The 56316-nt window shown below is 70.1% G+C and carries 50 protein-coding genes, 1 tRNA gene and 1 pseudogene (1 of these 52 running past the window's edge); 26 read left to right on the top strand and 26 right to left on the bottom strand.

Annotated features, from left to right (window positions below; all coding sequences use genetic code 11):
• Positions 1 to 1287 (bottom strand): annotated as a pseudogene (locus tag IAI58_RS03495) (IS701 family transposase); it reaches 44 nt to the left of the window's first position.
• Positions 1288 to 1418: 131 nt separating this feature from the next.
• Positions 1419 to 2591 (bottom strand): hypothetical protein, encoded by a 1173-nt coding sequence (locus IAI58_RS03490; RefSeq protein WP_207451539.1) that lies wholly within the window; start codon positions 2589 to 2591, stop codon positions 1419 to 1421.
• Between the two features lie 135 nt (positions 2592 to 2726).
• Between IAI58_RS03490 and IAI58_RS03485 the strand changes: the two genes are divergently transcribed.
• Both IAI58_RS03485 and IAI58_RS03480 read left to right on the top strand, forming a co-directional pair.
• Positions 2727 to 3143 carry a hypothetical protein gene (locus tag IAI58_RS03485; protein ID WP_207451537.1) on the top strand — a complete coding sequence of 139 codons (417 nt, stop codon included), beginning with the start codon at positions 2727 to 2729 and terminating at the stop codon, positions 3141 to 3143.
• A 112-nt stretch (positions 3144 to 3255) separates the two neighbouring features.
• Positions 3256 to 4010 (top strand): IS5 family transposase gene (locus IAI58_RS03480; RefSeq protein ID WP_208776015.1). Its coding sequence is split into 2 segments (ribosomal slippage): positions 3256 to 3589 and positions 3589 to 4010, totalling 756 coding nucleotides; the frame shifts between segments, so codons are not numbered across the junction.
• A 545-nt stretch (positions 4011 to 4555) separates the two neighbouring features.
• Here the strand turns inward: IAI58_RS03480 and IAI58_RS03475 are convergent.
• Both IAI58_RS03475 and pip read right to left on the bottom strand, forming a co-directional pair.
• Positions 4556 to 4632 (bottom strand) — tRNA-Arg (locus tag IAI58_RS03475).
• 59 nt (positions 4633 to 4691) lie between these two features.
• Entirely contained in the window at positions 4692 to 5642 is a 951-nt protein-coding gene (pip, locus tag IAI58_RS03470; protein ID WP_207449915.1) for a prolyl aminopeptidase, read from the bottom strand.
• 154 nt (positions 5643 to 5796) lie between these two features.
• Between pip and IAI58_RS03465 the strand changes: the two genes are divergently transcribed.
• Complete coding sequence (locus IAI58_RS03465) at positions 5797 to 6567, top strand: hypothetical protein (RefSeq protein ID WP_207449917.1); 771 nt, start codon at positions 5797 to 5799, stop codon at positions 6565 to 6567.
• Between the two features lie 100 nt (positions 6568 to 6667).
• Here IAI58_RS03465 and IAI58_RS03460 read toward each other — a convergent pair whose 3' ends face one another.
• From IAI58_RS03460 to IAI58_RS03445, 4 genes are all read right to left on the bottom strand, one after another.
• Positions 6668 to 7903, bottom strand: coding sequence for a multidrug effflux MFS transporter (locus IAI58_RS03460; RefSeq protein ID WP_207449919.1), 1236 nt, complete (start codon positions 7901 to 7903; stop codon positions 6668 to 6670).
• Positions 7900 to 8355 (bottom strand): MarR family winged helix-turn-helix transcriptional regulator, encoded by a 456-nt coding sequence (locus IAI58_RS03455; protein WP_207449921.1) that lies wholly within the window; start codon positions 8353 to 8355, stop codon positions 7900 to 7902. Before IAI58_RS03455 ends, IAI58_RS03460 begins: the two co-directional genes overlap by 4 nt.
• A gap of 69 nt (positions 8356 to 8424) precedes the next feature.
• Complete coding sequence (locus tag IAI58_RS03450; RefSeq protein ID WP_207449923.1) at positions 8425 to 9678, bottom strand: MFS transporter; 1254 nt, start codon at positions 9676 to 9678, stop codon at positions 8425 to 8427.
• 400 nt (positions 9679 to 10078) lie between these two features.
• Positions 10079 to 14782 (bottom strand): NAD-glutamate dehydrogenase, encoded by a 4704-nt coding sequence (locus IAI58_RS03445; protein ID WP_237182618.1) that lies wholly within the window; start codon positions 14780 to 14782, stop codon positions 10079 to 10081.
• Between the two features lie 165 nt (positions 14783 to 14947).
• On the opposite strand from IAI58_RS03445, the gene IAI58_RS03440 reads away from it, so the two are divergent.
• The 3 genes from IAI58_RS03440 (at position 14948) to IAI58_RS03430 (ending at position 19211) form a co-directional block, all read left to right on the top strand.
• Positions 14948 to 16177, top strand: a complete 1230-nt coding sequence (locus IAI58_RS03440; protein WP_207449927.1) for a cupin domain-containing protein — start codon at positions 14948 to 14950, stop codon at positions 16175 to 16177.
• A 27-nt stretch (positions 16178 to 16204) separates the two neighbouring features.
• Positions 16205 to 16711: an OmpA family protein gene (locus IAI58_RS03435; protein ID WP_207449930.1), complete on the top strand. Its 507-nt coding sequence runs from the start codon at positions 16205 to 16207 to the stop codon at positions 16709 to 16711.
• A 61-nt stretch (positions 16712 to 16772) separates the two neighbouring features.
• Positions 16773 to 19211, top strand: a complete 2439-nt coding sequence (locus IAI58_RS03430) for a glycogen/starch/alpha-glucan phosphorylase (RefSeq protein ID WP_419555844.1) — start codon at positions 16773 to 16775, stop codon at positions 19209 to 19211.
• Between the two features lie 27 nt (positions 19212 to 19238).
• Here IAI58_RS03430 and IAI58_RS03425 read toward each other — a convergent pair whose 3' ends face one another.
• From IAI58_RS03425 to IAI58_RS03415, 3 genes are read right to left on the bottom strand one after another with little or no spacing between them, the layout of a single operon-like run.
• Positions 19239 to 19565, bottom strand: a complete 327-nt coding sequence (locus IAI58_RS03425; protein ID WP_207449937.1) for a Rieske (2Fe-2S) protein — start codon at positions 19563 to 19565, stop codon at positions 19239 to 19241.
• A complete protein-coding gene (locus IAI58_RS03420; RefSeq protein ID WP_207449939.1) occupies positions 19562 to 19978 on the bottom strand; it encodes an EVE domain-containing protein in 417 nt (138 codons plus the stop codon). Before IAI58_RS03420 ends, IAI58_RS03425 begins: the two co-directional genes overlap by 4 nt.
• A 9-nt stretch (positions 19979 to 19987) precedes the next feature.
• Entirely contained in the window at positions 19988 to 20281 is a 294-nt protein-coding gene (locus IAI58_RS03415; RefSeq protein ID WP_207449941.1) for a YciI family protein, read from the bottom strand.
• Positions 20282 to 20431: 150 nt separating this feature from the next.
• On the opposite strand from IAI58_RS03415, the gene IAI58_RS03410 reads away from it, so the two are divergent.
• The 7 genes from IAI58_RS03410 to ccmI are packed head-to-tail and all read left to right on the top strand — an operon-like array spanning position 20432 to position 25793.
• Positions 20432 to 21241: a heme ABC transporter permease gene (locus IAI58_RS03410; protein ID WP_207449943.1), complete on the top strand. Its 810-nt coding sequence runs from the start codon at positions 20432 to 20434 to the stop codon at positions 21239 to 21241.
• Positions 21238 to 21414, top strand: coding sequence for a heme exporter protein CcmD (gene ccmD, locus IAI58_RS03405; protein ID WP_207449945.1), 177 nt, complete (start codon positions 21238 to 21240; stop codon positions 21412 to 21414). The genes IAI58_RS03410 and ccmD overlap by 4 nt, the downstream gene beginning before the upstream one ends.
• Positions 21415 to 21432: 18 nt before the next feature.
• On the top strand, positions 21433 to 21978 hold the full coding sequence (ccmE, locus tag IAI58_RS03400) for a cytochrome c maturation protein CcmE (RefSeq protein ID WP_207449947.1): 546 nt from the start codon (positions 21433 to 21435) through the stop codon (positions 21976 to 21978).
• Entirely contained in the window at positions 21975 to 23945 is a 1971-nt protein-coding gene (locus IAI58_RS03395; protein ID WP_207449949.1) for a heme lyase CcmF/NrfE family subunit, read from the top strand. Before ccmE ends, IAI58_RS03395 begins: the two co-directional genes overlap by 4 nt.
• Positions 23942 to 24532, top strand: a complete 591-nt coding sequence (locus IAI58_RS03390; RefSeq protein WP_207449951.1) for a DsbE family thiol:disulfide interchange protein — start codon at positions 23942 to 23944, stop codon at positions 24530 to 24532. The genes IAI58_RS03395 and IAI58_RS03390 overlap by 4 nt, the downstream gene beginning before the upstream one ends.
• Complete coding sequence (locus tag IAI58_RS03385; protein ID WP_207449953.1) at positions 24532 to 25002, top strand: cytochrome c-type biogenesis protein; 471 nt, start codon at positions 24532 to 24534, stop codon at positions 25000 to 25002. Before IAI58_RS03390 ends, IAI58_RS03385 begins: the two co-directional genes overlap by 1 nt.
• Positions 24999 to 25793, top strand: a complete 795-nt coding sequence (gene ccmI, locus IAI58_RS03380) for a c-type cytochrome biogenesis protein CcmI (RefSeq protein ID WP_207449955.1) — start codon at positions 24999 to 25001, stop codon at positions 25791 to 25793. The genes IAI58_RS03385 and ccmI overlap by 4 nt, the downstream gene beginning before the upstream one ends.
• A 56-nt stretch (positions 25794 to 25849) precedes the next feature.
• Here ccmI and IAI58_RS03375 read toward each other — a convergent pair whose 3' ends face one another.
• Positions 25850 to 26527, bottom strand: a complete 678-nt coding sequence (locus tag IAI58_RS03375; protein WP_207449957.1) for a YggS family pyridoxal phosphate-dependent enzyme — start codon at positions 26525 to 26527, stop codon at positions 25850 to 25852.
• 261 nt (positions 26528 to 26788) lie between these two features.
• Here IAI58_RS03375 and IAI58_RS03370 point away from each other — a divergent pair, with 261 nt between their 5' ends.
• From IAI58_RS03370 to holA, 5 genes are all read left to right on the top strand, one after another.
• Positions 26789 to 28018 (top strand): porin, encoded by a 1230-nt coding sequence (locus tag IAI58_RS03370; protein WP_207449959.1) that lies wholly within the window; start codon positions 26789 to 26791, stop codon positions 28016 to 28018.
• Between the two features lie 128 nt (positions 28019 to 28146).
• Positions 28147 to 28662 carry a DUF3576 domain-containing protein gene (locus IAI58_RS03365; protein WP_207449961.1) on the top strand — a complete coding sequence of 172 codons (516 nt, stop codon included), beginning with the start codon at positions 28147 to 28149 and terminating at the stop codon, positions 28660 to 28662.
• A 147-nt stretch (positions 28663 to 28809) separates the two neighbouring features.
• A complete protein-coding gene (gene leuS / locus IAI58_RS03360; RefSeq protein WP_207449977.1) occupies positions 28810 to 31422 on the top strand; it encodes a leucine--tRNA ligase in 2613 nt (870 codons plus the stop codon).
• Positions 31388 to 31957, top strand: coding sequence for an LPS assembly lipoprotein LptE (gene lptE / locus IAI58_RS03355; protein WP_207449979.1), 570 nt, complete (start codon positions 31388 to 31390; stop codon positions 31955 to 31957). The genes leuS and lptE overlap by 35 nt, the downstream gene beginning before the upstream one ends.
• 2 nt (positions 31958 to 31959) lie before the next feature.
• Positions 31960 to 32997, top strand: a complete 1038-nt coding sequence (gene holA, locus IAI58_RS03350; RefSeq protein WP_207449981.1) for a DNA polymerase III subunit delta — start codon at positions 31960 to 31962, stop codon at positions 32995 to 32997.
• A gap of 68 nt (positions 32998 to 33065) precedes the next feature.
• On the opposite strand, the gene IAI58_RS03345 is transcribed toward holA, so the two are convergent.
• The 7 genes from IAI58_RS03345 to IAI58_RS03315 form a co-directional block, all read right to left on the bottom strand.
• A complete protein-coding gene (locus tag IAI58_RS03345) occupies positions 33066 to 33914 on the bottom strand; it encodes a ParB/RepB/Spo0J family partition protein (protein ID WP_207449983.1) in 849 nt (282 codons plus the stop codon).
• Positions 33911 to 34729 (bottom strand): ParA family protein, encoded by an 819-nt coding sequence (locus IAI58_RS03340; protein ID WP_207449985.1) that lies wholly within the window; start codon positions 34727 to 34729, stop codon positions 33911 to 33913. The genes IAI58_RS03345 and IAI58_RS03340 overlap by 4 nt, the downstream gene beginning before the upstream one ends.
• Positions 34716 to 35336, bottom strand: coding sequence for a 16S rRNA (guanine(527)-N(7))-methyltransferase RsmG (gene rsmG / locus IAI58_RS03335; RefSeq protein WP_237182900.1), 621 nt, complete (start codon positions 35334 to 35336; stop codon positions 34716 to 34718). The genes IAI58_RS03340 and rsmG overlap by 14 nt, the downstream gene beginning before the upstream one ends.
• Positions 35333 to 37198 carry a tRNA uridine-5-carboxymethylaminomethyl(34) synthesis enzyme MnmG gene (gene mnmG, locus IAI58_RS03330; RefSeq protein ID WP_207449987.1) on the bottom strand — a complete coding sequence of 622 codons (1866 nt, stop codon included), beginning with the start codon at positions 37196 to 37198 and terminating at the stop codon, positions 35333 to 35335. The genes rsmG and mnmG overlap by 4 nt, the downstream gene beginning before the upstream one ends.
• Positions 37199 to 37222: 24 nt before the next feature.
• Entirely contained in the window at positions 37223 to 38536 is a 1314-nt protein-coding gene (gene mnmE / locus IAI58_RS03325; protein WP_207449989.1) for a tRNA uridine-5-carboxymethylaminomethyl(34) synthesis GTPase MnmE, read from the bottom strand.
• 36 nt (positions 38537 to 38572) lie between these two features.
• The gene (locus IAI58_RS03320; RefSeq protein WP_207449991.1) at positions 38573 to 38944 is read right to left on the bottom strand and encodes a (2Fe-2S) ferredoxin domain-containing protein; all 372 of its coding nucleotides are present in this window, start codon (positions 38942 to 38944) and stop codon (positions 38573 to 38575) included.
• Positions 38945 to 39047: 103 nt separating this feature from the next.
• On the bottom strand, positions 39048 to 39452 hold the full coding sequence (locus IAI58_RS03315; protein WP_207449993.1) for a hypothetical protein: 405 nt from the start codon (positions 39450 to 39452) through the stop codon (positions 39048 to 39050).
• Positions 39453 to 39703: 251 nt separating this feature from the next.
• Between IAI58_RS03315 and IAI58_RS03310 the strand changes: the two genes are divergently transcribed.
• The 3 genes from IAI58_RS03310 to IAI58_RS03300 all read left to right on the top strand — a co-directional run bounded on the left by IAI58_RS03310 (position 39704) and on the right by IAI58_RS03300 (position 43385).
• Positions 39704 to 40291 (top strand): fasciclin domain-containing protein, encoded by a 588-nt coding sequence (locus tag IAI58_RS03310; RefSeq protein WP_207449995.1) that lies wholly within the window; start codon positions 39704 to 39706, stop codon positions 40289 to 40291.
• A 232-nt stretch (positions 40292 to 40523) separates the two neighbouring features.
• A complete protein-coding gene (locus IAI58_RS03305) occupies positions 40524 to 42815 on the top strand; it encodes an NADP-dependent malic enzyme (RefSeq protein WP_207449997.1) in 2292 nt (763 codons plus the stop codon).
• A 261-nt stretch (positions 42816 to 43076) separates the two neighbouring features.
• Positions 43077 to 43385 carry a hypothetical protein gene (locus IAI58_RS03300; protein WP_207449999.1) on the top strand — a complete coding sequence of 103 codons (309 nt, stop codon included), beginning with the start codon at positions 43077 to 43079 and terminating at the stop codon, positions 43383 to 43385.
• A gap of 78 nt (positions 43386 to 43463) precedes the next feature.
• Here the strand turns inward: IAI58_RS03300 and IAI58_RS03295 are convergent, their stop codons facing one another.
• The 4 genes from IAI58_RS03295 to IAI58_RS03280 are packed head-to-tail and all read right to left on the bottom strand — an operon-like array spanning position 43464 to position 45887.
• A complete protein-coding gene (locus IAI58_RS03295; protein ID WP_207450001.1) occupies positions 43464 to 44390 on the bottom strand; it encodes an SAM-dependent methyltransferase in 927 nt (308 codons plus the stop codon).
• Complete coding sequence (locus IAI58_RS03290) at positions 44387 to 44743, bottom strand: DUF423 domain-containing protein (RefSeq protein WP_207450003.1); 357 nt, start codon at positions 44741 to 44743, stop codon at positions 44387 to 44389. Before IAI58_RS03290 ends, IAI58_RS03295 begins: the two co-directional genes overlap by 4 nt.
• A complete protein-coding gene (locus tag IAI58_RS03285; protein WP_207450005.1) occupies positions 44743 to 45435 on the bottom strand; it encodes a phosphoribosyltransferase in 693 nt (230 codons plus the stop codon). Before IAI58_RS03285 ends, IAI58_RS03290 begins: the two co-directional genes overlap by 1 nt.
• 50 nt (positions 45436 to 45485) lie before the next feature.
• On the bottom strand, positions 45486 to 45887 hold the full coding sequence (locus IAI58_RS03280; protein WP_207450007.1) for a DUF983 domain-containing protein: 402 nt from the start codon (positions 45885 to 45887) through the stop codon (positions 45486 to 45488).
• Between the two features lie 135 nt (positions 45888 to 46022).
• Here IAI58_RS03280 and coxB point away from each other — a divergent pair, with 135 nt between their 5' ends.
• From coxB to IAI58_RS03255, 5 genes are read left to right on the top strand one after another with little or no spacing between them, the layout of a single operon-like run.
• Complete coding sequence (gene coxB / locus IAI58_RS03275) at positions 46023 to 46961, top strand: cytochrome c oxidase subunit II (RefSeq protein ID WP_237182899.1); 939 nt, start codon at positions 46023 to 46025, stop codon at positions 46959 to 46961.
• Positions 46958 to 49483 (top strand): cytochrome c oxidase subunit I, encoded by a 2526-nt coding sequence (gene ctaD, locus IAI58_RS03270; RefSeq protein WP_207450009.1) that lies wholly within the window; start codon positions 46958 to 46960, stop codon positions 49481 to 49483. The genes coxB and ctaD overlap by 4 nt, the downstream gene beginning before the upstream one ends.
• Before the next feature lie 11 nt (positions 49484 to 49494).
• Positions 49495 to 49902: a hypothetical protein gene (locus IAI58_RS03265; protein WP_207450011.1), complete on the top strand. Its 408-nt coding sequence runs from the start codon at positions 49495 to 49497 to the stop codon at positions 49900 to 49902.
• A gap of 8 nt (positions 49903 to 49910) precedes the next feature.
• Positions 49911 to 50525 (top strand): cytochrome c oxidase assembly protein, encoded by a 615-nt coding sequence (locus IAI58_RS03260; protein WP_207450013.1) that lies wholly within the window; start codon positions 49911 to 49913, stop codon positions 50523 to 50525.
• Positions 50519 to 51640: a c-type cytochrome gene (locus IAI58_RS03255; protein ID WP_207450014.1), complete on the top strand. Its 1122-nt coding sequence runs from the start codon at positions 50519 to 50521 to the stop codon at positions 51638 to 51640. The genes IAI58_RS03260 and IAI58_RS03255 overlap by 7 nt, the downstream gene beginning before the upstream one ends.
• 30 nt (positions 51641 to 51670) lie before the next feature.
• Here IAI58_RS03255 and IAI58_RS03250 read toward each other — a convergent pair whose 3' ends face one another.
• The 3 genes from IAI58_RS03250 to pnp form a co-directional block, all read right to left on the bottom strand.
• On the bottom strand, positions 51671 to 52123 hold the full coding sequence (locus tag IAI58_RS03250; protein ID WP_207450016.1) for a DoxX family protein: 453 nt from the start codon (positions 52121 to 52123) through the stop codon (positions 51671 to 51673).
• Positions 52124 to 52219: 96 nt separating this feature from the next.
• On the bottom strand, positions 52220 to 53620 hold the full coding sequence (locus IAI58_RS03245; RefSeq protein ID WP_207450020.1) for an NAD(P)H-dependent flavin oxidoreductase: 1401 nt from the start codon (positions 53618 to 53620) through the stop codon (positions 52220 to 52222).
• Between the two features lie 217 nt (positions 53621 to 53837).
• Positions 53838 to 56045, bottom strand: a complete 2208-nt coding sequence (gene pnp / locus IAI58_RS03240; RefSeq protein WP_207450021.1) for a polyribonucleotide nucleotidyltransferase — start codon at positions 56043 to 56045, stop codon at positions 53838 to 53840.
• Positions 56046 to 56316: the final 271 nt, after the last annotated feature.

The following is a 56316-nucleotide window of genomic DNA, read 5'->3' as shown; positions in this document are numbered from 1 at the left end:
GATCGGCGTGACGAGATGGCTGAACAGGCGGTCGAGAATGGCGCGTCGCACGGCGGGCAGGCTTGGTGAGGGTGGCGGGCCCGGCATTGGGGGCCGCATTTTCCCCCCGCCTCGTCCGGCGGTGCGCGGCGAGGCGGAGGTGCTGCAGGTAGGCACAGGCGATGCAGCTCATCAACGCGTGTCGGTGCAGGCCTGTCCAGGACCGTCCCTCGAAGTGGCCGAGCCCGAGTTCCTGCTTCAGCTGCTGGTGCGCCTGTTCGCAGATCCAGCGTCCTTTGATGGTGGCCGCCAGCGCCCGCAGCGGTGTGTCGGCGGACAGGTTGCTCAGATAGTACTTCCGCTCGCCGCTAGAGCGCCATTCGCCGACCAGCCAGGCTTCATCACCCGGCAGATGCCGGTTGTTGCCCCAAACCGCGCCGTCGCCCACCCGGATGCGCGCCGCGGCGAACCGGGCCGCCAATGCGCCCTTGGTACCCTGCCGCCAGGCGATGCGGCGCCAGGTTTGCGAGGCCAACACCCTCTCCGCCTCTGCTGGCTCTTCGTTCGGCACTGGCTTACGAGCCCGTCCCTGCGGCGGCACCAGCTGCACGGCGGCGCTGTAGACCTTCTGGTTGCGCGGGATGCCCACCGCCCAGCGCAGATCCCGAGCATCCAGGCCCTGCCGGAACGCCGCACTTGCGCCATAGCCCGCATCGGCCAGCACAGTGCCGAACCGCACGCCCGCCGCCCTCAGCCGGTCGAGTTCGTCCAGTGCGATTTCGGCCTTGGTTCGCGGCGCCATCGCCGCCTCCGGCACGCCTGCCTGGGCACAGCGTGCAGGGTCATCGGTCCACTTCTCCGGCAGGAACAGCCGTAGACCGACCGGAACAGGCACCTCGCCCTGTGCCAGGGTGAGCGACACCAGCGATTGGCAATTGGCCTTCTTGCCGAGTTGGCCGCAGTACTGCGGCAGCACGCGACTGACATCGTGCCTTTCTTAGGCAGCGCCGTGTCATCGATCACCAGCCAAGCCTGCGGACCGCCGACCAGCTTGTCGGCCTGCTGCGCCAGCACCGACCACAGCGGCGCATCATCCCAGGCGGGGCTGGCGATGAAGTGCTGCAGCTGGTCGTGGCCGCCCAAGCCAAGCCGGGCGGCCATCGGCTGCAGGCTCTTGCGCTCGCCGGGTCCGAGCAGACCCCGCAGGTAGAGCGGTGCCCAGGTGCGGCGGGTCTTGCGCCCCAGAACCTCCAGGAACGGCGCTAGCCAGCGATCCAGATCTGCTCCACCACCAAGGATGCTCGTCATCATCGTCGCCTCCAGCAGGAGGCGTCGCACACCATCAGATCATACGCAAACAAAATGCCCAGGTAGTGCTAGGCGGCGCCCGCGACGGACGCCAGCCAGCAACTCAGTGTGGTGGCGCCTCTCGCGCCGGATTACCCGTCCCTTCCGTAGATGGACTCCGGCATGATCAGGCTATGGCCGTGGACGCGCGCGCTCATCCGCAGCCGCAGGCCCTGCTGCAGATACCGCTCCAGGGGCTGGTCGGCGGGTACGCGGATATAGTCCTCCTCGTAGCGAGTCGGGCTGACCACGTAGCAGCCGTCCTCGTAGATGTGCGGCACCAGCTTCATGCCCTTGTTCTTGCCGCGTTTGACGAAGGCGTGCAGCCGGTTATTGGCGCCGCCGGATGTCGCGATCGGCCTTGGCGTCGGAGCGGGGTCCAAGCGCGGTGTGGAAGCCGATCTCATCGGGGCCGGGATGACCACTGGCACGGGCGACGGTGGCGCGGCAGGGGTGACCACCTCCCCCCGGAGCCTGGCGACCGAGATCCGCATCCGCTCGGCTGCGGCGAGCAGTCGGGGCACGCGGTGGCGTACCGGATCGCGGGGCTGCAGCGTCGAGGGATCCCGCAGGCCGAGATAGACGTCCACCTGGCTGCCGCCGCTCTTGGACGGGTGCGCCAGGGCACCGAGGATGCGCTCCGGGGCCAGGAGGCCGCGCGCCGCAGCGTAATCCAGCGCGTCCAGCGGCGTCGGGCCGAGGGCGATGAAGACCGCCTCTTGCGGCAGCAGCGCCAGCTCGGGGAGGAAGTGCTGTTCGAAGCACTCGCGCAGCGCCGCGGAGCGCATGACGTCCTCGAAGGAGCCGTTGAACATGTCCTCGCCGGTGAAGGCCGCGTGCGGCACCACCGAGGTCGAGTGCAGCAGGTGCGGCGATCCTTCCCAGAACTCTAGTTCATCCTTCACGCCCATCAGGGACGCGAAGCCGAAATGTCCGAGCATCTTCAAGAGGCCTGGGCGCATCTGGCCGCCAAAGGCGCCGTGCGGCTTCACCAGGCGCAGCACCTCGTCATGCGGTCGCCCGACGCGCAGCAGCATCTGCGCCTTCCCGTAAGCGAGCTTCAGCTGCTCTGGACCAGGCGTGATGCCGACCAGGACCAGCTTGGCTCGACGCTCGACGTGCTCGAACGGGATGTAGAAGACCTGATCACGACCGGAGGCGCCGACCAGCGTCCCAGGGCTGCGGACGGCTTCTACGCCAGCACGGGCAATCAGTGATGCGAAGGAGGACAAGGATGCTTGAGGGTACGGGGGTAGCGGCGACATGGGCAAGAGATCCTCCGGTAGCGGCTCGGCCGGAAGTATCGGCACTGCGAAATCGTTCCGCAACAGCAAAGTATAGGCTAAGATGGACAATTCGTACGAAATGTCCGCAGGTGCTGGCGATGGAGGGCAGTGCGCATGGCGATGGATCGTCAGAGCCAGTTGGAGGCGGTGGTCGCGCAGTTGCAGGCGCGGATGGACCGGCTCGAGGCGGAGATGGTCGAGTTGCGCGAGCGTGGATTCGGACAGACCCGGAAGGCCAACGCCAAGCGGACCCTAACCGCTGCCGAGAAGGATGACATGGTGGTAAAGGAGATCGTCGATTTCCTTCAGCGCAATCACCGGGTCGGCACCACCGACCTGGATCTGCTGGGCTATCCGTATTTCGGGCGCTGGGGGAACCTGCGCACCCGGGTTGCGGCCGACCTGAATGAGAAGGGCATCCCGGCGCCGCGCGGCGGATACTGGTCAGCCAAGCAGATCAGTCGCGCGCTGCAGAGGCACTCGGCCAAGAGGATGGAGGCCAGGAAGGCGGCCCCGGACAGCACCGGTTGATCGCTGGCGTGCGGATCCAATTTCCTGAGGTCTAGGTAGGGAACCCATACAACTTATTGGCGCTGCTGGTGTTTTATCTCCTGAACGGGTTTGAACGGCTCAGGAGGCTGAGATGGCGCGGTTGTTCTGGCTGTCGGATGAGGCTTGGGCTGCCATTGAGCCACACCTGCCGCGCGGCAGGCCAGGCAAGCCCCGCGTGGATGACCGGCGGGTGATCAGCGGCATCCTGCACGTGCTCAAGACCGGCTGCCGCTGGCGCGATGTGCCTGCGGCCTACGGTCCGCCGACCACCATCTACAATCGCTTCAACAGGTGGTCCGGACGTGGTCTGTGGCAGCGCCTGTTCGCGAAGATGGCCGCCTCCGGCGAGATACCTCAGGAACTCAGCTTGGACAGCTCCCACGTGAAGGCGCACCGCTCGGCCGCGGGTGGAAAAGGGGGGAGTGGACGCAGGCGGTTGGCCGCTCGCGCGGCGGCCGCACCTCGAAAATCCATTGTCTGGCCGATGATCGCGGCCGACCGGTCGCTTTCGCGCTGACGCCGGGCAACACCGCCGACATCAGCATGGCGCTGCCACTGCTCGGGGCCGTGGCCGCACCGAAGTGCCTCATCGCAGACAAGGCTTATGACGCCGAAAGCCTGCGGCGCTGGCTCAAGGAGCGCCGCATCAAGGCCGTCATCCCTTCCACCGCGACCCGCACCAGGCCCTACCCACTCGACCGCCAGGCCTATCGGCGCCGCAACCAGATCGAGCGCCTGTTCTGCCGCCTCAAGAACTGGCGGCGCGTCGCCACCCGCTACGACCGCCTGGCCCAGAACTACCTGGCCTCACTCGCGCTGATCGCCGCCGTCACAGAGTGGATCTGAATGAGTCCCCTACCTAGTGCCGACCGCGCTGAAACCGGCCTTTGACCCAAGTTTTTGAGTTCCGTACTAAAACGGCCAAGTCAGGAGGTCCGGAGAGAAGGGGCCTCCGGAGAGCGAATTCTCGCCGTCTCCACGCGCTATCGATCAACAGGTCTGCCCCAAAAACCCCAGGAAACCTGCCACTCAGCGCGGCAATTGGTCTGGCGGAGAGCACGGCTCACATGAGAACTGGCGGAGCAGACGGGCTTCGAAGCATCGGTATGCTAGCTCCCTGCTATTCTGGCACGCCAAATTTTTAAGCAGCGGAGGCATTCGAACTTCAACTCTCACCGGCCTCGGCTCAGAGCAAAGGCAATTAGATCAGTTACTTAAACCTTGTAGAGGAAGTCGGCTAAGTCCCCAGCTTCGGAGAGATTAGGCCATTTGGAGAGAGAATTCCGGCCTTCTCCGACCTCGGCTCTCCCCAGGTCCTTATGCCAATCCAGGCGGAACCTGGGCTTCTGAGCGGTAGCTCCCCGTCCGGAGAGCATTTCTCAAGAGGAAGCTGGTGTCCCCGGCGGGATTCGAACCCACGGCCCCAGGATTAGGAATCCTGTGCTCTATCCTGCTGAGCTACGGAGACTCCAGCGGGAAGGGTTTAACCTTCCCGCGCCCGCCGGTCCACAGTCCTTCGCCGTGGCTTCAGCTACGGCGCCGGAAGCGCTCTACCGCCGCCACCAGGGCTATCCTCACCCCGGGCTCCAGCGCCGAGTGCCCGGCATCGGGAATCACGGTCAGCCGTGCCCGTGGCCAGGCGGCTGCCAGGTCAAAGGCGGATTCCGCGGGGCAGACCATGTCGTAGCGGCCCTGGATGATCTCGGCCGGAATATGCGCGATCCTTCCCATGCCCCCCAGCAGCCCCTCCGGGGGCAGGAAAAGGTCATTGGCGAAGTAGTGCGCCTCGATCCGCGCCAGCCCCAGGGCCGAGCGGTCCTGGGCGAAGCTGGCCACGGTGTCCGGGCTGGGCAGCAGGGTGCTGCACATGCCCTCATACTGGCTCCAGGCCCGGGCGGCGGGCAGGTGCACCTCCGGCTCGGGGTGGCAGAGCCGCCGCAGATAGGCACCGAGCAGATCCCCCCGCTCGGCTTCCGGCACATGCTCGGCGAATTCGGTCCAGGCATCCGGGAAGACGCGGCGGAGGCCGTAGAGGAACCACTCCACCTCCCGCTTCCGGCCCAGGAAGACGCCGCGCAGCACGCAGCCCGTCACCCTCTCCGGATGCGCCTGGGCATAGGCCAGCGCCAGGGTCGAGCCCCAGGAGCCACCGAAGAGCAGCCACTGCTCCACGCCCAGGAAATTCCGGAGCAGTTCGATATCCCGCACCAGATGCGGGGTGGTATTATCCCGCAATTCTCCCAGCGGGCGGGAGCGGCCGGCGCCGCGCTGGTCGAAGATGATGATGCGCCATTGCTGCGGGTCGAAGAAGCGGCGGTGCACGGCCCCGGCCCCCGCCCCCGGCCCTCCATGCAGGAAGAGCACGGGCTGGCCACGCGGGTTACCCGCCTGTTCCCAATACATGACGTGCCCGCCGGAAAGCGGCAGCAGGCCCGTTTCATAGGGCGCGATGTCGGGAAAGAGGTCTCCGCGGGGCATGCCGGAGTGTGGCCCGGCCCGGCCCGTCCACGCAACAGGATGGCCCGGCCGCAGGCCCGCGGAACCCCTGGGAGCAACCTCCCGGCGCGGATTATTGCGTCAGTTCGCCCGCGGCCCCTTCGCGCGGGCGGGCTTCGTGCCTAACTTGAGGCGAATGGCGAGTTCCTCTTCCTCCACCGGGTCGGAGGCGGGCCAAGCGGCCGGCTCCGTGCGTTGCGCCGTCTGCGGCGGCGAAAGCCGGCAACCACCCTTCCGGCCCGGCCCGCCCGAGCAGGCGCCGGATCTCGACCTGCGGCCGGGCGAGCCGCTGCGCGGCACCATGGCCCGCTGGCTGCAGCAATGCCCGCATTGCGCCTATGCCGCGCCGGACATCGCCCGCGCCCATCCCGCCGCCGCCGAGGCCGTGGCCGCCGCCCCTTTCCGTGCTCTGGTGGCGGAGACCAGCTATCCCCCGCTGGCCCGCCGCTTCCTGGCCTGGGCGCATGTGCTGGAGGAAACGGGCGCCCTGCATGCGGGGGCCGAAGCCACGCTGCATGCCGCCTGGGTGGCCGATGACATGAACCGCCCGGACCTCGCCTCGGAATGGCGCCTGGATGCCGTGGCGCTCTGGCGTAGCGGCCCGCCACTGGATGCCGAACAGACGGTGCGGGTGATCGATGCGCTCCGGCGGGCCGGGGCCTGGGCCGATGCCGCCGCCACCGCCGAGAGCCTGGCCGCCACCAACCCGCCTTCCCCGGTGGCGCAGGTGGCCGCGCTGGAGGCCAGGCTGGTCGCGGCGCAGGATAGCGGGCGGCACACCCTCGCCTCCGCCATCCCCCCCAGCTTTCCCCGACCGCATGTGGCGCAGCAGCGTATCGGTCGCACGCGTGGCCAGGGTGGCTTCCGCGCCTGGCTCGCCCGTCTGTTCCGGCGTGGTGGGGCCTGAGTTCCAGCGGCGGCACGAGGCCGTGATACGGCAGGGTTCCAGGTTGCCGCCATGCCACCTCCGCTGAAGGGACGGGCTCAAAGCCGGGCCCGGACGGTGCTCAGGCCGGCTCCCGCCGCGCCGTCACGCCCGTCTCGCGCATCGCCACCCAGAAGCCCAGCTGCGCGACCAGCCCCGAGCCCACCAGTACCAACCCCGCCGCCAGTGCCGGATCGCCACCGATCCCGGCCAGTGCCGTGCAGATCGCACCCACCGCCATCTGTATGAAGCCATAGAGGCCGGAGGCCGAGCCGATGACCTGCGGATTGACGCCGATGGCCTGGGTCAGCGCCGCCGGGCTGGCGATGCCGGCGCCGAGCGTGAAGATGAAGATCGGCGCCACCGCCCAGGCGACACTCAACCGCCCCGACAGCGCCGCCCCCAGGAAGAGCGCGGCCCCCAGCAGGCTCAGCAGATTGGCGCGCACCATGACCCGCCCGATCGCCGCCCCACTCATCAGCCGGCTGGCCAGCACGCTGCCCAGCCAGACGCCGCCGATCATGATGGCGAGATAGATGCCTACCTCCTCGGCCGGGCGGCGCAGCTCATTGACGAAGATGAAGGGAGCTGAGGCGATGAAGGCATACATCGAGGTCGTCGCGCAGCCGCCGCCCAGCGCATAGCCCAGGAAGGTCGGGGAGCGGAGCAGGCGCAGATAGTTCCGCATCAGCGTCGTGCCGCCCAAGTTGGCTGCCCGCCGCCCCGTCTCCGGCAGCATGCGCCAGGCGAAGAGGAAATTGACGGCGCCCAGCCCGCAGAGCAGCACGAAGATCGAGCGCCAGCCCATGGAGGACGCCATGGCACCGCCCAGCAGCGGCGCCAGCCCCGGCCCCAGCGTCACCATCAGGTTCATCAGTGCCAGCCGGCGCGCGGCCTCCTGCGGCCCCGCCAAGTCGCGCACGATGGCGCGGCCCAGCACAAGCCCGGCGCAACCCCCCAGTGCCTGGAACAGCCTTGCCGCGATCAGCGCCTGCGCGTCCGGCGCGAGGGCCGCGGCGAGGCCGGAGAGGGTATAGAGCGTCAGCCCGATCATCAGCACGGGGCGGCGGCCATAGCGGTCCGACAGTGGCCCATAGACGAGCTGCCCGAAGGCCAGCCCAAGGATGTAGAGGCTGACCGTCATCTGCATCGCCCCGGCACTGGCGCCCAGGTCTCGGCCCGCCGACGGCAGTGCCGGCACGAAGATATGCATGGCCACGGTGCCGCTGAAGGTCAGCAGCGCCAGCAACCAGAGCGGCACATGCGGCCGGGGCGCCGCCGGCACCTCGGTCGCCTCCGCCCCCGCATGCGCGGTCATGGCGCGGCTTCCTCCGCCGCTTCGGAAAGGGTGCGGCAGATGCGGTCGAGCACGTCATGCGCCGTCCCGATCTCCTGCTCGGAGAGGCAGGCCAGGGTGGCGTCGCGAACCTGACGCGCCACCGCCTCGACCTGCGCGACGATGGCATGGCCGGCTGGCATCAGCACGATGGCGCGGGCGCGGCGGTCGGCCTCCTCCTCCCGCCGCTCGATGAAGCCGGCGGCCTGCAAGGCATCCAGCAGCCGCACGACGGAGGAGCCGTCGAGCCCCAGCGAGGCCGCCAGCTCCTTCTGCCGCATCGGCGCCTGCGCGCGGGAGAGGTGGAGCAGCGGCCGCCAGGTGGCCTCGGACAAGCCGAAGGGCTGCAGGCGGCGGTCCAGGGCGCGACGCCATTGCCGCGCCGCATGGCCGATCAGCATCGGCAACCGGCCACGGAGGAGGTCCTGGGACATGGCGGCGCTCCTAATAAATGCGATCCCATTAGATGGGATGCCATCTGACAGATGGACTGACAACACCCATCAGCGCCTTGGCGCCGGCACCTGCATCGTCGCCAGGATGGCCGCTCCCAGTGCCAGGAAGACCAGCACGGTCGCAATGCCCAGGCGCTGACTGCCTGTCATGGCCGTCACCGCCGCCAGGGTGGCCGGCCCCAGGAAGCCGGTGATGCGCCCCGAGAGCGCGAAAAGGCCGAAATAGGCGGAAGCCTCCCGCGGCGGCGCCAGGGCCGCCATGAGGCTGCGGGAAGCCGATTGCGCCGGCCCCATGAACAGCCCCAGGACCATGGCCAGCCCCCAGAACACCGTCTTGCTCTGCACCAGCACCAGGCCCAGGCCGATCACGATGATGCAGCCCAGCGCCACCAGGATAGTGCGCTTCGCCCCTATCCGGTCCTCCAGCATCCCGAAGCCGGCGGCCCCGAGCCCGGCCGTGACATTCAGCGCGATGCCGAAGAGCAGGATCTCCTCAAACTTCATGCCGAAGACGCCCGCGGCATAGATGGCGCCGAAGGCGAAGAGCGTGTTCAGCCCGTCCGTATAGAACAGCCGCGCCACCAGAAAGCGCGCCATGGCGGGGTGCCGTGGCAGGCCGCGCAGCACGCCGCCGATCTCGGCCAGCCCACGCCGCGCCGCTTCCCCCCAGCGTGGGCGCGGTGGGGGCGGGTCCGGCAGGGCCAGCAGCACCGGCCAGCCGAAGAACAGCATCCAGGCCGCCACGAGCAGCGCCGTGGCGCGGACATGCTCCGCCTGCCCCCGGTCCAGTCCCAGCGGCGAGGGATCGGGCAGCACCAGCAGCAGCAGGCAGACCGCCAGGCAAGCCAGCCCGCCCGCATAGCCCAGCCCCCAGGCCAGGCCGGACACCCGCCCCAGCCGCTCCGGCGGCGCCACCTGCGGCAGCATGGAATTGTAGAAGACCGTCCCCAGCTCGAACCCCACCGTCGCCAGGCCGACGCAGACCAGCGCCCAGACCGCATCCTGCGGCTGCGGCTCGGTGAACCAGATCAGTGCGGTGAAGAAGGCCGTGAAGAGGATGCAGGCCAGCAGCATCAACCGCCGCCGCCCGCCCGCATCCGCCACCGCCCCCAGCACGGGGGAGAGCAACGCGATGGCGATGCCCGCCAGCGTCTGCATCCAGCCCCACATGGCCTGCCCCGTGGCCGGGTCCGCCGCCACGCCCTGCGCGACATAGGCGGCAATGACGAAGGTGGAGACGACCGTGGGAAAGGCGCTATTGGCCCAGTCATAGAACGCCCAGGCCCAGGCCTTTCGCGACATCGGCTCATCCTTCGTGGTGATCCGCGGGAGTGTGCCCGGTCAGGACCAGAGGGAAAAGCCAGGGCAAGGCTTGGGGTTTCTCACGGGCCAGACGCCGGAGGGCACTGCCCCTCCAGACCTCCCCGCTGAGGTGACAGTGTCACCCCAGCCCCCCGCCGTCCGTCTGGCGCAGGGGGCAGGGTCGGGTGCGCCGGAGGTCGATGACCTCCGGCGCCTGCGGCCTCAGCTCGCGCGGCCTTTTTCGAAGATCTTGAACGCTGACGGGCATCGCCGCGCCGGGGAGCCGAAGCACCCGGCAAAACCCGAACCGGGGTCCGGGGTGGAGTTTCCACCCCGGCGGGAGTGCAGAGGGCAGAGCCCTCTGCCAGGGTCCAGGGGCAGAGCCCCTGGCCACGCCCGATCAGCCGAGGATCCGCCCGATCTCCCGCACCGCCACCGTCACCGCCGCCAGATCCGGCCGGGCGGAGGCTTCCTGTGCCGTGCGTGCCACGGCCTCGGCATCCGGCAAGGCGGTGCCGCGCAGTTGCGCCACCGCCAGCCGGGCTTGCAATGCCGTCAGGTCGTCCAGCAGCGCCGCCTTGGCACGAGCCCCGAAGGGACCGGGGGCCGTGGCCTGACTAACCGAAAGGCGCAGGGCCGGCAGGTGGAAAGCCTCCCCTGCCTGATGCCAGGCGGCACCGGCCTGGGCCGGCGACACACCGGCGGTGGCGGCCAGCCGCACGATGGCGGGCGCGGCCTCCAGCGAGGGCGCGGCGGCGGCCAGGCGCGCCACCTGTTCCGGCAGGCCTGCCGCCTGCAGGGCGCTGGCGGTGGGATCACCGGCAGCGGCTTCCATCTCGGCCGCGGCCAGGGCATCGATCCCCGGGCGCAGGGCGGCGAGGTCCTCCTCCAGCCCACCCTGGCCGGGCAGGCTGAGCAGGTCCCGCGCCACGGCGGCATGCAGCTGGCGGATGGCCAGCGCCGCATCCCGCCGCGCGGTGGCGGGGGCGGGCGCCGCATCGGCGGCCTGGGCCGCGGCATCCAGCCCCAGCAGGCGGTCGGCCAGGATGGCGGCGCGCACCACCTCGGCCGGCTCCGTGCCGGTGGCCAGCCGTGCCAGCTCTGCCGGGCCCAGGCGGTTGGCCACCAGATTGGCCAGGATGGTCGCCAGCAGTTCCCTGCGCAGCCGGTGGCGGGCGATGGCCTCCGGGAATTCCCGTTGCAGCGGCTGCGGGAAATAGGCCTGCAGCAGCGGCGCCAGGGCCGGGTCGTCCGGCAGCGTGCTGGCCTCGATCGCCTCGGTCAGCCAGAGCTTTGTGAAGGGCAGCAGTGCAGCCAGCTCGGGCCGGCACAGCCCTTCCCCGGCGGCGGCACGGTCGGCGATGACGCCGGCATCGGGCAGGCCGGCCACGGCACGGTCCAGCAGGCCCACGGATTCCAGCCGGGCGATCAGCGCCGCATGGGCGGGCAGCGCCTCCGCCCCCGCCGCTTCCTCCAGGCTGATGGCCAGGGACTGCTCGGAATTGTCCCGCAGCACCAGGGCCGCGACCTCATCCGTCATCTCCCGCAGCAAGGCATCGCGGCGCTGCGGGGTGATGGCGCCGGCAGCCTGCACGTCCGCCAGCAGGATCTTGATGTTCACCTCATGGTCGGAGGTGGAGACACCGGCCGAATTGTCCAGCGCGTCGGTGTTCAGCTTCACCCCGGCGCCGCCCGCACCCTGGCGCGCGGCCTCGATGCGGCCGGCCTGGGTGACGCCCAGGTTGGCGCCCTCCCCGATCACGCGCACCCGAACTTCCCGCCCGTCGATGCGGATGGCGTCGTTGGCGCGGTCCCCGGCCTCGGCCTGGGTCTCCGTGCCGGCTTTGATGTAGGTGCCGATGCCGCCGAAATAGAGCAGGTCCACGGGCGCGCGCAGGATGGCGCGCATGACGGTGGCGGGGTCCGGCTTCTGCTCCTCGATCCCCAGCACCTCCCGCGCGCGGTCGGAGAGGGGGATGAAGCGGGCATTGCGCGGATAGACGCCACCGCCCTCGCTCACCTTGCGCACGTCGTAATCGGCCCAGGAGGAACGCGGCAGCGCGAAGAGGCGGGCGCGCTCCTCATAGCTGGTCGCGGGGTCCGGATCGGGGTCGATGAAGATGTGGCGGTGATCAAAGGCCGCGATCAGCTTCGTCTGCCTCGAGACCAGCAGCCCGTTGCCGAAGACGTCACCGGACATGTCGCCCACGCCGACGCAGCTGAAGGGTTCGGCCTGGATGTCGTGGCCGAACTCGGCGAAGTGGCGGGCGATCATCACCCAGGCGCCGCGGGCGGTGATGCCCATGGCCTTGTGGTCGTAGCCCTGGCTGCCGCCGCTGGCGAAGGCATCGCCCAGCCAGAAGCCGTATTCCTGCGCCAGACTGTTGGCGAGGTCGCTGAACTTGGCCGTGCCCTTGTCGGCGGCGGCAACGATATAGGGATCGTTTCCATCGCGCCGCACCAGGTCGGGCGGCGGCACCACCTCCTCGCCGCGCAGGTTGTCGGTGATGTCCAGCATGCCGCGGATCAGCGTCGTATAGGCGGCGATGCCGGTGGCCATGAAAGCCTCGCGGTCGCTGGCCGGCGGCACATGGCCCTTGAGGACGAAGCCGCCCTTGGCGCCGGTCGGCACGATGACGGCGTTCTTCAGCCGCTGCGCCTTCATCAGCCCCAGGATCTCCGTGCGGAAATCCTCCCGCCGGTCGGACCAGCGGATGCCGCCGCGCGCCACCGCGCCGGCGCGCAGATGGCAGCCCTCCATGTGGGGGGCATGCACGAAAATCTCGCGCCAGGGGCGCGGGCTCGGCATCTCGCCGGCCGCGGCACTGTCGATCTTCAGCGAGAGATAGGGCTTGTCCTGATGGAAATTGGTGCGCAGCACCGCATCCAGCACCAGCCGCAGGCGGGAGAAGATGCGGTCGGCATCCGGATCCTCGATCTGCTCCATCAGCGCCGACCATTCGGCCTCGATGGCCTGCTCGGCCTGGGCCTCGCGGGGGCGGGCGGGATCGAAACGGGACTGGAACAGCGCGACCAGCAACCGCGCGGCGCGCGGCTCCGCCGCCAGCGCGGCTTCCACCGAGCCCTGCGCGAAGGCGAAGCCCACCTGCTTCAGCCAGCGGAAGAGGGCGCGCAACAGCCAGGCCTCACGCCAGGAGAGGCCGGCGCGGGCCACCAGACGGTTGAAGCCGTCGGCCTCCGCCCGCCCTTCCAGCAGGGCGGAGAGCGCCTCCAGCATTGCCGGGAAGCGCGCCTCCGTGAGATCGGCGCCGGCTTCCAGCGCGAAGACATGCAGCACCACACGGCTGCCGCCCGGGAGGGAGAGGTTGTGCGGCGTCTCCTCGATGGCACGCAGGTCCAGGCTCTCGAACAGCGGCAGCACATCGGCCAGCGGCAGCGGGCCGCCGGGATTGGCCAGCCGCAGCGACAGCACGCGCGGCCCGGCACCCGGCGCGCGTTCCAGCCGCGCGCTGGGATGGCCGCTGGCCAGCGCCGCCTCCGCCATCTGGATATCCGCCACCGCCGTCGTGGTGCCGGTATGGGCGGCGTAGAAGCCCGAGAAGGCATCGGACCAGCGGGACAGGGTATCGGCCGCGCGCGCCTCGCCCAGCTCGGCGGTCAGCGCCTCGGCCAGGCGGTCGGTGAAGGAGCGCGCGGCCTGGCCGATGGCGGCTTCCAGCGCGGCGTCATCCACAACCGGCACGGCGCCGGGGGTGGTACCGAGCACGTAGTGCACCCGCGCCAGCGGCCCGTCCCCCAGCGCGATATGGAAGGCCGAGAGCCGGCCGCCGAAGGCGCGCGCGAGGATGCCGCCCACCGCCTCCCGCAGCCGCGTGTCGAAGGTGTCCCGCGGCAGCCAGACGATGGCGGAGACGAAGCGCTCGAAGGGGTCGCGCCGCAGCACCAGCGCGGCGCGCGGACGGATGGAGAGGTCGAGTGCCCGCCGGGCGCCATCGAGGATGGCGGCTTCATCGGCCTGGAACAGCTCGTCGCGCGGCCAGGTGTCGAGGATGTTGCGCAGGGCGCGGCCGTCATGGCTGTCCCCGGCCACGCCGGCGGCGGCCAGGATGCGCTCCACCTTGGCGGAGAGCCAGGGGATGCTGCGGGGGTTGCGGTTATAGGCGGCGGCGGCGAAGAGGCCGAGGAAGAGGCGGATGGCCACCACCCGCCCATCGGCGCCGAAGACGCGCGTGGCCACCACATCCGCATGCTGCGGCCGGTGCACCCGCGCCCGCATATTGGCCTTGGCGACGGTCAGGGGCACGCCGTCCCGCAGCTGCGCCAGCACGGCGGCGGGAATGGCCTTGAGGTCGCGCAGCGTGTCGAAGACCGGGAGGGATTCGTCGCGCAGCAGGCCCAGCCCGTCCTCGGCGGCCACCTCCGGCTCCAGCCGCAGCAGGCGGTGGCCGAGGCAGACGAAATTCTCCTCGGCCATCCAGCGCAGGAAGGCCTGGGCCGGGGCGGCCTCGGCCGAGCCGGCGATTTCCCGCTCCGCCGTCTCCAGCCGCTTGAGGATGGCCGGGTAATCCGTCACGGCCAGCCGCACATCGGCCATGGCCTGGCGCAGCGCGGTCTCCACCGCCTCCCAGTTCTCTACGGGCGCCCGGTGCTCGCCGGTCAGGCGCAGCAGGCCGGGGGCGATTTCCACATGCATCATGCTCTCGGCCTTGCCCTCGGCCGCACCGAGCCCGAGCAGCCGGCCCTCCGCATCCCGCCGCACCCGCAGCACGGGGTGCAGCAGCCGCCGCACCTTGCGGCCGGAGAGGGCCAGCGCCGCCAGCACGCTGTCCACCAGGAAGGGCATGTCGTCCGTGACGATTTCCGCCAGTGCCGCGCCGCCCCGGCCAGGCCCGGGCGGCGTCAGGCGCACCTTGGCCTCGCCCGGCCGGCGCTGCGCGGCATGGGCGTAGAGGCTGGCGGCGGCGGCGGCGAGGCGCTCCGCCGGCTCGGCCGCCAGCTCCTCGGTCGGCAGGGCAGCGGCCAGGTGATGCAGCAGCAGGACGGCATCCTCCGGCAGCGCCGGCGCCTGGCGCCGCAGCGTCTCCGCCGCCGCGCGCAGCAACTCGGCACGGGCTCCACCCTCACTGGTGGCGGCACCGCTCAATCCTTCCGGCATCATCAGTCCCCTGACGTTCGTATCACTGCTGCTGAGGATCGGGCCGCAGCGGTCCCGCTTCAAGCCAGGGAAGCGCCTTCGATACGCAGTGGCTCGTAAATTCATGCAGGTGGCGCATTCTCAAGGGGCAGCATCCAACCCTAAGCTGAGGGCATGAGCATGACGCTGGCCGACCTCCTGGCGCCCATCACGCCGGAACAGTTCTTCGCCGAGTACTATGACAAGCAGCCCCTGCACATCCCGGGCAGCCCGGCGAAATTCGCCCAGGTGCTGTCCTGGCGCGGCATCAACCGGCTGCTGGACCAGACGCATATCTGGTCCAGCCAGTCGCTGAAGCTGGTGCGGGAGGGCGTGGCGGTGCCGCCGGAGCAGTATTGCACCCGCGCCACCAGCCGCGACGGGGCGCCCGTGATGCAGCCGGATTCCGCGCTGGTGGCGCAATGGGTCGGCCGCGGCGCCTCGGTCGTCATGAACGACGTGGACAGCCTCTCCCCCGGCCTCGCCAGCGTCTCGGATGCGCTGGAAGCGGCGGGCCTCGGCAAGGCCCAGGCCAATGTCTACATCTCCTGGCAGAGCCATAAGGCCTTCCATTCCCATTTCGACACGCATGACGTCTGGGCCGTGCAGGTCGAGGGCGAGAAATACTGGAACATCTGGGAAGGCCGCGCCGAGTGGCCGATCGCCCACCCCGTCTTCAAGGGCCTGGGGCAGGAGCACCACGACCGCGCCAAGGGCAAGCTGCGCGCCAAGGTGCTGGTGAAGACCGGCGACCTGCTCTACCTGCCGCGCGGCTGGTACCATGACGCCCTGGCCGAGGCACCGGCCTCCGTCCATATCGCCTATGGCGTGCATGCGCCGCTGGGCATGGACCTCATGAACATCCTGCTGGAGCGCGCCATCTACGACGCCGCTTTCCGCCAGCCGCTGCCGCGCCAGGATGGAACCGCCGCCGCCCGCTTCGCGTTGACCAGCCGCGCCGCCCAGCTCGGGCAGCGCCTTTCCGAACTGACGCGGGACCCGAAGGTAATGGATGTGCTGGGCAAGTTCGTGGCGGATTACCGCTACCGCCGTGGCGGCAACGACCTGCTGGCCGCCCGTGGCCTGGCCCAGGCCGGCGCCCCCGGCATTCCGGAGGAAGCCGCCGAAGGCACCACCTTCCGCGTGCTGGTCAATGGCGCCAAGCCCGTGCGGCGCGGCGCCGAATGGCAGCTGAAGGGCCCCAATGCCACCCTGCCCCTGCTTCCCGCCGAGGCCGAGGCCACGGCCTGGCTGCTGTCCCGGCCCGATGTGGCGGAGGCCGAGCTGCGTGCCGCCCATCCCGGCGTGGATGCGCCCACCCTGCTGCAACGCCTGACCGGCGCCGGCCTGCTGGCCCCGGCCTGAAGGTCCGCACCCCCCATGACCAAGCGCATGCTGCCCCTGCTCCTGCCGCTGCTCCTGCCGCTGCTGGCCGCCGCCCCGGCGCAGGGGCAGCCGCGCGATTTCCGCTGCATCGGCGCCGAGCAGCTGGAGGATGACGTCTTCGAGGTGCCCTTCCCCGCCCGCAGCTCCCGGCCGGCCGCCGCCGCCCGCACCCCCGTGGCCGCCGCCGCCGCCCTCGCCGCCGCCGATCCCCGGCGCAATATCTGCGTCCTCGGCCATGCCACGCGGGAGGGGGGGCAGAGCACCACCACCGAGCTGGCTGCCCGCCGGGCGCGGGAGGTGGCGGAAATGCTCTCGGTCAGCCATGGCATCGAGCGCGACCGTATCCGCGCCGAAGCCCGCAATCCCGGCTTCAGCCGCCGGACCGAGAACCGGGAGGCCCGTAGCGTCGTTATTGTGGTGCTGCCGGCCCCGTCAGGCTCCCCCGCACCGGCCGCATCCGCAGCCGAGCCGGGACGGCCCGGCTCCGGCGACCCGGGCGTCAAAACGCCATAGTCTCGACACGCGGGGATTATAGGGACGGGGCGGCTCCGCCCGAACGAGAGGATCTCGCCGCGTGACAGATGACAGCATGGCGATGGAGATCACCGCCGAAGCCGAGGCGCTGCGCCAGGACATCCTGTCCAAGCTGACCTACGAAGTCGGCGGGCGCGCCGAGCGCGCGAGCGCGCGCGACTGGTTCCTGGCCGCCACTCTCGCCACTCGTGACCGCATCGTGGACCGCTGGCGTGCCTCCAACGACGAAACGGTGGCGCAGGGCCATAAACGCGTCTGCTATCTTTCGATGGAGTTCCTGATCGGCCGGCTGCTCTCTGACGCGCTGGGCAATCTGGGCCTGACGGAAGCCATGCGGCAGGCGCTGGATGGCGTGGGCGTCGATCTGGAGGAGGTCTGCGCGCAGGAGCCGGACGCGGCCCTGGGCAATGGCGGCCTCGGGCGCCTGGCCGCCTGCTTCATGGAAAGCATGGCCAGCATCGGCATCCCCGCCGTCGGCTACGGCATCCGCTACGAGAACGGGCTCTTCCGCCAGCTGATCCAGGATGGCCGGCAGATGGAAGTGCCGGAGGATTGGCTCTCCCTCGGCAATCCCTGGGAGTTCGAGCGGTCCGGCATCACCTACGACATCGGCTTCGGCGGGCATGTCGTGCGGCGCCCGGATGGCGGGCTGGTCTGGCACCCCGGCGAGGTGGTGCGCGCCATCGCCTATGACACGCCGGTGGTGGGGTGGCGCGGCCACTGGGTGAATACGCTACGCCTCTGGTCCGCCCGCGCCACCGACCCGCTGCATCTCGATGCCTTCAACAGCGGCGACCATGTCGGCGCGCAGCTGACGCGGATGCAGGCGGAGGCCATCTCCCGCGTGCTCTATCCCGGCGACGAGAATGCGGCCGGGCAGGAATTGCGGCTGCGACAGGAATATTTCTTCGCCTCCGCTTCGCTGCAGGACCTGATCCAGCGGCATCTCCGGCTGTATGGCGATATCGCCACCCTGGCCGAGAAGGTGGCCGTCCAGCTCAACGATACCCACCCCGCCATCGGCGTGGCGGAGCTGATGCGGCTGCTGGTGGATGTGCAGGGGGTGGAATGGGACAGGGCCTGGGACATCGCCCGCGCCACCTTCTCCTATACCAACCACACCCTGATGCCGGAGGCGCTGGAGAGCTGGCCCGTCGCGCTGATGGAGCGGCTGCTGCCGCGCAACATGCAGATCATCTACCTGATCAACGCGCGGCATCTGGAGAAGGCCCGGCAGCAGGGCGCGAATGACGCGCTGCTCTCCGCCGTCTCGCTGATCGACGAGCATCACGGGCGGCGCGTGCGGATGGGCCATCTGGCCTTCGTCGGCTCGCACAAGATCAATGGCGTCTCGGCCCTGCACACGGGGTTGATGCGCAGCACCGTCTTCGCCGAGCTGGACCGTGTCTGCCCGGGGCGCATCACCAACAAGACCAACGGCATCACCTTCCGCCGCTGGCTGATGCGCGCCAATCCCGGCCTGACCAGCCTGATCGTGGAGACCATCGGTCCCCGGGTGCTGGACGAGCCGGAGCGGCTGGCCGATCTCGCGCCTTATGCGCGCGACGCAGCCTTCCAGCGAGCCTTCGCCGCGCAACGCCGCAAGGCGAAAGAGTCCCTCACCCGGCTGGTGCGGGCGCGGACGGGCGTCATGCTCGACCCCGCCAGCCTCTTCGACGTGCAGGTCAAGCGTATCCACGAATACAAGCGGCAGCTGCTGAACATCCTGCACACGGTCGCGCTGTACAACTCGATGCGCGCCCAGCCCATGGGCAGCTGGGTGCCGCAGACGAAGATCTTCGCCGGCAAGGCGGCGCCCAGCTACCACCAGGCGAAGCTGATCATCCGCCTGGCCAATGACGTGGGCAAGGTCATCAACAGCGACCCCACGGTGCGCGACCTGCTGCGCGTCGTCTTCATCCCCAACTACAACGTGACGCTGGCGGAGAGCATCATGCCCGCCGCCGACCTGTCCGAGCAGATCTCGACCGCCGGGCTGGAGGCCTCGGGCACCGGCAACATGAAATTCGCGCTGAACGGCGCCCTCACCATCGGCACGCTGGATGGCGCCAATATCGAGATCAGTGAGCGGGTCGGCCTTGAGAACATCTTCATCTTCGGCCTGAGGGCCAGCGAAGCCGGGCCGCTGCGGCGGGATGGCTACGATGCCCGCGCCGCCGTCGCCGGCAATGACGAGCTGCGCGGCGTGCTGGACGCCATCGCGTCCGGCGTCTTCTCGCCAGAGGAGCCGGACCGTTACCGTGCCCTGGTGGAGGGGCTGCTGGCGCATGACAACTTCCTCGTCACCGCCGATTTCGCCAGCTATGTCGCCACGCAGCGGCAGGTGGCGCAGCGCTGGGGGCAGCCGGCCGAGTGGTGGCGCAGCGCGGTGCTGAACACGGCGAATGTCGCCTGGTTCTCCTCCGACCGCACCATCCGCGAATACGCGGATGAGATCTGGGACCTGCCGGTGCGGTAGGCGCGTCGGATCGGGCCGGCCCGTGACCTAAAGGCCGGCATCCTCCGGCACGCGCACCACACCCTCGGCATCCACTTCCGCCGGCACGGCCTCCAGGCTGTCGCCGGCGCAGGGACCGTGGGTGCAGAAGCCGTCCTCGATGCGGAACTGCGCCCCGTGCAGGGCGCAGATGATGGCGGTGCCGCGGTGGTCCAGGAAGCGGTCGGGCATGATCTCCAGCGACACGCCGATATGCGGGCAGGCATTCACATAGACGAAGACCCGCGCGCCCCGCCGCACGGCGAAGAGCGCGCCGAAGCCCCGTGCCTGCCCGTTCGGGATATCCTCCAGCCGGCAGAGGGGCACCAGGCTCACGGGTCCCGCCACTCTCCCATCCGGCAGAGCAGCGCCCAGTGGTCATCCGAGATCGGCATGACGGAAAGGCGGGACTGGCGCACCAGCCCGATCCCCTCCAGCCCCGGCTCCGCCTTGATGGCGGCCAGCGTCACCGGCTTCGGCATGGGCGCGACGGCGCGCATGTCGACGCAGGCCCAGCGCCCGCTCTCCTCCGTCGGGTCGGGATAGGCGGCGCGCGCCACCTCCACCACGCCGACGATCTCCTTGCCGATATTGGAGTGGTAGAAGAAGGCGCGGTCGCCTACCGCCATGGAGCGGAGGAACTTGGCGGCCTGGGCATTGCGCACCCCGGTCCAGGGCTCGACGCCATTCTCCACCTGCTGCTGCCAGGAGAAGGCATCGGGCTCCGACTTCACCAGCCAGTAGGCCATGGCCGCGCCTCAGCCGATGCGCATGCCGTCCTTGAAGACGGAGCGGAAGGGCCGGATGGTGACGCTCTCGAACAGCCCGGCCTTGGCATAGGGGTCGCCGGCGGCCAGGGCCTCGGCGGCGGCCTGGTCGGCCACGTCCACCAGCAGCAGGCTGCCGCAGGGCTTGCCCTCGGCATCCAGCACCGGGCCGCCCTGCACGACGACCTCGGCCTGGCCGTCCAGGTATTCCAGGTGGCTCGGCCGCGTCGCCAGCCGCAATTCCAGCGCGCCGGGCTTGTCCTGGCAGATGATGGCGAAGAGCATGAGGCCGTTCCTTCCTGCGAGATCCTGTGGGACTGGACTACCGCCGCCCGGCCTCCGCTTCAATGGCCGCGGCGCCCTGGCCCCCGTGCAACACGGGGTTACGCACCGGGCCGTTTCCGCACCCCCCCGATATGGACTAGGTTGCGCACCGTGAACGCGCCCTCAGCCCCCTCCCCCACCCGCGACGCGCCGAAACCCGCCCTGGCGCCCCGCGCCGCCAGCGGCCTCCACCGCTTCGCCAATCCCGGCCGTTTCCTGCGTCTCTCCGGCCGGGTGCTGCCCTGGCTCTGGGGGCTGGCGGCGCTGGGGCTGGCCATCGGCATCCCCTGGGGGCTCGCCTTCTCCCCGCCGGACTGGCAGCAGGGCGAGACGGTGCGGATCATGTATCTCCATGTCCCCATGGCCTGGCTGGCGATGGGTGGCTATGCCGGGCTGGCCCTGGCCTCCGCCACCGCGCTGATCTGGCGCCACCCGCTGGCCGACCTGCTGGCGCGGGAGCTCTCTCCGGTGGGCGCGGCCGTCACGGCGCTCTGCCTTGCCACCGGCAGCCTCTGGGGCCGACCCATGTGGGGCACCTGGTGGGTCTGGGACGCCCGGCTGACCAGCGTGCTGGTCCTGTTCTTCCTCTGGGTCGGCCACGCCGCCCTGGTGCGCGCCTTCGACGAGGATGAGCGCGGTGCCCGGGCCGGGGCCATCCTGGCGCTGATCGGTGCCATCAACCTGCCCGTGGTCAAGTTCTCGGTGGACTTCTTCAATACCCTGCACCAGCCGGCCTCGGTGGCGCGCATGGGCGGGCCCAGCCTGCATGTGGACCTGCTCTACCCCCTGCTGGCCTGCGCCCTGGGCTTCACCTTCCTCTTCGCCGCCCTGGTGCTGGCCCGCACCCGTGCCGCGGTCATGGAAAAACGCATCCGCCAGCTCCAGATCGCCCAGGCGCGGCGGCAGGAGAGCGTGGCATGAACCAGCACTGGACCTATGTCGCCGCCGCCTGGGGGCTGGCGGCGCTGCTCTTCGGGGTGCTGCTGGCGGACACGCTGCGCCGCCAGTCCGCCGCGAGGCGCCGGCTGGCGGCACTCGAGAAACTGCGCCCGCCCGGCGCGCGGGGCCGCACGGCCCGGCCCGGGCCGGCATAAGGAGCGGACGGAAGCGGCATGAGTCTCTCGCGCAAGAAGCGGCGGATCTGGATGCTGCTGCTGGGTGGCCTCGGCCTCGGCAGCGCCGCGGCACTGGCCCTGACCGCCTTTCAGGACAATCTGGTCTTCTTCCTGGCCCCCAGCGAGATCGCCCAGAAGCATCCGGGGCCCGAACGCGCCTTCCGCCTGGGCGGGCTGGTCGAGGCCGGCAGCGTGAGGAAATCCGTCTCGCCCGAGGGCCGGCCGGAGGCGCGCTTCATCGTGACCGACGGCCCGGCCACGGTGCCCGTGGTCTATGTCGGCGTGCTGCCGGACCTGTTCCGGGAAGGCCAGGGCGTGGTGACGCTGGGCAAGCTGGGCGATGACGGGCTGTTCCGCGCCAGCGAGGTGCTGGCCCGGCACGACGAGACCTATATGCCGCCCGAGGTGGCCGATGCCCTGAAGCGCACCGGCCACTGGGAGCCGGAGAAGGGCGCCCCGCCCCCCGCCGCTTCCTGGAACCGGCTGGACCCGCAGGCGGTGGAGCCTCAGGCCGCCGCCGGTATGCCGAGGCAAGGCGGATGATCGCGGAACTCGGACATTTCGCGCTGGCGCTGGCCATGGCGCTGTCTCTGGCGCTGGCTGTGCTGCCGCTCTGGGGCGCCGCGCGGGGCGACGGGCGGCTGATGGCCGCCGCCCCGCCGCTGGCCGGCGGCCTGCTGCTGGCCAGCGCCGCAGCCTTCGGCGCGCTGCTCTATGTCTTCGCGGTGAACGACACCACCGTGGTGGGGGTGGTGCAGAACAGCCACTCCACCAAGCCCATGCTGTACAAGCTGGCGGGCGCCTGGGGCAATCATGAGGGCTCGATGGTCCTCTGGGTGCTGACCCTGGCGCTCTGCGCGGGCGCGGTGGCCGGCTTCGGCCGGGGGCTGCCCACCGCGCTGCAGGCGCGGGTGCTGGCGGTGCTGGGGCTGATCGCCGCCGGCTTCCTGGCCTTCATCCTCGCCACCTCCAATCCCTTCGGCCGCATATGGCCGCCGGCGCCGGACGGGCAGGGGCTGAACCCCGTGCTGCAGGACCCCGGCCTCGCCTTCCATCCCCCGCTGCTCTACCTCGGCTATGTCGGCTATGCCGTCACCTTCGCCTTCGCCGTGGCCGCCCTGCTGGAAGGCCGGGTGGATGCCGCCTGGGGCCGGTGGGTGCGCCCCTGGGCACTCGCCGCCTGGGCCTTCCTGACGCTGGGCATCGCGCTCGGTTCCTGGTGGGCCTATTACGAGCTGGGCTGGGGCGGCTACTGGTTCTGGGACCCGGTCGAGAACGCGTCCCTCCTCCCCTGGCTGGCCGGCACCGCCCTGCTGCATTCCGCCACCGTGGTCGAAAAGCGCGAGGCGCTGAAGATCTGGACGGTGCTGCTGGCGCTGCTGGCCTTCGCCATGTCGCTGCTGGGCACCTTCCTCGTCCGCTCCGGCGTGCTGAACTCCGTCCATGCCTTCGCCAACGACCCGGAGCGCGGCGTCTTCATCCTCGCCCTGCTGGGCCTCTATATCGGCGGCGCCTTCGCCCTCTTCGCCTGGCGCGCGCCGTCCATGACGCCCACGGGCGTCTTCGCGCCCTTGTCGCGGGAGGGCGGGCTGGTGCTGAACAACCTGCTGCTCTGCTCCATGGCGGCGGTGGTGCTGACCGGCACCCTCTGGCCGATGTTCGCCGACCTGCTCTTCGACCAGAAGATCTCGGTCGGCCCCCCCTTCTTCAACACGGCCATGCTGCCTCTGGCGGTGCCGCTGGTGCTGGCCATGGCCGCCGGCCCGCTGCTGGCCTGGAAGCGCGCGCATCTCTGGCCCGTGCTGCAGCGGCTCTGGTGGGCGGCCCTGCTGTCGGCCCTGACCGCGGCGCTGGTCCTGGCCTATGCCGGGCTGCGGATCGGCCCGGCGCTGGGCTTCGCCGCCGCGATCTGGCTCATCGCCGGCGCGCTGACCGACCTCTTCGACCGCATCGCCCTCTTCCGCCGCCCCTCGGCCGCCCTGGCGCGCGCCCGCGGGCTGCCGCGCGCCGCCTGGGGGGCGGTCATCGCCCATGCCGGCCTTGGTGTCTCCATTGCCGGCATGGCCGGCATGGGCCTGGCCACCGACCGGCTGGTGGCGCTGCGGCCCGGCACCGCCGCGCCGCTCGCCGGCTATGAATGGCGGCTGGATTCGCTGGCCGATGCCGTCGGCCCCAACTGGACCTCGCGTCGCGCCACCGTGACGGTGCTGCGCGACGGCGCCACCGTCACCGTCATGCACCCGGAACGCCGCTTCTTCCCGCTGGCCCGCCAGACCACCACCGAGGCCGCCATCCACACCACCTGGCTGGCCGATCTCTACCTCGTGCTGGGCGAGGAGGAGGATGGCCGCGCCGTGCTGCGGATCCACCATAACCCGATGGCGCCCTGGATCTGGCTGGGCGCCGCCATCATGGCCCTCGGCGGCGGCATTTCCCTCAGCGACCGGCGCATCCGGGTCTCGGCGCCCGGCGCCAAGCGCGCCACCCAGGCGGAGAAGGTGCCGGCATGAGCGGGCAGAGCGATTCCCCCGCCCCCCGACTCGGCCGCCGCCGCGCCCTGATGCTGGCGCCGCTCGGCCTGGCGCTGGCGGGCGGCGCCGGCTTCTACGCCATGCTGCGCGGCCTCGGCAGCGGCAGCTACGACCCGCGCGGCGTGCCCTCCGCGCTGCTCGGCCGCCAGGCGCCGCCCTTCACCCTGCCGCCGCTGGAGGAGGCCGGGGTGCCCGGCTTCTCCGACGCCGCGCTGCGCGACCTGCCGGCCCCCATGCTGGTGAATTTCTGGGCCAGCTGGTGCGTGCCCTGCATCGTCGAGCACCCGCAGCTGATGCGCCTCGCGCGGGAGGGGGTGCAGGTCTTCGGCGTCAACTACAAGGACAGGCCGGCCGATGCCGCCACCTTCCTCACCCGCCACGGCAATCCCTTCACCCGCCTGGGGCGGGACGAGCCCGGGCGCGTCGCCATCGACTGGGGCGTCTATGGCGTGCCGGAGACCTATCTGCTGGACCGCCAGGGCATCATCCGCTGGCGCTGGCCCGGCCCGGTGACGCCCGAGGTGCTGGAGCAGGACATCCGCCCCCTGCTGAGGCGCCACGCCTGATGCGCCGCCTGCTGCTCGCCCCCCTCCTGGCCCTGGGCCTGGCCTCGGGCCCCGCCCTCGCCGTGGGCCTGCCTTCCGAGATGCTGCCCGACCCGGCGCAGGAACAGCGCGCCCGCGACATCGGGCATGAGCTGCGCTGCCTGGTCTGCCAGAACCAGTCCATCGAGGAGAGCGAGGCCGACCTGGCGCGCGACCTCCGCCGCGTCGTGCGGGAGCGGGTGGCCGCCGGCGACAGCGATCGCCAGATCGTCGCCTATCTGCACGACCGCTACGGCGACTTCGTCCTGCTGCGCCCGCCCTTCAATGCCGCCACGGCGCTGCTCTGGGGCGCGCCCTTCCTGGCGCTGGGCGGCGGGCTGGCCGCCATCCTGCTCGCCCGCCGCCGCCGGCTGGACCCCCTCGCCGTGCCGCCGCTCTCGGCCGAGGAACAGGCCCGCCTCGCCGCGCTGGAGGACCGTCCCTCCCCATGATCTGGCTGCTCTTCCTGGCCCTGGCCGTGCTGGCCCTGGCGCCGCTCGGCCTCGTGCTGCTGCGCCCGCCCCGCCCGCATGGGCGGCAGGAGGCCGACCTCGCCTTCTACCGTGCCCAGCTGACCGAGCTGGAGCGCGAGCGCGCCGCCGGCCGGCTGGATGAACCCGCCTTCAATGCCGCCCGCACCGAGGTGCAGCGCCGCCTGCTGGCCGCCCCGGCCGATCGGGCGCCTGCCCAGGCCTCGCGCGGCAGCGCCCTGCTCGCCGCCGGGCTCTTCCTGATCCCGGCGGGGGGCTTTGCCCTTTATCTCTGGCACGGCGCGCCGGACGTGCCCGCCGCCCCTTATGTCGAACGCGCCGCCGTCGCGGCGCGGGACGATGCGCTGCTGGCGCAGCTGCGGAACCGCATAGCCATGGTGCCGCCGCAGAGCGAGGGTGCGCGCCAGGGCTGGTTGCTGCTGGGCAATGCCGAGCGCGGCCGCGGCCGGTTGGATGAAGCCGCCGAGGCCCTGTCCCATGCCCTGGCCATCCGCTTCGACGCCGGTCTGGCGGCGGATCTGGCGGAGTTGCAGATCCAGCGCGGGGATACGGCGGCGGCGGCCCGCATCCTGGCCACGGCCCTGCGCCAGAGCCCCGGCGACCCGCGCCTGCGCTTCCTCTCCGGTCTGCTGGAGGCCCGCGAGGGCCGCAGCCAGAACGCCCGCGCCACCTGGCAGGCCCTGCTGGCCGATACGCCGGCCGACGCTCCCTGGCGCGCCCTGCTGGAGCGGGAGCTTCAAGGGCTGCCCTGAGGCCGCGCCCCGGGAAGCATGCGGAAGGGACAAGGGGGCGGATTCCCCCTTGGCCTTTACCCCGCCGGGTAGGGCCGCTGCCCGAAGATGGCAGAGCCCACTCTTATATGGGTGGCACCCTCGGCGATGGCGGACTCGAAATCCCCGCTCATGCCCATCGACAGGATGGGCAGCCCGAGTCGCGCCCGCAGCGCCGCCATGCGGCGGAAATGGGGAATGGGGTCTTCCTCAGCGGGAGGGATGCACATCAGCCCCGTGACATCCAGCCCATGGCTGTCGCGGCACAGGGCGAGGAAGTCCTCCACCGCATCGGGGTCGATGCCGGCCTTCTGGGGCTCCCGTCCGATATTCACCTGGATCAGCAGGCCGGGGCGCCGGCCTTCCCGCACCATGGCTTCGGCCAGGGCCGCGGCCAGCTTCGGCCGGTCCAGACTCTCTATGGTATCGGCCAGCCGCACGGCGTCACGGGCCTTGTTGGTCTGCAGCGCACCGATCAGGTGCAGGCGCATCGCCGGGTGGCTCTCGCGCAGCGGGGGAAACTTGGCGGCCGCCTCCTGCACCCGGTTTTCCCCGAAGACCGCCTGCCCGGCTGCCAGGGCCTCGGCGACCGACTCGGCCGGATGGGTCTTGGAGACGGCCACCAGGGTCACTTCCTCCGCCTTCCGCCCGGCGGCGGCGCAGGCGGTGGCGATCCGGTCGCGAATCCGGTGCAGGGAGGCGGCGATGCTGGTCATTATGGGGCGACCCTAGGGGTGTCAGGGCGGAGGCTCAAGCCGCGATGCCCGGTGCGCGCCCCACGTTGTTGCGCCGGGGCCACAGTGTCTCGTTGAAGTCGCGATATCGCTTCACGAACCATTGCTCCCTTTCTGACCGCTGAACCATAGTGCCGTCGGGCTCTACCCGATGTCGAACGGCAACGGGGCAGGTCTGTCGAGGGGGACAGGCCGGGCCGCGGGAACAGCCGGTACGCACCGGCGCGTGAGGAGGTTTTTGGGATGCGCAAGATTTTGCTGGCGACGACGGCCGTTGCCGCCGCCGCTCTGTTTGGCCCGGTCGAGGCTGCTGCTCAGCAGGCTCCGACGGTTCGTGTTGGCGGCTACTTCCGCTTCAACTACGCCTTCACCGATCAGGACAACGTCGTCACCCAGAACATTCGTGAGGGCAAGTCCGACTTCGCCGCCGATGCCGAGGTGCATGTCATCGTCGAAGGCAAGACCGCCAACGGCCTGACCTACGGCTCGACCATTGAGATCCAGACGGACCTCAACCGCGGCAATGGCACGGGCTTCTCCAAGACCTCCCTGGACATCGATGAGATGTACATGTGGATCGCCTCCCCCACCGCTGGCCAGCTGCGCTTCGGTGACGAGGACGGCGTGGTGCTCGGCGCCATGCTGACGGGCTTCGTGACCAACTTCGGCACGGGCGGCGTCGACGGCGATGCCTGGGACAACGTGATCGGCGCCAACAACCGTCCGAGCTACTTCGCCGGCGGCGGTCTGTCCGACAGCACCAAGGTCATCTACACCTCGCCGCAGTTCTTCGGCTTCGACTTCGGCGCCTCCTTCGCCTTCAACAACAACGAGGGTGAAGACAGCGGCTGCGATGCCCTGAGCATCAGCTGCGACCGCACGGCCGCCTTCTCCTACGCCCTCGGCGCCCCGCGCATCCGCAACGAGCGTCAGGCCGCCGTCCGCTACCGCGGCAGCTTCTCCGGCGTCGGCGTGCAGGCCAATGTCGGCTACATCGGCTCCGACGTGACCGCCAACATCGGTGGCCCGTCCGCCCAGGGCCTCGACGTCTACTCCGTCGGCCTGCAGGCGACCGCCTACGGCTTCCTGGTGGGCGCGAACTACAGCTGGGGTGACGCTCAGGCCGGCCTCGGCATCCTGAACCGTCCGGCCCCCGGCACGCGCCTCGACACGCGCAACATGAAGCAGCTGTTCGCCGGCGCTTCGTACACCATCAGCGGCCTGACGGTCGGCGCGAACTTCTTCGACGTGAAGAGCGCCGGCAACCAGAACATCCTCACAGGTGGCCGTACGGACCGCGCCTGGGCCGTTGGCGCCAGCTACACCCTGGCCCCTGGCCTGCAGCTGGTCGCCGAGTACATCTCCTCCAAGAAGAAGGAAGGTGGCTTCGACTTCGCGAACGGCACGCTCGGCTCCGCGAACAACAGCTCCGAGGCCGACGTGGTCCTGCTGGGCACCCGCATCGCCTTCTGATCCTTCCGGATCATTGGGCTGGGAGAAGGCGGCGGGGAAACCCGCCGCCTTTTTCCTTGCCTGATGCCAGGGCCGTCAGCCGCTTTTGCTCTTGATTGATCCCCGCACCCCCCTATCGTGCGCCCGCCATGCGCAAGTTCCTCGCCTTCGGGCTGCTCCTCCCTGTCCTCGCCGGTTGCGGCTATGGCCGCCCGGTGTCGAATGATGAATATTACGACGACAGCCGCCGCGCCCGCGTGCAAGGACGCCTGGGTGGCAGCGACGGCATCCTGATCCTGGGGACAGACCGTTCCTCCCGCCAGGGGGCGCAGGATGGCGCCGGCCTGGGGGTGAACGCCTATCTCTGGCGCGCCACACTGGACACCCTGTCCTTCCTGCCGCTCACCTCGGCCGATCCCTTCGGCGGCGTCATCATCACCGACTGGTATTCGCCCCCCACCGCGCCCGATGAGCGTTTCCGCGCCACGGCCTATATCCTCGGCCGCCAGCTCCGCTCGGACGGCGTGCGGATCACGGTCTTCCGCCAGGTGCGCCAAGGCAATGACTGGGTCGATGCCCCCGCCTCCGCCGCCACCGCGAGGGACCTCGAGAACCAGGTCCTGAGCCGTGCGCGGGAACTGCGCAGCCTCTCCGCCTCCAGCTGAGACCATGGGGGCGGCAGGCATGACACAAGGCATGTCCGCCCCCTCACCTCCCAGGCACCGCAGGCCTGCGGCGGCGGCCCTTCCCATCGGCGCGCCAGCCGCCTATGCCTGTGTCGCAGCGCCTGAACAGATCGATCGCCCCGTTCCATGAATGATGCCGTGACCCACCCCCGTCCCGAGAGCCCCCGCACAGAGCCGGCGCGCTACGACTTCGCGCAGGCCGAGCCGCGCTGGCAGGCGGCATGGTCCGAGCAGGGCTGCTTCCGCGCCCCGGATGTGCCGGACGGCAGCAAGCCCAAATACTATGTTCTTGAGATGTTCCCATATCCCTCGGGCAAGATCCATATGGGGCATGTGCGGAACTACACGCTGGGCGACGTGGTGGCACGCTACAAGCGGGCCCGTGGGCATCAGGTGCTGCATCCCATGGGCTGGGACGCCTTCGGCCTGCCGGCCGAGAACGCGGCACGGGAGCGCGGCGTCCATCCGGCCAAGTGGACCTACCAGAACATCGCCGCCATGCGCGCCGAGTTGCAGCGCATGGGCCTCTCCCTGGAATGGGAGCGTGAATTCGCCACCTGCGACCCCTCCTATTACGGCCAGCAGCAGAAGCTCTTCCTGGAATTCATGAAGGCCGGGCTGGCGGAACGGAAGGAGAGCTGGGTCAACTGGGACCCGGTGGACAACACCGTCCTGGCCAATGAGCAGGTGATCGACGGGCGCGGCTGGCGCTCCGGCGCGCTGGTGGAGAAGAAGAAGCTCTCCCAGTGGTTCCTCTCCATCACCAAATTCGCGCCGGAGCTGCTCTCCGCCCTCGACGGGCTGGAGCGCTGGCCGGAGCGCGTGCGGCTGATGCAGGCCAACTGGATCGGCCGCAGCGAAGGCGCACGGGTGCGCTTCGACCTCGCCACGCCGGTCGAGGGCATCGGGCAGGTGGAGGTCTTCACCACCCGCCCCGACACGCTCTTCGGCATGAGCTTCCTGGCCGTCGCCGCCGAACACCCGCTGGCCGCCGCCGCCGCCGCCCGCGACCCGAAGATCGCCGAGTTCATCACCGAGGTGCGCAGCCTCGGCACCTCCGAGGCCGCCATCGAGCAGGCCGAGAAGCGCGGCATGGATACCGGGCTGCGGGTGAAGCACCCCTTCACCGGCGAGACCTTCCCGGTCTGGATCGCCAATTTCGTGCTGATGGAATACGGCACGGGCGCCATCTTCGGCTGCCCCTCCGGCGACCAGCGCGACCTGGACTTCGCCCGCAAATACGACCTTCCGGTGCCGCCGGTCATCCTGCCCCCGGGCGAGGACCCCGCCACCTTCACCATCGGCAAGACCGCCTATACCGATGACGGCACCCTCTATAACTCCGACTTCCTGAACGGGCTGGGCACCGCCGAGGGCAAGCGCGCTGCCATCGACGCGCTGGAGGCCAAGGGCGCAGGTACGGGCGTGGTGAACTGGCGCCTGCGCGACTGGGGCGTCTCCCGCCAGCGCTACTGGGGCTGCCCCATCCCGGTGATCCATTGCGAGGCCTGCGGCGCCGTGCCGGTGCCGCAGGACCAGTTGCCCGTGGTGCTGCCGGAGGATGTGGACTTCACCAAGCCCGGCAACCCGCTGGACAACCACCCGACCTGGAAGCACGTCTCCTGCCCCCATTGCGGCGGCAAGGCGCGGCGCGAGACCGATACCTTCGACACCTTCGTCGACAGCTCCTGGTATTTCGCCCGCTTCACCTCGCCCAAGGCGGAGACGCCGCTGGTGCCGGAGGCCGCCAATGGCTGGCTCCCGGTGGACCAGTATATCGGCGGCATCGAGCACGCGATCCTGCACCTGCTCTATTCCCGCTTCTTCACCCGCGCCCTGCATGGCATGGGCCATCTCGCGACGCCCGAGCCCTTCGCCGGGCTGTTCACCCAGGGCATGGTCCAGCATGCCTCGTACAAGTCCCAGGACGGCCGCTGGCTGGCCCCCGACGAGGTGGAGGCTACCGCTGACGGGGGCGCGGTGGAAAAGGCCACAGGCCTCACCGTGACGATCTCGCGCAACGACAAGATGTCGAAGTCGAAGCGCAACACCATCGACCCCGGTGCCATCATCGACCGTTACGGCGCCGATACCGCGCGCTGGTTTATCCTGTCGGACAACCCGCCCGACCGCGACATGGAGTGGACGGAAGCCGGCGTCTCAGGCGCCTCCCGCTTCACGCAGCGGCTCTACCGCCTGGTGGCGGCCAGCCTGGAGGGCCTGCCTCCCCCCGGCATCCAGCCGGCACCGGGGGCCGCACGTGACCTGCGCCGCGCCACCCACCGCACCATCGCCGCCGTGACGGAGGCGCTGGAGAGCTTCTCCTTCAACGTGGCCGTCGCCCGAATCCATGAATTCGCCAATGCCGTCGAGGCCGGGGCGAAGGAGGATGGCGCCGCCCTGCGGGAGGCGCTGGAAGCCATGGCCAAGCTGATCAGCCCGATGATGCCGCATCTGGCGGAGGAGCTGTGGTCGCAGCTGCGGGCCGGGGAAAAGAGTCTGGTAGCCCAGCAGCCCTGGCCCGACTCCGATGCCGGCCTGGCCGCCGCCGACAGTGTGACCCTGGCCGTGCAGGTGCTGGGCAAGCTGCGGGCGACCATCTCCGTTCCGGTCGGCACGGAAGAGGCAACCATTTTCGCCACGGCCGAGGCGGATGAGAATGTGCAGCGCGCCATTGCCGGGCGCCCGATCAGGAAGCGCATCCATGTCCCGGGACGCATCGTCAACTTCGTCGTCTGACCACCGCTTGCGGCTGGGCCGCCGGGGCCTGCTGGGCGCCGGCACGGCCGGGCTGCTCGGTCTGTCCGGCTGCGGCTTCCGCCCGCTCTACGGCGATGCCGGCGCCACGGCCAGCAGCCCGGTGATGACGGAACTCTCGACCATCGAGGTGGCGCTCATCCCGGAGCGGACGGGCCAGCTGATGTACCGGGCGCTGCAGCAGCGGCTCTGGGTCGGCGGGCAATCAGCCCCCCGCTACACCCTGACGGCCTTCCCGGCCTTCGGGGTGGAGGCGGAGGGCATCCGCATCAACGGCACGCCCACCCGCCTGCGCTACATCGTCACCACCAACTGGTGGCTGACCACCAATGGAGTGCCGCCTCAGCCCGTGATCAACGGGACGGAGCGCAGCCTGGATGCCTTCGACCTGCCGGATAATCAGTTCTTCGCCGCCGATGCGGCGCGGGATGCCATGCTGGCCCGGCTGATGGACCAGATGGCCGAGGATATCGTCACCCGCCTGGCCGCATATTTCTACGGCCAGAGCGCCGCCTGAGTGTGGCCAAGCTCGACGCCCGCCGCCTCCCCGCCTTCCTGAAGGACCCCGGCGCCACCCGCGTGGTGCTGCTGCACGGGGAGGATGCGGGGCTGGTGCGGGAACGTGCCGAAGCCCTTCAGCAGGCTGTCGTCGGCGGCGACGATCCTTTCCGTTTGGCGGAACTGCCACGCGAGGCGGCAGCGAAGCCGGGCGCGCTTTCCGCCGAGATCTCTGCTCTGGCGCTGACGGGCGGCCGCAGGCTGGTCAGGGTGCGCGATGCCACCGATGCCCTGACGGCCGGCGTGAAGGAGGCCCTGGCGGCTCCTGGCGATGCCCTGCTGCTGCTGGAGGCTGGGGAACTGCCTGCCCGCGCCAAGCTGCGCGCCCTGCTGGAACCCCACTCCGCGGCAGCCGTGATCGCCTGCTACCGCGAGCGTGGCCCCGAGCTGACCCAGACCATCGCCACCCTGCTGCGCGAGCAGGATGTCACGGCCGAGCCTTCCGCCCTGGAATGGCTGGCCGGCCGGCTGGGCGAGGACCGGATGATGCTGCGGCGGGAGGTCGAGAAACTGGCCCTCTATGCCGGCCGGGGCGGCAGGCTGGGCGAGGAGGATGTGCTCGCCTGCATCGGCGACGGTTCGACCCTGGATCTGGACGAGGCGCTGATCGCAGCCACGGCCGGGGAGATCGCCGTGGCCGACCGTGCGCTGGACGCGGCGCTGGGGGAAGGCGCGCATCCCGTCATGGTCGTCCGGGCGGCGCTGCGGCATGTGCAGCGGCTGCACCTGGCGGCGCTGGCCATGGCAGGCGGGGCGTCCGCTTCCTCGGCGCTGGAGGGGCTGCGGCCGCCGGTCTTCTTCCGCCACAAGGGTGGCTTCGAGCGCGCCCTGCGCTGCTGGTCGGCGGAGGCGCTGGCGGCGGCAGGGGACGCGCTTCTGGAGGCGGAGAAGCGCACCAAATCCAGTTCGGCGGCCCGCCCCATCCCGGATCAGGTCATCGCCCGGGGCGCGGTGCTGGCCCTGGCGCGGCAGGCCCTGGCGGCCCGCCGGAGGGGCTGAGGAAAGCTCCAGCCCTCCGCGCGCCCGCCAGACGGGAAACCTACCCTCAGACGCCGTGCCGAAGCGTTCTAACCACTGGGGGTCAGGAGGCGGATCAGCGCATCCAGCTGATCCAGGTCCTTGTAGCCGATGGTGATCTGGCCGCCGCGCCGGCCATGGCGCACCGCCACCTTCAGCCCCAGCTTGACGGTCAGGTCACGCTCCAGGGCCTTGGTATCCGCATCCTCGGCCTTCGCGGGCTTCTGGCGCTCGGCGGCGGCGGCCAGCGCCTCGGTCTGGCGCACGTTCAGCCCGCGCGTCACCACCAGCTCCGCCAGCTTCACCGCATCAGGCGCCGTCAGCAGCGCGCGGGCATGGCCGGCGGAGAGGCTGCCGCGGGCCATCATCTCCCGCACCTTCTGCGGCAGGGCGAGAAGGCGCAGGGTATTGGCCACGTGGCTGCGGCTCTTGCCGACGGCGCGGCCCAGATGCTCCTGCGTCAGGCCGAATTCATCAGTCAGGCGGCGATAGCCCTGGGCTTCCTCCAGCGCGTTCAGATCCTCGCGCTGCAGGTTCTCCACCAGCGCTGCGGCCATGGCGGCGCGGTCATCCAACTCATGGATGATGACGGGCACATCATGCCGCTGCGCCAGCTGCGCGGCCCGCCAGCGCCGCTCGCCGCCGATGATCTGGTAGGTGCCGGGGGCGCCGGGCTTGGGACGGACCAGGATAGGCTGCAGCACGCCATGCTCGCGGATGGAAGCCGCAAGTTCCGCCAACCCGGACTGGTCGATCGGCCCGCGCGGCTGGAAAGGGCCCGGCTCCAGCGCCTCCACGGGCAGCGTGCGGGGCGTGGCGCCGCTGGCGGGCGGGGCCGGCTGGTCGCCCAGCAGAGCCGAGAGCCCCATGCCGAGACGGGAGGGTTTGCGTCCGCTCATGCCTTCGCTCCCGCGGCTTTGGCGGCTGCGCGTTCGCGCCGCAGCAACTCGGCGGCCAGCTTGATATAGGCCTGGGCGCCGGTGGATCTCATGTCGTAGAGCAGCACAGGCAGGCCATGGGATGGCGCCTCGCTGACGCGGATATTGCGCGGGATCACCGTCTCGAAGACCTTGTCGCGGAAGAAGGCGCGCACGTCATTCGCCACCAGCTCGGACAGGTTGTTACGGCGGTCGAACATCGTCAGCACGATGCCGTCCAGGCTGAGCGTCGGGTTCAGCGCGCGCTTCACCCGCTCGATGGTGCGGGTGATCTGGGACACCCCTTCCAGCGCGAAGAACTCTGTCTGCAGCGGGATCAACACGGACTGCACGGCCACCAGGGCATTCAGCGTCAGCAGGCCGAGCGAAGGCGGGCAGTCGATCAGGATGAAGTCGAAGCTCGCCAGGGTTTCGGACGCCGCGTCCAGCGCCTGCCGCAGCCGCCTCTCCCGGTTTTCCATCCCCACCAGCTCGATCTCCGCCCCCGCCAGATCGTTGTCGGCCGGCAACAGAAAGAGGTTGGGAACCTTGGTAGCCTGCATGAGCTCGCCGAGCGGACGCTCACCCACCAGCAGGGCATAGCTGCCGGAGCCCCGGTCAGCGCGCGGCAGTCCAAGGCCGGTCGAGGCATTGCCCTGCGGGTCCAGGTCGATAACCAGGACACGTTTCTTGGTGGCCAAGGCGGTGGCCAGATTGATGGCGGTCGTGGTTTTGCCCACCCCGCCCTTCTGGTTGGCAAGCGCGATGCGGCGTGTTGTGCGGTCAGGCCCCGGCACGGCGAATCCTGGTCAGACGGAAAATGGAAGCTTCGGCGTCAGTGGTGCTCTTGAACCGCTCGGCGGTCATTGTCCAGCCCAGGGCGGCAGCCTCCATCTCTTCCAGGGCGCTGCGCCCCTTGGGGAAGATAGCGACACCATCGGGCGCCAGCAGACGCTCCGCCCAAGGCAGCATCCTCTCGAGAGGCGCGAGCGCTCTCGCAGTCAGCACAGCCAGCGGCGGCAGGCTGACGGCTTCAATACGCGCGGCATGCACCCGCACATGGGTCAACCCCAGCTCCCCTGCGGCCGTCTGCAAGAAGGCGGCCTTGCGGCGGTCGGCTTCCACCAGATGCACCGAGCGCTCCAGCGCCATGGCCAGCACCAGCCCAGGAAAGCCGCCCCCGCTGCCGAGATCCCCGACCGCCCCCTCACCCGGCGGGATCAGTGGCAGCAGTTGCAGGGAATCGGCAACATGACGCTGCCGCAGCACGGCCTCCGTGGTGGGGGCGATCAGGTTAATCCGTTCGTTCCAGCGCAGCAGAAGCGGCACGAAGGCCTCGATCCGCGCCAGCGTTTCACGTGAAACATCGAGTGGCGGCAGGGTCAGGGCATGGTCCTGTTTCACGTGAAACGCTCCGTCTTGCGCAGATGCACCGCCAGCGCGGCCATGGCCGCGGGCGTAATACCCGCCAGACGCCCCGCCGCCCCAAGGGTGGGAGGACGTGCCGTGGAAAGCCGTTGGCGCATTTCGTTGGAAAGGCCGGGGATGGCCGAGAAGTCCAGTCCAGAAGGGATGGCGGTTCGTTCCTCCCGCTCGATCATCCGCAGCTCGGCTGCCTGCCGCTGGAGATAGGGGGCGTAAAGTGCCTCGGCCTCCACCTGCAGGCGCACGCCAGCCGGAAGGTCGCGCAGCCAGGGGAAAGCCTGCTCAAGCGCCGCGCTGTCCAGCTCCGGCAGGGCCAGCACCTCCAGCAAGCTGCGCCAGCGGCCATCCTGGTTGATGGCGATGCCCGCCGCCTGCAGCGCCGCCGGGGTTCCACCCTCGGCGCGCGCGCGGCCCAGGGCTTCGGCCACCTCGGCGGCAAAGCGGCGGTACCGCGTCGCGCGCCCGGTGCCGACGCAGCCCCAGGCGATACCGGTCTCCGTCAGCCTCAGTCCGGCATTGTCAGCCCGAAGCGCCAGCCGGTGCTCGGCCCGGGCGGTCAGCATCCGGTAGGGCTCGCTCACGCCCTGGAGGGTCAGGTCATCGACCATCACGCCCAGATAGGCCTCGGTGCGGGAGAGGCAGCGCCCCGCAGCACCACTCGCCAGCGCCGCTGCGTTCAGCCCCGCCAGCAGCCCCTGGGCGCCGGCCTCCTCATAGCCGGTCGTGCCGTTGATCTGCCCCGCCAGGAAAAGGCCGGGCACCGCCTTCACCTCCAGCGTCGGCTTCAGTGCGCGCGGGTCCACATGATCATACTCGATGGCATAGCCCGGCCGCAGGATCACCGCCTTCTCCAGCCCGGGGATGGAGGCGATGAAGGCGCGCTGCACATCCTCCGGCAGGCTGGTGGAAATGCCGTTGGGATAGATGGTGGGGTCGTCCAGCCCCTCCGGCTCCAGGAAGATCTGGTGCCGCTCCCGCTCGGCGAAGCGCACCACCTTGTCCTCGATCGAGGGGCAGTAGCGCGGCCCCACGCCCTGGATCTGCCCGGAATGGATCGGCGCCCGGTGCAGGTTGGCGCGGATCAGCGCATGGCCTTCCGGCGTGGTGGAGGTGATGCCGCATTGCACCTGCGGGTTGGTGATGCGCTCCGTCATCCAGGAGAGCGGCTCCGGCTCCGCATCGCCCGGCTGCATCTCCAGGCTGGCCCAGTCGATGGTCCGGCCATCCAGGCGCGGCGGCGTGCCGGTCTTCAGCCGGCGCATCGGCAGGCCGAGCGCCTCGATGGCCAGGGCCAGTCCGACGGAGGGCGCATCCCCCACCCGCCCGGCCGGGATGCGCGTCTCGCCGATATGGATCTCCCCGCGCAGGAAGGTGCCGGTGGTGATGACCAGTGCGCCGCAGGCGATGCGCGCGCCATCGGCCGTCAGCACGGCGCAGATACGCCCGGCGCCGTCGCGCTCGATCCCCTCGGCCGCCACGGCCAGGATGGTCAGGTTGGCCTGCTCCGCCAGCAGCGCCTGCACCGCCTGCCGGTAGAGCTTGCGGTCGGCCTGGGCGCGGGGGCCGCGCACCGCCGGCCCCTTGCTGCGGTTCAGCAGCTTGAAATGGATGCCGGCCGCATCGGCGGCACGCCCCATCAGCCCGTCCAGGGCATCGATCTCGCGCACCAGATGCCCCTTGCCCACGCCACCGATGGCGGGGTTGCAGGACATCTCGCCGAGCGTCTCCAGCTTGTGGGTCAGCAGCAGGGTCCGGGCGCCGCAGCGGGCGGCGGCGGCGGCGGCTTCGGTGCCGGCATGGCCGCCGCCTACCACCACCACATCGAAATTCATGTCGCGCATGCCACGGGGTATACCGCCCCCGCGTCATTTTCCGATGCAGAAATCCCCGAAGACGACGTCCAGCACATCCTCGACGCCGACACGCCCGGTCAGCCGCCCCAGCGCCCGCAGCGCTGCCCGCAGGGCTTCGGAAGCCAGTTCCGGCAAGGGGGCCGCCGCCGCCTCATCCAGCCAGCCCGCGGCTTCGTCCAGCGCGGCGCGATGCCGGGGCCGGGTCAGTCCCGCTTCCGCCGTCAGTCCGGCCCGGGCCGCCACGGCTTCGGTCAGGGCTGCCCGCAGCCTGTCCATGCCAGCGCCGGTCCGGGCGGAAACAGCCAGCGGCGCCACGCCGCCGATCCCGGCCGGAGCGGCGGCCAGGTCCGTCTTGTTGGCCACGACCACTACCCCTGGCGCCACCATCGCCAGCGTCTCCGCATCCGGCGTCTGATCGGCCGCGAAGACGGCCAGCACCAGATCCGCCTGCTCCGCCTGCCGGCGCGCGCGGCGGACACCCTCGGCCTCGATGTCATCCACGGTTTCGCGCAACCCGGCGGTATCGGCCAGCAGCACCGGCACGCCCGCCAGTTCCAGCCGCACCTCCACCACGTCCCGCGTGGTGCCGGCGGTGGAGGAGACGATGGCGGCATCGCGCCCTGCCAGGGCGTTCAGCAGCGAGCTTTTCCCAGCATTGGGCGCACCGATGATGGCGGCCCAGACCCCTTCCCGCAGCCGCTCCCCGCGCCCGCCATCATCCAGATGCGCGCGGATCTCGGCGGCCAGGGACATGGCGCCGGCGCGCATCTCGTCCTCCAGGCTATTCGGCAGCCCTTCCTCGGCGAATTCGATGGCGGCTTCCTGATGTGCCAGCAGCCGCGTCAGACGCCCGGCCCAGCCGGCATAACGCTCCGCCAGCGCGCCGCCCGCCTGCCGCAGCGCCTGCCGCCGTTGCGCGGCGGTCTCGGCATCGATCAGGTCGGCGATGCCTTCGGCTGCCGTCAGGTCCAGCCTTCCGTTCAGGAAGGCGCGGCGGGTGAATTCCCCCGGCTCCGCCGGCCGGGCACCGAGTGCCAGCAGGGCATTGCTGACACCCTCCAGCACGGCGCGCCCGCCATGGAGGTGTAGTTCCGCCGAGGCCTCTCCGGTGTAGCTGCGCGGCCCCGGGAACCAGAGCACCAGCGCCTCGTCCAGCAACTCGTCATCCCCAGGCGCCCGCAAGCGCCGCAGGCTGGCAAGGCGTGGCGGCGGCAGAGGGCCGGCCAGGCGGCGCAGCACCTCCCCTGTCCCACTGCCGGAGAGCCGCAGCACCGCGATGGCGGCCCGGCCCGCGCCGGACGCCAGGGCGAAGATGGTATCGGTCATGATTCCTGTTAATCCTGCGAGAGCCGCGCCGGGGCCTCAGCCCTTGGGCGGCGGCACATCATGCTCGGTCAGCATCAGCCGCCGGGCGCGGCCGCCTTCCACCAGATGCGCGTTCAGGATCTCGTCGATATCCGCCGTCGTCTCGGCGTGGTACCAGATGCCCTCGGGATAGATGACGATGGTCGGCCCGAATTCGCAGCGGTCCAGGCAGCCGGCGGTATTCACCCGCACGCCCTTCAGGCCCAGCTCCTTGGCACGGGCCTTCATGTAGTCCTTCAGCTTCTCGCTGCCGCGGGCAGCGCAGGAACCGCGCCGATGGCCTTCCGGCCGGCGGTTGCAGCAGACAAAGACATGCGCCCGGAACCAGGGCGGCGGATCATTCTCGGGCAGGGGCGCGGCATCGCTCATGCGGCTTCTCCTCAACGGACCGCCACAAGTTAGCACACCGCGCTGTCCCGGCATGGGGCGGCGGTGGAACGCATGGCTCCACCGCCGCCCCGGAAGACCTGCCTTAGCGGGCGCGATCGATGGCGCGGCCGGCGGCGGTGCCCGGCGGGTTGGCGCGGGTGCCATCGGACTGGGACGGATAGGCGCCCGAGGTATTGGTGCCGGCCGCGCGGTCGAGGGCGCGGGTGGCCTCGGTGCCCGGCGGATTGGCGGGGGTGCCGTCGGACTGGGTGGGATAGGCGCCCGAGGTATTGGTACCGGCCGCGCGGTCCGCGGCACGGCTCGCCTCGGTGCCCGGCGGGTTGGCGCGGGTGCCATCGGACTGGGTGGGATAGGCGCCAGAGGTATTGGTGCCGGCGGCGCGGTCCACGGCACGGGTCGCCGAATTATTGGTGTTATCGCAGGCTGCGAGGCCCAGCATCAGAGTGCTGGCGGCGACGGCGGCGATAATCCCGGAACGGCGTGACATGGTGTTTCTCCTCATGATCGGCCCGGCTTGCGGACCGGCTACGCCCACGACAACGCCAAGCTTGGCCGGAGGTTCCACTGGAGAGTGCAGACTGTGCATGGCTCCTCACCGCCTTCTCTGTCATGCAACCCCGTTCATCACAGCAGCGTTGCAGCCACAGAATGGCCGCGCCAATGCCAACGACACCTCGGCGGACCGCATGGCCGGCAACAAACCCGATCCACGCCTATCCAGTCGTTGAGGAAGCTCTCATGACCTTGAAACGCCGTGCCCTTCTGGGCGCCACGCTGACGACGACCCTGGCGGCGCCGGCCGTGCTGCGGGCGCAGGTCCCCTCCATGGTCAATATCGCCGATACGCTGGCCAGGGTGCCGCAGTTCTCGCGCTTCCTGGAACTGGCGCAACGGGGCGGCGAGCTGGACCGGCTGCGCGGCACGCAGCAGCTGACGGTCTTCGTGCCGGTCAATGCGGCGATCGAGCAGCAGCCGGGCCTGATGCAGGACCTGATGGGCATGGGTTCCGGCAGCCAGGCCGGCACGGCCGACCAGTTCCGCCTGGGCGCGCTGCTGACCCATCACATGCTGCCGGGCGTGGGCACGGTGCAGAGCCTGACCGGCAGGGTGCAGGACATGCCCACCATCAATGGCGGCCTGGTCCGGCTCGATGGCACGGCCACGCCACCCACGATCGCCGTCGCCCGGCCCTCGGGCGGCCCTTCCAGTAACTTCGGCACCGGCGCCGGCGGTCAGAGCCTGCAACCCCCCGCCCGCATCATCATGCCGGACCTGATGGCCAGCAACGGCATCGTGCATGGCATCGACAACCTGCTGATCCCCTGATCCCCCAGGCCCGTCCCCTCGCGAGGGGACGGGCCATCTGGCCTGGGATGAGCCTCATGCGGCCGGTGCCGCTCCGGCATCCTCCCCGCTGCTTCCCACGCCTCTCCCGGCTGACAGCATTCCCGTCCCCTGCCGTCGCGCGATGCCGCACCTGCGAAGCGGCTGTCTAGCGGTGGAAGAGCTGGCGGCTCATGATGAGCCCCTTGTCTTCGCTGTCAGAAGTTAGAGGTCCATGGACGACGCCCGCTCGACGGATACCCGTACTGCCCGCATCACCGCCGAGGAGGCGTTGGCCCTGCATGCCGAGGGAAAACCCGGCAAGCTGGAAATCCGGCTCACGAAGCCACTGACCACAGCACGCGACCTCAGCCTCGCCTATTCGCCAGGCGTCGCCGAGCCCTGCCTGCATATCCATCGCGACCCCGCGCTGGCCTATGACTACACGGCCAAGGGCAACATGGTCGCCGTCATCTCGAACGGCACCGCCGTGCTCGGCCTGGGCAACCTGGGTGCGCTCGCCGGCAAGCCGGTGATGGAGGGCAAGGCCGCGCTCTTCAAGCGCTTCGCCGATGTCGATTCCATCGACCTCTGCATCGACACCGAGGATGTCGATGCCTTCGTCAATTCCGTCCGCTACCTCGGCCCGTCCTTCGGCGGCATCAATCTCGAGGACATCAAGGCGCCGGAATGCTTCGTCATCGAGCAGCGCCTGCGCGAGCTGATGGACATCCCGGTCTTCCACGATGACCAGCACGGCACCGCCATCGTCGCGGCCGCCGGGCTGATCAATGCCTGCCACCTGACGGGGCGGGAGCTGCGGGACACCCGGCTCGTCATCAATGGCGCGGGCTCCGCCGCCATCGCCTGCGCCGAGCTGGTGAAGGCCATGGGCATACGGCCCGAGAACATCCTGATGTGCGACACCAAGGGCGTGCTCTGGCGCGGCCGCACGGAGGGGATGAACCAGTGGAAGTCGGCCCATGCCGTCACCACCGACCGCCGCACGCTCGCCCAGGCGCTGGAAGGTGCCGACGCGTTCTTCGGCCTCTCCGTGAAGGGCGCGGTCACGCCCGCCATGGTGGCCAGCATGGCGAAGAACCCGATCATCTTCGCCATGGCCAATCCGGACCCCGAGATCACGCCGGACGAGGCGCGCGCGGTGCGGCCCGACGTCATCGTGGCCACCGGCCGCTCCGACTATCCCAACCAGGTCAACAATGTCCTGGGCTTCCCCTTCATCTTCCGCGGCGCGCTGGACGTGCGCGCCAGCACCATCAACGAGACCATGAAGATCGCCGCCGCCGAGGCGCTGGCGATGCTGGCGCGCGAGGATGTGCCGGAGGAAGTGGCGGGCGCCGGCGGCGGTACGGGCCTGCGCTTCGGCCCCGAGTACATCATCCCGCATGCCTTTGACCCGCGCCTGATCTCCCATGTCTCCCCCGCGGTCGCGAAGGCCGCGATGGAGAGCGGCGTCGCCCGCAAGCCCATCCTGGACCTGCAGCGCTACGCGCGCGGCCTGGCGGCGCGGCTGGATGTCGGCATGGCGGCGCTGGAAGCCGTGACGGAGCGCGTGCGCGCCAATCCGCAGAAGGTCGTCTTCGCCGAGGGCGAGGAGGAGAAGGTGATCCGTGCCGCCATCGCCTTCCGCAATGCCGGCTATGGCACGCCGGTGCTGGTGGGACGCGAGGAGAGGGTCAGGGAAACCGTCGCGGCCCTCGGCATCCCGCTGCCGGATGGAATCGAGATCCACAATGCCCGGCTGTCCGGCAGCAACCTGCGCTATGCCGAATGGCTCTATGCGCGGCAGCAGCGCAGCGGGCTGCTCTTCCGCGACTGCCAGCGGCTGGTCAACCAGGACCGCAATGTCTTCGCCGCCTGCATGGTGGCGATGGGCGACGCGGATGCCATGGTCAGCGGCGTCACCCGCTCCTTCAGCGTCACGCTGGAAGGCGTGAACAAGGCGGTGGACACCATCCCCGGGCGGGCGCTGTTCGGCCTGACGGTGCTGCTGAGCCGCACCGCCGGCACCACGCTGATCGCCGACACCGCCATCCATGAGCGGCCGGATGCCGAGACCCTGGCGCAGATCGCCAAGGGTGCCGCCGCCGCCGCCCGCCGGATGGGGCTGGAGCCGCGCGTGGCCTTCCTCTCCTTCTCCACTTTCGGCGCGCCCGGCGGCACCATTGTCAGCCCGGTGCGGGAGGCGGTGAAGCTGCTGGACGGCCGCGGTGCGGACTTCGAGTATGATGGCGAGATGGGCGCCGATGTGGCGCTGGACCCGCAGCTGCGCGCCCTCTACCCCTTCTGCCGCCTCAGCGGCCCGGCCAATGTGCTGGTGATGCCGGGGCTGCATGCCGCTCATATCCTGACCAAGGCCGTGCCGCGCCTGACCAGCGCGACCGCCATGGGCCCGATCCTGGTCGGGCTTGAGCAGCCGGTGCAGATCGCCAGCATGGGCGCCAGCGTGAACCAGATCCTGGACATGGCCTGCTTCGCCGCGCATGGCGCGGTGATGAAGGACTGAAACAGCCCGTCATGGACGGAATGCCCCCCGGGCGTTCCACCGGCAGGAAAAGCGCTGTGAAGGAGGTCGGAGAGCATTCTCCGGCCTTTTTCATGACCAAGGGGAAATCCTCTTCCAAGGACGTGCTCACGACCTGTCGATGATCGTCCCGGCCGATACCCGACATCGCCTCGTATGATTGGGAAAGCCCGTGGTGGACGCGTAGATGTCCTCCAACGGAAGCGGACAGGCTTCCCTCTCCATCAAAACGAGGATCTCTCCATGTTCCGCATTGCCATGCTCTCAGCCGCCCTGCTCGCCTCTGGCCTGGCCGGCGCCGCCCATGCTCAGGATCTGCAGGTCGTCAACCAGGGTGAGCAGTTCGAGGTGCATTACCCCGCCGGCTATACTGGCAATATCCTCGGCGGCGGCGCCGTCCGGGTGAGCGGCCAGGGTGAAAGCCAGCGGATTGCGCATCTGACCGCCAGCTTCGCCCAGCAGCCCGCCGGCATCCCGGTCTTCGTTGGTGGTGGCGAAGGCAGGGTCGCCTATCTGCCGGCTGCCCAGGGCCAGTTCCTGGCCAACCGCTAGGGCCGGGGAAATACCGGCTGGCCCCTCGGGCCAGTCCGTTCCGCAAGGGCCGGCTCCCCTCGGGGGCCGGCCCTTTCGCTATGCGGCGGGGTCGTCGCGCAGCAGGCAGAACATCAGCTCGTGCTTGTTATGCGCGCCGTGGAAGACCTGCGCGCCCGGGATCGCCGCGAAGGCGGCGGCGGTATCGTGGTCGGTCTCACCCTGGAACTTCAGGGTGCAGACGAAATTGCGCGCCCGCCCCGCCTCCATCCAGCGCTGCACCAGCCCCAGCAGCCGGGCCGGATAGCAGATGATGTCGCTGAACAGCCAATCCACCGCCGGCTGCTTCTCCGGCTCCAGCCCGAAGGCGCTTTCGGTGCGGATGGTGACATTGGGCAGCGCGGCCACGCCGGGGTCCATCTGCGCCTTGTCCACCGCCACCACCTCGCAGCCCAGCTGCGCCAGCGCCCAGGTCCAGCCCCCCGGCGCGGCGCCGAGGTCCAGCACCGTCTCGCCCGGCCCCGGCCAGCGCCCGATGCGCGTCAGCGCCTCCCACAGCTTCAGATAGGCGCGGGAGGGCGGGCCCTCGCGGTCTTCCTCGAAGCGCACGGCACCATTGACGAAGGGACTGGTCTTGGTGGGGCTGGCCAGCATCATGTCGGGCGCCAGCAGCGTCCAGGCGCCCAGATGGCCGGTGGGCGCCGCTTCCGGGAAATGCAGCGGGCGCGCCTTGACCGGCGGCAGCGCCGCCTCGATCAGCGCGGCGCGGCGGTGGAAGGCTGCGGCGTAGAGCGACCAGTTGCGCTGGATGCCCCGCAGCGCCGTGGCGGCGGATTTGATGGACGCCACCGGCATCTCGCGCGGGTCGGTCCAGACATCCAGCGCCCAGGCGGCGGGCACCGGCGGCGCCTCCGACAGCGCCAGCAGCCCGTGCCAGGCGGCGATGGCGACGCCGGCGCGGCGCAGTTCTTCTTCCAGTTCCCGCTCGAAACCCTCGGCGGCGAGATAGGCGCTGCGCGGCGTCATGCCCGGCGCCCCGCTGCCAGAGCCAGCATCAGCCAGGCCAGCATCAGTAGGGTTCCCCCGAAAGGCGCCACGCCACCCAGCGAGCCGCCGGTCAGCGCCCGCCACCATACCGCGCCGCAGAAGCAGAGCGCGCCCAGGACGAAACCGCCGCCGGCCAGATGCACCGCCCAGCCCCCGCGCCGCTCCGCCAGCAGGCCGACCGCCAGCAGGGCCAGGGCGTGCCAGCCCTGCATGGTCAGCGCACTGGCCGCCAGCGCCGCCTGCTCGGGCGCCAGCCCATGTGCCGCCCAGGCCGAGAGCCCGACCGCCACGCCGCCCGAGAGCGCCCCCAGAACCAGCCACAGACGCGCCATCAGACCGTCTCCTCCACCGGCAGCCGCACCTGGGGCCGGCTGGCCTCATCGGGCATCCATCCGCCTTCCTGGCGGCGGTAGAGGGGCGTGGCGAAGGCGGCGGCCACCGGCACGTCCTCCGGCCAGGTGGCGCGCCAGCGGTCCCCCTGCGCCATGGCGACGCAAAGCCCGACCGGCCGCACGCCCGCCTTCTCCAGCAGCGCCAGCCCCGCGAGGGAGGAGGAGCCGGTGCTGATCACGTCATCTACCAGCAGCACGCGCCGGCCCCGCAGCCGCCCCAGCAGCCGGGGGTCCAGCCACATCCGCCGCGCATCCGGCGCGGTCGAGGATGCGGTGGGCACGGAGAGCGCCTCCTCGTACCACTTCTTGCGGGAATAGCCGGGCGCGACCCAGTTGGGGTGCCCCAGCGCCTCGGCCACCGGCCCGCCGAAGACATGGCCGAGCGTCGGCAACCCCACCACCACCTCGGCCCCGAAATCCCGCGCCGCCGCCGCCATCCAGGCATGGACCGGCCGCAGCACGGCGAAGGAGGCCTGGTTGGCGATGAAGCCGGTCACGGCGATGGCGCCGTAATCGCGCAGCGGCAGGCGCAGCCAGCGCCCATCCGGCATGCGGGCCGTGGCGGCGGTGGTGAAGGGTGCCGGCAGCGGCTCCGCCTCGTAGTGCTGCCAGTATTCCGGAGGCTGTTCCATGGCGCGCGGATGGCACAGGGCGCGGCAAGATGCCAGTCCCCGCCTTGCTGTCAGGCTTCCGGGGTGCGCGTGCCGAAGCGCCCTTCCTCGGCCTTGTTGATGTATTGCGAGCAGACCAGCCAGCCCTTGAAGGGCCGCAACAGCAGCATCGAGCTGACGATCAGCAGCGGAAAGGTGGTCAGCAGATGCACCCAGAAGGGCGGCTCATATCCCAGCTCCAGCCAGATGGCGAAGATCGTCACGGGCACCGCCACGATCGACATGACGAAGAAGGCCGGCCCGTCGGCGGGGTCGGCGAAGGACATGTCCAGCCCGCAGACCTCGCAGCGCTTCGCCAGGCGCAGGAAGCCGGCGAAGATATGCCCCTGCCCGCAGCGGGGGCAGCGGCCGCGGATGCCCAGGCTGAACGGGGTCTCTCCTGGCGGCAGTCGGTGCTCGGTGTCTTCGGCCATGATTCTCTTCCTCGCCTGTGCAACGCGGAAGGGGCGGAAGCGGAGAGTAAATTTCCTGAAACCTGACAGAAATGCCCGCGTTGCCGCGGCAGAGGCCGGGGGAAGGTGTTGAAGCAGGACAAGGCGGCGTGGCTCTTGCTTCCGCTGCTGCTGGCGGGCTGCAGCGGCCGGCAGTCGGCGCTCGATCCGTCGGGGTATGAAGCCGAGGCCGTGGCACGGCTCTTCTGGTGGATGACGGCGGCCGGCGGGGTGATCTGGCTGCTGGTGGTCGGGCTCGCGCTCTATGCCACGCAGCGCGGCGGCCGGCCCTGGCCCGCCCGGCGCGCGGCACGGCTGATCCTGGCCTGCGGCGCCGTGCTGCCGACGCTGCTGCTGGCGGTGCTGCTTGTCTTCGGCCTGCGCATGATGCCGGAGCTGCGCGCCCCGGGCGAGGGACTGCGGATCGCCGTGCAGGGCGAGCAGTTCTGGTGGCGGCTGCGCTACGAGCTGCCGGACGGCCGGCGCTTCGACACTGCCAACGATGTCCGCCTGCCGCTGGGCAGCCGCACCGAATTCCTGCTGACGGCGCAGGATGTCATCCATTCCTTCTGGATCCCGGCGCTGGGCGGCAAGATGGACCTCATCCCCGGCACGACCAACCGCCTGGTGCTGGAACCCCGGCGCACCGGCCGCTTCCGGGGCGTCTGCGCCGAATTCTGCGGCGCCTCCCACGCGCTGATGGCCTTCGATGTCGAAGTGATGGAGCCGGTTGATTTCGAGGCCTGGGCGGCGCGCCAGGCCAGTGCCGCCACTCCGCCGATGAATGACGGCGCGGCGCTCTTCCTCGCGCGCGGCTGCGGCGCCTGCCACACCGTGCGCGGCACGGAGGCCTCCGGGCGCATCGGGCCGGACCTGACGCATCTGGGCGCGCGGCCCAGCATCGCCGCCGGCATCCTGCCGAACACGGCGGAGAATATCGACCGTTTCATCCGCCATGCACGCGAGGTGAAGCCCGCCGCGCGCATGCCCTCCTTCGATATGCTGCCGGCGGCGGAAAGCGCCGCCATTGCGGCCTGGCTGGGATCGCTGCGATGAGCCGTAAGGATGAGGAAACCCTGCGCCGGGAGCAGGAAGAGCGGCTGAAGCGGGTCTGGCTCTCGCCGCCGGGCTGGCGCTACTGGTCGGCGGTCAACAATACCGAGGTCGGGCGCTGGTACACCCTCACCTCCTTCGGCTTCTTCCTCTTCGCCGGCGTCCTGGCGCTTCTGGTCCGCACGCAGCTGGCGCTGCCGGAGAACAGCTTCGTCTCGGCCTCGCTCTACAACCAGCTCTTCACGCTGCACGGCACGGCGATGATGTTCCTCTTCGCCGTGCCGATCTTCGAGGCGGTGGCCATCCTGCTGCTGCCCACCATGCTGGCGGCGCGCGACCTGCCCTTCCCGCGGCTCTCGGCCTTCGGCTACTGGTGCTTCCTGATCGGCGGCGTCTTCGTCTGCGGCTCGATCTTCTTCAACGCGGCGCCGGATGCCGGCTGGTTCATGTATCCGCCGCTCACCACCGACCCGAAGCTCTCGGGCATCGGCGCGGATATCTGGCTGCTCGGCCTCTCCTTCATCGAGGTCGCCTCGATCGCCGCGGCGGTGGAGCTGATCGTCGGCGTGCTGAAATGCCGGCCGCCGGGCATGCGCATCAACACCATGCCGCTCTATTGCTGGTATGTGCTGATCGTCGGCGGAATGATCCTCTTCGCCTTCCCGCCGCTGATCGCCGGGGACATCCTCTTCGAGCTGGAGCGGCTGGCGGGCTGGCCCTTCTTCGACCCCGCGCGCGGCGGCGACCCGCTGCTCTGGCAGCACCTCTTCTGGATCTTCGGGCACCCGGAGGTCTACATCGTCTTCCTCCCCTCCATCGCGCTGATGGCCATGCTGGTGCCGACCTTCGCCCGGCGCCCGATCATCGGCTATTCCTGGATCGTGCTGGCCGCCGTGGGCACGGGCTTCCTCAGCTTCGGGCTGTGGGTCCACCACATGTTCACCACCGGCCTGCCCGCCATCTCGCTCGGCTTCTTCTCGGCGGCCTCGGAAGCCGTGGTCATCCCGACGGGCGTGCAGATCTTCGTCTTCATCGCCACCATGCTGGCGGGGCGGGTGGTCTTCTCCACGCCCATGCTCTTCGCCGCGGGCTCTCTGGCCGTCTTCGTCATCGGCGGGCTGACGGGCGTGATGGTGGCCATCGCGCCCTTCGACTGGCAGGCGCATGACACCTATTTCGTGGTGGCGCATCTGCACTACGTGCTGATCGGTGGCATGCTGATGCCGCTGATCGCCGGGGCCTACTACTACGTGCCGCTGGTGACGGGAAAGAAGCTCTCCGACCGTCTCGGGCGCTGGGTCTTCTGGCTGATGTTCGCCGGCTTCAACATCGGCTTCATGCCCATGCATTTCACGGGCATGCGCGGCATGCCGCGCCGCGTCTTCACCTACCCCGCCGATATCGGCTGGAACTGGCTGAACCTGGCCTCCACCCTCGGCGCCTTCATCTTCGCTGCCGGCGTCGCGCTCTTCGCCTGGGATCTGCTCTTCGGCCTGCGCCGGCGGCAGCAGGCGCCGCGCAACCCCTGGAACGCCGGCACGCTGGAATGGCTGAACGCCCTGCCCGGCCCCGAATACGGCGTACGCAGCGTGCCGGAGGTCGCCTCCCGCTATCCGCTCTGGGACCAGCCTGACCTGCCGCGCGAGGTGGATGAAGGCCGCTGGTACCTGGCCGATGCCGAGGAAGGCAAGCGCGAGACCATGGTGACCTCGGTGCTGGACAGCCGCCCCATCCAGTGCCTGCGCGTCCCGGGCAACAGCTTCATGCCGATGATCAGCGCGGTGCTGATCGGCGGCAGTTTCATCGCCACCACCTTCCATCTCTACTGGTCCGCGCTGGCGGTGGGGCTGGCGGGCATCTTCTCCATCATGGTCTGGCTCTGGCGGGGCACCGCCCTGATCCCGGAGAAGGCGGCGAAGGATGTGGGCCACGGCCTCTTCCTGCCGCTCTATGTCTCAGGCCCGCAGTCCGTCGGCTGGTGGGCGATGTTCATCACCATGTTCGGCGACATGACGGCCTTCGCCAGCCTGGTCTTCAGCTACTTCTACTACTGGACCATCCACGACCCCTTCCCGCCCCTGGGGCCGGACGGGGTGGCGCAGGGGCCGGGGCTGCTCTGGCCGGCCCTGGCCTTCCTGCTGCTGGCGCTGGCCTGGGGCGCCATGCTCTGGGCGAGGGCGCGAAACACGGCCGGCAGCGCAGCGGGGCTGCGCCTCGGGCTCCTGCTGGCGGCCCTGGCGGGGCTGGGCAGCGGCGGCGCCATGCTCTGGGCTCCCTGGCAGGCCGGGCTGGACCCGCAGGCGCATGTCTATCCCGCCGCCGTCTGGGTCCTGCTGGGCTGGGCGGCGCTGCATCTGGCGGTGGGCGTGCTGATGCAGTCCTACTGCATGGCCCGCAGCCTGGCGGGCAAGCTGACGACGCGCTGGGACATCGATATCCAGAATGTCGTGCTCTACTGGCATTTCGCCGCCATCACCGGCGCCGTCACGCTGGCCGTCGTCACCCTCTTCCCCCTGCTGGCCTGAGGTAGAGCGCCATGGTCATCCGCATCCGCGAAAAGGCTGATCTCTGGACCCTGCTGATGCCGCCCACCATCTGGGCGCTGCATTTCCTCTTCTGCTACGTCGTGGCCGCCATCCACTGCGCCAAGCAGGGCGGCATCAACCTGACCGAGCCCAGCTCGGGCCTCAGCTTCGCGCCCCTGGGCGAGGTGCGGCCGCTGGTGGCGGTGGGCACGGCGGTGGCCCTGGGGCTGATCGCCATCTCCGCCCGCCAGGCCTGGCGCCATTGGGGCTTCGGCATGGACGACCCGCCGCACGATGCCGCCACGCCCGAGGACCGGCAGCATTTCCTGGGCTATGCGACGCTTCTGCTCTCCGGGCTGAGCTTCATCAGCGTCGTCTTCATCGCTCTGCCCGCCTTCCTGATCCAGGACTGCCGGTGATAGCGGGAATGGCCCTGCCCATGGGACTTCTGGTGCTGGCGCTGGTCTGGGGCGGCCCGGTCTGGCTGCTGCTGGGGCCGAGCTTCACCGGCGGCATGGTGATGCATATGGGCGTGGTGGCCATCGCCGCGCCGCTGCTGGCCCTCGGGCTCTCAGGCTCCCGCTGGGATGCCACGCAGCGGCATCCGCGCCTGTTCGGGCCGCTGGCGGCCTCGGTGCTGGAATTCATCGCCGTTTGGGGCTGGCACCTGCCGGGGCCGCATGAGGCGGCACGGCAAAGCCTGCCCTTCCTGGTGCTGGAACAGGGCAGCTTCCTGGCGACGGGGCTGCTGGTCTGGCTCTCCTGCCTCGGGGCGGGGCAGGCGCGGCAGGCCAGCGGCATCGTGGCGCTGCTGCTGACCTCCATGCACATGACCCTGCTGGGCGCGCTGCTGACCCTGGCCCCGCGCCCGCTGTACGACCACGTGGCCTGCCTGGGCCTGACGGTGCAGGAGGACCAGAGCCTGGGCGGGGTGGTGATGCTGCTGGTGGGCGGCGCCGCCTACCTGGCCGGCGGGCTGGCCCTGGCCGCCCGCCTGCTGGGCCCCGAGCGGCATGGCACGGAGGATGGCGCGGCATGCTGATCCGTGTCACCTGGCGCCGCGCTGCCCTGACTTTGGCGGTGCTCATCCTGGGTGGGCTGCTCTTCGCTTGGTCCGGGCTGTTCAATGTCGCGGCCTCCGGCGGGCACTGGGCCGTCACCAACTGGTTCCTGCACTGGGTGATGCGGAGTTCCGTCCGTACCCATTCCCTGCTGGTGGAGCCGCCGCCGCCCCTGCACGATGTGGCGCTGAAGGCGCGGGCCGCCGGGCACTATGCCAGCGGCTGCGCCCCCTGCCACGGCGCGCCCGGAGAGCCGCAGAACCCGGTGGTGCGGAGGAGCACGCCCACCCCGCCCCAGTTCCCGGCGGAACTAGGCGAATGGCGCCCGCGGGAGCTGTTCCGCATCGTCCAGCATGGCGTGCGCTATACCGGCATGCCCGCCTGGATCGTGCCGGAGCGGCATGACGAGATCTGGGCCATGGTCGCCTTCCTGGAAGCATTGCCCGTCATGCCGCCGGAGGAATACCGGCGCCTGGCCCATGGCGAGCAGGCGGAGGCGCGGCCGCGGGGCGGCAGCGCCGGGCTGGATGGCCTCTCCAACCCCTCCGCACAGGCCCTGGCCGACTGCACCCGCTGCCATGGCAGCGACGGGCTGGGGCGGGATGGCGACGCCTTCCCCGTCATCGCCGGGCAGAGCGAGGCCTATCTGCTGCAGGCCCTGCGTGCCTATGCCGACGGGACGCGCCACAGCGGCATCATGCAGGCCGCCGCCGCCCGTGCCGGGGGCGAGGCCTTGCAGGCGCTGGCCGCGCATTACGCCGCCCAGCCGCGCCACGCGGTGCCGCAGAGCTTCGGGCCCGCCCTGCTGGCCGAGGGCGAGACGATCGCGCGGCAGGGCCTGCCGGATAGCCAGGTGCCGGCCTGCCTCTCCTGCCATGGCAGCGCCGCCCTGGCGCGCAACCCGGCCTGGCCGCGCCTGGAAGGCCAGCATGCCGGCTACCTGGAAGGTCAGCTGGCCCAGTGGCGGGACGGCACGCGCGGCGGCGGTCCCTTCCGGAAGGTCATGCGGACCATCGCCCAGCGGCTGACGCCCGGGCAGGCGCGGGCGGTCTCCGCCTGGTTCGCGGCGCAGGGAGAGGCCGGCCAGGGCCGCTGAGCGACGGAAGCCCCCGCGCCGGCGGGCACCTTATGTGGTGGACCAGCTGGAATTCCCGCTGGAGCCGGACAGGGTCTGGGACACCGACGCGCGGCGCTTGCGCTCCGCCAGGATGGCGACCAGCACCAGGGCGCCGATCATGCCGACATGCTCGGTGGCCGTGTGGAAGGCGACGATCGCCCTGTCACCGTCCAGGCTCCAGAAGTGGTGCACCAGCGGGATGGTCAGCGCGGTGAAGACACCGAGCGCCCCTGCCCCCAGCCAAGTCCAGCGGTTGAAGATGATCAGCGCCGCGCCGCCGAGCTGGACGACGATGGTGGCGATGTTGAAGAGCACAGGCGGGTTCAGCCCGAACATCGCCATCTCCGCCACGCCGCCCTGGAAATCGATCAGCTTGGCCAGGCCGCTTCCCCAGAAGGGAAAGGTCAGCAGAATCCGGGCAAGGACCTCGACCACATTATTGGTCAGGATCGAACGGATCATCGGATGCTTCCTCCCGCCCCTACGGCAGACATGAAAAAAACCGCCTCCGGGGGCCGGAGGCGGTTGTGTCACGTTCATGCTTGAAACGGAAGGCCGTTAACGACCCGTCATGATCCGCTCGACCAGCTGCTTCACCGAGGGGATGAAGCCGTTGGAGTAGAAGGGGTCCTGCCCGAAGCGATAGGCGTTGTGCCCGGCGAACATCAGGTTGTGGTCGATCGAGCCGTCATGGGCGATGTCCTGCAGCGTCTTCTGGATGCAGAAGCTGCGCGGGTCGGCCTTCTTGCCGTTCGTGTAGTCCGGCCCATGCTGCGTCCAGTTGCTGAAGCGGCAGTGGCTGAGGCAGCCCATGCAGTCGGTCTGGTCCTTCAGGATCTCCCGCGCATTCTCGGGCGTCACGAAGACCAGGGTATTGTCGGGGGTGCGCAGCGCCTCGGTGAAGCCGGCGGCCTCCCAGCCATGCACGCGCTCCAGGTCACCCGGCGCCAGCCAGACCAGGCGCTTGCGCGGGCCCACGCCGTATTCGGCGGTGTGCTCGCCGACCGGCTCGGGGCTGATCGCCACCTGCCGCTCGTTGCGGGCCTCCAGGTCGCGCAGGAACTCGTTCCGCACGGCCGAGGAATAGAAGCCGGTGGGCGAGAAGGGCTGCAGCAGCACGTCACCGGGCTGCAGCGTCAGCAGCTTCTGCTTCCAGGCGTCGCTGATCGGGCTTTCCTGCGTCACCAGGGGACGGGTGCCGAACTGGAAGGCGATGGGGCCGAGTTCCTGATTGTCGATCCAGTCCTCCCATTCCTCCAGCCACCAGACGCCGCCGGCCATGATGATCGGCACATCGCCCAGGCCGAACTGCCGCATCTGCTGGCGCAGCTTCAACACCCGGTCATAGGGTGCCTCGGGCTTGTTCGGGTCCTCGGAGTTGGACAGGCCGTTATGGCCGCCGGCCAGCCAGGGGTCCTCATAGACCACGCCGCCCAGCAGTTCTGAGACCTTGGAATAGGACCGCTTCCACAGCGCGCTGAAGGCGCGGCCGGAGGAGACGATGGGATAGTAGAAGACGTTGAATTCGCGGGAGATCTCGGCGAGCTTGTAGGGCATGCCGGCGCCGCAGGTGATGCCGTTGATGAGGCCCCTGGCCCCTTCCAGCACGCCGCGCAGGATGCGCTCGGCGCCGCCCATCTCCCAGAGCACGTTCATGTGCACGCGGCCCTGGCCGTTGGCCCGCTCATAGGCCTCGCGTGCCTGGGCGATGCCGCCGGAGATGCCGTAGGCCACCAGCTCCTCATGCCGCGCCACGCGGGTGCGGCCGCTATAGACCTGGCGGATGACATTGCCCTCGGCGTCGTAGCTATCCGCGTTGACGCCGGAGAAGGTACCGACACCGCCGGCGCCGGCCCATTCGCCACAGGAGGCTCCGGTCGAGATGGCTACGCCTTTGCCACCTTCCACCAGCGGCAGCACATCCACCCCACCCATCCGGATCGCGTTGATCGCTTTCAAAGCCGTTTGCCGTTCCTGCGGTTAAAAATTCACGGAGCCGTATACCACGCCGGAGAGTGCTGTCGAAGCGGAGCCATTTCTCCGGTGGCGGCCATTTGGCCCAAACTGGCGGTAGTTTCAACAGGCCGCCACGCCTGTCCGGGAAAAGGGCGGCATGCCGCCCTCTCTCCAGCAGAGGTCGCCGGGGGGCGGCGGGCGCCGCCCCCTCGGCACCGGGTCAGTCGCGGTGCGGCCGGCGCTCGCGGCGCTCGCGGCGCTCGCCACGCGGCTCGCCACGGTCGCCGCCATTCTCGCCTTCCTCGCGCGGACGGCGGGCGCCGACCTGCTCGGAGATATCGGCGCCGCTGGCCTGGTCCACCATCCGCATGGACAGCTTGACCTTGCCGCGGTCGTCGAAGCCGAGGACCTTGACCTTCACCTTGTCGCCGACATTGACGATGTCGGTGGTCTTGTTGACGCGCTCATTGGCCAGTTCGGAGATATGGACCAGCCCGTCCTTGGCGCCGAGGAAGTTCACGAAGGCGCCGAAATCGGCGGTCTTCACCACGGTGCCGTTGTAGATCACGCCCACCTCGGGCTCGGCCACGATGCCGCGGATGCGGTCGATGGCGGCCTGCGCGGCCTCGGGGGAGGTCGCGGCGATCTTGATGGTGCCGTCATCCTCGATGTCGATCTTGGTGCCGGTGGTCTCGACGATCTCGCGGATCACCTTGCCGCCGGTGCCGATCACTTCGCGGATCTTGTCCTTCGGCACGTTGATCACGGTGATCTTCGGCGCATTGCCGGCCACCTCGCCACGCGCCGAGGACAGGCCCTTGGCCATCTCGCCGAGGATGTGGAGGCGGCCCTGCTTGGCCTGCTCCAGCGCGATCTTCATGATCTCCGGCGTGATGGACGTGATCTTGATGTCCATCTGCAGCGCGGTGATGCCCTGCTCGGAACCGGCCACCTTGAAGTCCATGTCGCCGAGGTGATCCTCGTCGCCCAGGATGTCCGTCAGGACCGCGAAGCCCTTGTCTTCCTTGATCAGGCCCATGGCGATGCCGGCGCAGGGGCGCTTCAGCGGCGCGCCCGCGTCCATCAGCGACAGCGAGGTGCCGCAGACGGTGGCCATGGAGGAGGAGCCGTTGGACTCCGTGATCTCGGACACGACGCGCATCGTGTACGGGAAGGCCGCCTTCTCCGGCAGCAGCGGCCGGATGGCGCGCCAGGCCAGCTTGCCATGGCCGATCTCGCGGCGGCCCGGGCTGCCCATGCGGCCCGTCTCATTCACCGAGTAGGGCGGGAAGTTGTAGTGCAGCATGAAGTTCTCGCGGTACTCGCCCGCGAGCTGGTCGATGATCTGCTCGTCCTGGCCCGTGCCCAGCGTGGCGACGCAGAGCGCCTGCGTCTCGCCACGCGTGAACAGCGCGGAACCATGGGCGCGCGGCAGCACGCCGACCTCGGCCACGATCGGGCGCACGGTCTTGGTGTCGCGGCCGTCGATGCGCATGCCGGTGTCGAGGATGGCGTTGCGCACCACCGTCGCTTCCAGCTCCTTCAGCAGGCCCTTGGCCATGGCGGCCTCGTCCTCGCTCAGCTGCGCCAGGATCGCCTTCTTGGCCTCGCCCACCTTGCCCTGGCGGACCAGCTTCCGGGTCTCCTTGTAGGCCTCGGCGATGGAAGCGCTGCCCAGCTCGGCCAGCTTCTTCTTCAGCGCGACCGTCTCGGCGGATTCCTCCGGCAGGTCCCAGGGATCCTTCGCGGCCTTCTCGGCCAGCGCGATGATGCCCTGGATCACCGGCTGGAAGCCGGCATGGCCGAAGGTGACGGCGCCCAGCATGATCTCTTCCGAAAGCTCATGGGCTTCGGACTCGACCATCAGCACGCCTTCCTCGGTGCCGGCGAGCACCAGGTCCAGCTGCGACTGCTTGATCTGCTCCAGCGTCGGGTTCAGCACGTACTGGCCGTCGATATAGCCGACGCGGGCGGCGGCGACGGGGCCGAAGAACGGAATGCCCGACAGCGTCAGCGCGGCGGAGCAGCCCACCAGCGCCACGATGTCCGGGCTGTTCTCCATGTCATGCGACAGCACGGTCGCGATGACCTGCACCTCGTTGCGGAACCCTTCTGGGAACAGCGGGCGCAGCGGGCGGTCGATCAGGCGGGAGATCAGGGTCTCGGCCTCGGAGGGACGGCCCTCGCGCTTGAAGAAGCCACCCGGGATCTTGCCGGCCGCGAAGGCCTTTTCCTGGTAGTTCACCGTCAGCGGGAAGAAGTCCTGGCCCGGCTTCACGCTGCGGGCGCCGACCACGGTGCAGAGCACGATGGTGTCGCCCAGGCGGGCCATCACGGCGCCATCGGCCTGGCGGGCGATCTTGCCCGTCTCCAGCGTCAGGGTCTTGCCGCCCCAGTTGATGTCCTTGCGGAAGTAATTGTCGAACATTCGTTCGTCCTTTAGCAACGCGGCCCGCCTGTTTCTGGCGGCACCGCATCCACCCACGCGGTCGCGACCGGTGGGCATGGCCTGAAGGAGCGGAACGGGAAGCGCAGGACCGGACCGATCTTGGCCCCGTGGATGGGGCCCCGGCGTCTCGGGCGGCATGGATGGCCGCGGAGGCTCCGCCCCGCGGGTCGCACCATGTGGCCGGAAACGCCGCCACGCATCCCGGGTCGGAAACCGGGGTCGCGCTCGGTGCAGGCTCTGTCATTCCCGC

Origin of the sequence: Roseomonas marmotae, assembly GCF_017654485.1 — a bacterium.
Classification (GTDB): Bacteria; Pseudomonadota; Alphaproteobacteria; order Acetobacterales; family Acetobacteraceae; genus Pseudoroseomonas; species Pseudoroseomonas marmotae.
The sequence above is the reverse complement of the archived record's forward strand: the minus strand, read 5'-3'. Positions and strand labels throughout refer to the sequence as shown.

Bases quoted from the DNA above. Each gene is read 5' to 3' on its own strand.
- IAI58_RS03250 (WP_207450016.1), bottom strand. From the start codon at position 52,123: ATGATCCGTTCGATCCTGACCAATAATGTGGTCGAGGTCCTTGCCCGG.
- IAI58_RS03345 (WP_207449983.1), bottom strand. From the start codon at position 33,914: ATGAGCGGACGCAAACCCTCCCGTCTCGGCATGGGGCTCTCGGCTCTG.
- ccmE (WP_207449947.1), top strand. From the start codon at position 21,433: ATGAGTCTCTCGCGCAAGAAGCGGCGGATCTGGATGCTGCTGCTGGGT.
- IAI58_RS03460 (WP_207449919.1), bottom strand. From the start codon at position 7,903: ATGACCGCGCATGCGGGGGCGGAGGCGACCGAGGTGCCGGCGGCGCCC.
- IAI58_RS03455 (WP_207449921.1), bottom strand. From the start codon at position 8,355: ATGTCCCAGGACCTCCTCCGTGGCCGGTTGCCGATGCTGATCGGCCAT.
- IAI58_RS03375 (WP_207449957.1), bottom strand. From the start codon at position 26,527: ATGACCAGCATCGCCGCCTCCCTGCACCGGATTCGCGACCGGATCGCC.
- IAI58_RS03320 (WP_207449991.1), bottom strand. From the start codon at position 38,944: ATGAGCGATGCCGCGCCCCTGCCCGAGAATGATCCGCCGCCCTGGTTC.
- IAI58_RS03365 (WP_207449961.1), top strand. From the start codon at position 28,147: ATGCGCAAGTTCCTCGCCTTCGGGCTGCTCCTCCCTGTCCTCGCCGGT.
- pnp (WP_207450021.1), bottom strand. From the start codon at position 56,045: ATGTTCGACAATTACTTCCGCAAGGACATCAACTGGGGCGGCAAGACC.
- IAI58_RS03370 (WP_207449959.1), top strand. From the start codon at position 26,789: ATGCGCAAGATTTTGCTGGCGACGACGGCCGTTGCCGCCGCCGCTCTG.
- mnmE (WP_207449989.1), bottom strand. From the start codon at position 38,536: ATGACCGATACCATCTTCGCCCTGGCGTCCGGCGCGGGCCGGGCCGCC.
- pip (WP_207449915.1), bottom strand. From the start codon at position 5,642: ATGCCCCGCGGAGACCTCTTTCCCGACATCGCGCCCTATGAAACGGGC.
- mnmG (WP_207449987.1), bottom strand. From the start codon at position 37,198: ATGCGCGACATGAATTTCGATGTGGTGGTGGTAGGCGGCGGCCATGCC.
- IAI58_RS03310 (WP_207449995.1), top strand. From the start codon at position 39,704: ATGACCTTGAAACGCCGTGCCCTTCTGGGCGCCACGCTGACGACGACC.
- IAI58_RS03390 (WP_207449951.1), top strand. From the start codon at position 23,942: ATGAGCGGGCAGAGCGATTCCCCCGCCCCCCGACTCGGCCGCCGCCGC.
- IAI58_RS03315 (WP_207449993.1), bottom strand. From the start codon at position 39,452: ATGTCACGCCGTTCCGGGATTATCGCCGCCGTCGCCGCCAGCACTCTG.
- IAI58_RS03420 (WP_207449939.1), bottom strand. From the start codon at position 19,978: ATGGCCTACTGGCTGGTGAAGTCGGAGCCCGATGCCTTCTCCTGGCAG.
- lptE (WP_207449979.1), top strand. From the start codon at position 31,388: ATGTCCCGGGACGCATCGTCAACTTCGTCGTCTGACCACCGCTTGCGG.
- IAI58_RS03295 (WP_207450001.1), bottom strand. From the start codon at position 44,390: ATGACGCCGCGCAGCGCCTATCTCGCCGCCGAGGGTTTCGAGCGGGAA.
- IAI58_RS03395 (WP_207449949.1), top strand. From the start codon at position 21,975: ATGATCGCGGAACTCGGACATTTCGCGCTGGCGCTGGCCATGGCGCTG.
- IAI58_RS03280 (WP_207450007.1), bottom strand. From the start codon at position 45,887: ATGGCCGAAGACACCGAGCACCGACTGCCGCCAGGAGAGACCCCGTTC.
- ccmD (WP_207449945.1), top strand. From the start codon at position 21,238: ATGAACCAGCACTGGACCTATGTCGCCGCCGCCTGGGGGCTGGCGGCG.
- IAI58_RS03485 (WP_207451537.1), top strand. From the start codon at position 2,727: ATGGCGATGGATCGTCAGAGCCAGTTGGAGGCGGTGGTCGCGCAGTTG.
- IAI58_RS03465 (WP_207449917.1), top strand. From the start codon at position 5,797: ATGGCGAGTTCCTCTTCCTCCACCGGGTCGGAGGCGGGCCAAGCGGCC.
- IAI58_RS03255 (WP_207450014.1), top strand. From the start codon at position 50,519: ATGCTGATCCGTGTCACCTGGCGCCGCGCTGCCCTGACTTTGGCGGTG.
- IAI58_RS03265 (WP_207450011.1), top strand. From the start codon at position 49,495: ATGGTCATCCGCATCCGCGAAAAGGCTGATCTCTGGACCCTGCTGATG.
- IAI58_RS03490 (WP_207451539.1), bottom strand. From the start codon at position 2,591: ATGTCGCCGCTACCCCCGTACCCTCAAGCATCCTTGTCCTCCTTCGCA.
- IAI58_RS03440 (WP_207449927.1), top strand. From the start codon at position 14,948: ATGAGCATGACGCTGGCCGACCTCCTGGCGCCCATCACGCCGGAACAG.
- ctaD (WP_207450009.1), top strand. From the start codon at position 46,958: ATGAGCCGTAAGGATGAGGAAACCCTGCGCCGGGAGCAGGAAGAGCGG.
- IAI58_RS03415 (WP_207449941.1), bottom strand. From the start codon at position 20,281: ATGCTCTTCGCCATCATCTGCCAGGACAAGCCCGGCGCGCTGGAATTG.
- IAI58_RS03290 (WP_207450003.1), bottom strand. From the start codon at position 44,743: ATGGCGCGTCTGTGGCTGGTTCTGGGGGCGCTCTCGGGCGGCGTGGCG.
- IAI58_RS03260 (WP_207450013.1), top strand. From the start codon at position 49,911: ATGGCCCTGCCCATGGGACTTCTGGTGCTGGCGCTGGTCTGGGGCGGC.
- IAI58_RS03435 (WP_207449930.1), top strand. From the start codon at position 16,205: ATGCTGCCCCTGCTCCTGCCGCTGCTCCTGCCGCTGCTGGCCGCCGCC.
- leuS (WP_207449977.1), top strand. From the start codon at position 28,810: ATGAATGATGCCGTGACCCACCCCCGTCCCGAGAGCCCCCGCACAGAG.
- IAI58_RS03300 (WP_207449999.1), top strand. From the start codon at position 43,077: ATGTTCCGCATTGCCATGCTCTCAGCCGCCCTGCTCGCCTCTGGCCTG.
- ccmI (WP_207449955.1), top strand. From the start codon at position 24,999: ATGATCTGGCTGCTCTTCCTGGCCCTGGCCGTGCTGGCCCTGGCGCCG.
- IAI58_RS03305 (WP_207449997.1), top strand. From the start codon at position 40,524: ATGGACGACGCCCGCTCGACGGATACCCGTACTGCCCGCATCACCGCC.
- IAI58_RS03450 (WP_207449923.1), bottom strand. From the start codon at position 9,678: ATGTCGCGAAAGGCCTGGGCCTGGGCGTTCTATGACTGGGCCAATAGC.
- IAI58_RS03385 (WP_207449953.1), top strand. From the start codon at position 24,532: ATGCGCCGCCTGCTGCTCGCCCCCCTCCTGGCCCTGGGCCTGGCCTCG.
- IAI58_RS03285 (WP_207450005.1), bottom strand. From the start codon at position 45,435: ATGGAACAGCCTCCGGAATACTGGCAGCACTACGAGGCGGAGCCGCTG.